The 55,049-nt window shown below is 54.8% G+C and carries 56 protein-coding genes (1 of these 56 cut by a window edge); 21 read left to right on the forward strand and 35 right to left on the reverse strand.

The window, feature by feature from the left end; translation table 11 throughout:
* Positions 1–580: 580 nt before the first annotated feature.
* The 3 genes from HALTITAN_RS25980 to HALTITAN_RS06655 all read right to left on the reverse strand — a co-directional run bounded on the left by HALTITAN_RS25980 (position 581) and on the right by HALTITAN_RS06655 (position 2,774).
* Entirely contained in the window at positions 581–691 is a 111-nt protein-coding gene (locus HALTITAN_RS25980; RefSeq protein ID WP_309599316.1) for an IS66 family transposase zinc-finger binding domain-containing protein, read from the reverse strand.
* 147 nt (positions 692–838) lie between these two features.
* A complete protein-coding gene (locus HALTITAN_RS06650; protein ID WP_027959310.1) occupies positions 839–1,852 on the reverse strand; it encodes a 2-hydroxyacid dehydrogenase in 1,014 nt (337 codons plus the stop codon).
* The gene (locus tag HALTITAN_RS06655; protein WP_009286624.1) at positions 1,845–2,774 is read right to left on the reverse strand and encodes a dihydrodipicolinate synthase family protein; all 930 of its coding nucleotides are present in this window, start codon (positions 2,772–2,774) and stop codon (positions 1,845–1,847) included. The genes HALTITAN_RS06650 and HALTITAN_RS06655 overlap by 8 nt, the downstream gene beginning before the upstream one ends.
* Positions 2,775–2,836: 62 nt before the next feature.
* Between HALTITAN_RS06655 and HALTITAN_RS06660 the strand changes: the two genes are divergently transcribed.
* From HALTITAN_RS06660 to HALTITAN_RS06670, 3 genes are all read left to right on the forward strand, one after another.
* A complete protein-coding gene (locus tag HALTITAN_RS06660; RefSeq protein WP_009286625.1) occupies positions 2,837–4,303 on the forward strand; it encodes an MFS transporter in 1,467 nt (488 codons plus the stop codon).
* Between the two features lie 174 nt (positions 4,304–4,477).
* Positions 4,478–4,780: a GNAT family N-acetyltransferase gene (locus HALTITAN_RS06665; RefSeq protein ID WP_027959351.1), complete on the forward strand. Its 303-nt coding sequence runs from the start codon at positions 4,478–4,480 to the stop codon at positions 4,778–4,780.
* A gap of 44 nt (positions 4,781–4,824) precedes the next feature.
* On the forward strand, positions 4,825–5,772 hold the full coding sequence (locus HALTITAN_RS06670) for a pirin family protein (RefSeq protein ID WP_039858429.1): 948 nt from the start codon (positions 4,825–4,827) through the stop codon (positions 5,770–5,772).
* Positions 5,773–6,104: 332 nt separating this feature from the next.
* On the opposite strand, the gene HALTITAN_RS06675 is transcribed toward HALTITAN_RS06670, so the two are convergent.
* Entirely contained in the window at positions 6,105–6,734 is a 630-nt protein-coding gene (locus HALTITAN_RS06675) for a LysE family translocator (RefSeq protein WP_039858431.1), read from the reverse strand.
* A gap of 101 nt (positions 6,735–6,835) precedes the next feature.
* Here HALTITAN_RS06675 and pdxR point away from each other — a divergent pair, with 101 nt between their 5' ends.
* Complete coding sequence (gene pdxR, locus HALTITAN_RS06680; protein ID WP_039858432.1) at positions 6,836–8,314, forward strand: MocR-like pyridoxine biosynthesis transcription factor PdxR; 1,479 nt, start codon at positions 6,836–6,838, stop codon at positions 8,312–8,314.
* A 99-nt stretch (positions 8,315–8,413) separates the two neighbouring features.
* On the opposite strand, the gene HALTITAN_RS06685 is transcribed toward pdxR, so the two are convergent.
* The gene (locus tag HALTITAN_RS06685) at positions 8,414–9,358 is read right to left on the reverse strand and encodes an alpha/beta hydrolase family protein (RefSeq protein WP_039858433.1); all 945 of its coding nucleotides are present in this window, start codon (positions 9,356–9,358) and stop codon (positions 8,414–8,416) included.
* Positions 9,359–9,457: 99 nt separating this feature from the next.
* On the opposite strand from HALTITAN_RS06685, the gene HALTITAN_RS06690 reads away from it, so the two are divergent.
* Positions 9,458–10,405 (forward strand): AraC family transcriptional regulator, encoded by a 948-nt coding sequence (locus HALTITAN_RS06690; protein WP_083868723.1) that lies wholly within the window; start codon positions 9,458–9,460, stop codon positions 10,403–10,405.
* Between the two features lie 210 nt (positions 10,406–10,615).
* Here the strand turns inward: HALTITAN_RS06690 and HALTITAN_RS06695 are convergent, their stop codons facing one another.
* Both HALTITAN_RS06695 and HALTITAN_RS06700 read right to left on the reverse strand, forming a co-directional pair.
* The gene (locus HALTITAN_RS06695) at positions 10,616–11,557 is read right to left on the reverse strand and encodes an alpha/beta fold hydrolase (RefSeq protein ID WP_009286629.1); all 942 of its coding nucleotides are present in this window, start codon (positions 11,555–11,557) and stop codon (positions 10,616–10,618) included.
* A gap of 43 nt (positions 11,558–11,600) precedes the next feature.
* On the reverse strand, positions 11,601–12,029 hold the full coding sequence (locus HALTITAN_RS06700) for an organic hydroperoxide resistance protein (protein WP_039858435.1): 429 nt from the start codon (positions 12,027–12,029) through the stop codon (positions 11,601–11,603).
* 123 nt (positions 12,030–12,152) lie between these two features.
* On the opposite strand from HALTITAN_RS06700, the gene HALTITAN_RS06705 reads away from it, so the two are divergent.
* Positions 12,153–12,983, forward strand: coding sequence for an AraC family transcriptional regulator (locus tag HALTITAN_RS06705; RefSeq protein WP_039858436.1), 831 nt, complete (start codon positions 12,153–12,155; stop codon positions 12,981–12,983).
* A gap of 54 nt (positions 12,984–13,037) precedes the next feature.
* Here HALTITAN_RS06705 and HALTITAN_RS24730 read toward each other — a convergent pair whose 3' ends face one another.
* Positions 13,038–13,244, reverse strand: coding sequence for a winged helix-turn-helix transcriptional regulator (locus HALTITAN_RS24730; RefSeq protein ID WP_083868725.1), 207 nt, complete (start codon positions 13,242–13,244; stop codon positions 13,038–13,040).
* Positions 13,245–13,282: 38 nt separating this feature from the next.
* Positions 13,283–13,642 carry an Atu4866 domain-containing protein gene (locus HALTITAN_RS06715; RefSeq protein WP_081742520.1) on the reverse strand — a complete coding sequence of 120 codons (360 nt, stop codon included), beginning with the start codon at positions 13,640–13,642 and terminating at the stop codon, positions 13,283–13,285.
* A gap of 425 nt (positions 13,643–14,067) precedes the next feature.
* On the opposite strand from HALTITAN_RS06715, the gene HALTITAN_RS24735 reads away from it, so the two are divergent.
* A complete protein-coding gene (locus HALTITAN_RS24735; RefSeq protein ID WP_009286632.1) occupies positions 14,068–14,499 on the forward strand; it encodes a DUF488 domain-containing protein in 432 nt (143 codons plus the stop codon).
* 73 nt (positions 14,500–14,572) lie between these two features.
* Here HALTITAN_RS24735 and HALTITAN_RS06720 read toward each other — a convergent pair whose 3' ends face one another.
* Positions 14,573–15,139, reverse strand: coding sequence for a YIP1 family protein (locus HALTITAN_RS06720; protein ID WP_039858437.1), 567 nt, complete (start codon positions 15,137–15,139; stop codon positions 14,573–14,575).
* 127 nt (positions 15,140–15,266) lie between these two features.
* On the opposite strand from HALTITAN_RS06720, the gene HALTITAN_RS06725 reads away from it, so the two are divergent.
* Both HALTITAN_RS06725 and HALTITAN_RS06730 read left to right on the forward strand, forming a co-directional pair.
* Positions 15,267–15,683 (forward strand): MarR family winged helix-turn-helix transcriptional regulator, encoded by a 417-nt coding sequence (locus tag HALTITAN_RS06725; protein ID WP_039858438.1) that lies wholly within the window; start codon positions 15,267–15,269, stop codon positions 15,681–15,683.
* A gap of 159 nt (positions 15,684–15,842) precedes the next feature.
* A complete protein-coding gene (locus HALTITAN_RS06730; protein WP_039858439.1) occupies positions 15,843–16,163 on the forward strand; it encodes a carboxymuconolactone decarboxylase family protein in 321 nt (106 codons plus the stop codon).
* A 92-nt stretch (positions 16,164–16,255) separates the two neighbouring features.
* Here the strand turns inward: HALTITAN_RS06730 and HALTITAN_RS06735 are convergent, their stop codons facing one another.
* From HALTITAN_RS06735 to HALTITAN_RS06755, 5 genes are all read right to left on the reverse strand, one after another.
* Entirely contained in the window at positions 16,256–17,749 is a 1,494-nt protein-coding gene (locus HALTITAN_RS06735; RefSeq protein ID WP_039858440.1) for an MFS transporter, read from the reverse strand.
* A 57-nt stretch (positions 17,750–17,806) separates the two neighbouring features.
* Entirely contained in the window at positions 17,807–18,265 is a 459-nt protein-coding gene (locus HALTITAN_RS06740) for a universal stress protein (RefSeq protein ID WP_022523564.1), read from the reverse strand.
* Between the two features lie 72 nt (positions 18,266–18,337).
* On the reverse strand, positions 18,338–19,930 hold the full coding sequence (locus tag HALTITAN_RS06745) for an MFS transporter (RefSeq protein ID WP_035558452.1): 1,593 nt from the start codon (positions 19,928–19,930) through the stop codon (positions 18,338–18,340).
* A 238-nt stretch (positions 19,931–20,168) separates the two neighbouring features.
* Entirely contained in the window at positions 20,169–20,837 is a 669-nt protein-coding gene (narL, locus tag HALTITAN_RS06750; RefSeq protein ID WP_009286636.1) for a two-component system response regulator NarL, read from the reverse strand.
* On the reverse strand, positions 20,837–22,735 hold the full coding sequence (locus tag HALTITAN_RS06755; RefSeq protein WP_009286637.1) for a type IV pili methyl-accepting chemotaxis transducer N-terminal domain-containing protein: 1,899 nt from the start codon (positions 22,733–22,735) through the stop codon (positions 20,837–20,839). The genes narL and HALTITAN_RS06755 overlap by 1 nt, the downstream gene beginning before the upstream one ends.
* Before the next feature lie 176 nt (positions 22,736–22,911).
* Between HALTITAN_RS06755 and HALTITAN_RS06760 the strand changes: the two genes are divergently transcribed.
* From HALTITAN_RS06760 to HALTITAN_RS06770, 3 genes are all read left to right on the forward strand, one after another.
* A complete protein-coding gene (locus HALTITAN_RS06760) occupies positions 22,912–23,481 on the forward strand; it encodes a hypothetical protein (protein WP_223827952.1) in 570 nt (189 codons plus the stop codon).
* Positions 23,482–23,563: 82 nt separating this feature from the next.
* Complete coding sequence (locus HALTITAN_RS06765; RefSeq protein WP_039858443.1) at positions 23,564–23,956, forward strand: hypothetical protein; 393 nt, start codon at positions 23,564–23,566, stop codon at positions 23,954–23,956.
* Positions 23,957–23,967: 11 nt separating this feature from the next.
* Positions 23,968–24,354: a SirB2 family protein gene (locus tag HALTITAN_RS06770; RefSeq protein WP_039858445.1), complete on the forward strand. Its 387-nt coding sequence runs from the start codon at positions 23,968–23,970 to the stop codon at positions 24,352–24,354.
* Positions 24,355–24,386: 32 nt separating this feature from the next.
* Here the strand turns inward: HALTITAN_RS06770 and HALTITAN_RS06775 are convergent, their stop codons facing one another.
* The 9 genes from HALTITAN_RS06775 to HALTITAN_RS06815 all read right to left on the reverse strand — a co-directional run bounded on the left by HALTITAN_RS06775 (position 24,387) and on the right by HALTITAN_RS06815 (position 33,761).
* Positions 24,387–24,923, reverse strand: coding sequence for a nitrous oxide reductase accessory protein NosL (locus HALTITAN_RS06775; RefSeq protein WP_039858446.1), 537 nt, complete (start codon positions 24,921–24,923; stop codon positions 24,387–24,389).
* Positions 24,924–24,962: 39 nt separating this feature from the next.
* Positions 24,963–25,787, reverse strand: coding sequence for an ABC transporter permease (locus HALTITAN_RS06780; RefSeq protein WP_009286640.1), 825 nt, complete (start codon positions 25,785–25,787; stop codon positions 24,963–24,965).
* Entirely contained in the window at positions 25,784–26,716 is a 933-nt protein-coding gene (locus HALTITAN_RS06785; protein WP_051051908.1) for an ABC transporter ATP-binding protein, read from the reverse strand. The genes HALTITAN_RS06780 and HALTITAN_RS06785 overlap by 4 nt, the downstream gene beginning before the upstream one ends.
* Positions 26,713–28,011, reverse strand: a complete 1,299-nt coding sequence (locus HALTITAN_RS06790; protein WP_083868730.1) for a nitrous oxide reductase family maturation protein NosD — start codon at positions 28,009–28,011, stop codon at positions 26,713–26,715. Before HALTITAN_RS06790 ends, HALTITAN_RS06785 begins: the two co-directional genes overlap by 4 nt.
* 66 nt (positions 28,012–28,077) lie before the next feature.
* Positions 28,078–29,955 (reverse strand): TAT-dependent nitrous-oxide reductase, encoded by a 1,878-nt coding sequence (gene nosZ, locus HALTITAN_RS06795; RefSeq protein ID WP_027959373.1) that lies wholly within the window; start codon positions 29,953–29,955, stop codon positions 28,078–28,080.
* Positions 29,956–29,972: 17 nt separating this feature from the next.
* Positions 29,973–32,120 (reverse strand): transcriptional regulator NosR, encoded by a 2,148-nt coding sequence (nosR, locus tag HALTITAN_RS06800; protein ID WP_081742517.1) that lies wholly within the window; start codon positions 32,118–32,120, stop codon positions 29,973–29,975.
* A 26-nt stretch (positions 32,121–32,146) separates the two neighbouring features.
* Complete coding sequence (locus tag HALTITAN_RS06805; protein ID WP_022523551.1) at positions 32,147–32,449, reverse strand: c-type cytochrome; 303 nt, start codon at positions 32,447–32,449, stop codon at positions 32,147–32,149.
* Between the two features lie 325 nt (positions 32,450–32,774).
* Positions 32,775–33,125: a DUF488 domain-containing protein gene (locus HALTITAN_RS06810; RefSeq protein ID WP_027959374.1), complete on the reverse strand. Its 351-nt coding sequence runs from the start codon at positions 33,123–33,125 to the stop codon at positions 32,775–32,777.
* 69 nt (positions 33,126–33,194) lie between these two features.
* Positions 33,195–33,761 (reverse strand): YIP1 family protein, encoded by a 567-nt coding sequence (locus HALTITAN_RS06815; protein WP_009286641.1) that lies wholly within the window; start codon positions 33,759–33,761, stop codon positions 33,195–33,197.
* 455 nt (positions 33,762–34,216) lie between these two features.
* Between HALTITAN_RS06815 and HALTITAN_RS06820 the strand changes: the two genes are divergently transcribed.
* From HALTITAN_RS06820 to HALTITAN_RS06840, 5 genes are all read left to right on the forward strand, one after another.
* Complete coding sequence (locus HALTITAN_RS06820; protein ID WP_027959375.1) at positions 34,217–34,669, forward strand: c-type cytochrome; 453 nt, start codon at positions 34,217–34,219, stop codon at positions 34,667–34,669.
* Between the two features lie 38 nt (positions 34,670–34,707).
* Positions 34,708–36,063 carry a cbb3-type cytochrome c oxidase subunit I gene (locus HALTITAN_RS06825; protein WP_009286642.1) on the forward strand — a complete coding sequence of 452 codons (1,356 nt, stop codon included), beginning with the start codon at positions 34,708–34,710 and terminating at the stop codon, positions 36,061–36,063.
* Positions 36,064–36,135: 72 nt separating this feature from the next.
* Positions 36,136–36,948 (forward strand): CbbQ/NirQ/NorQ/GpvN family protein, encoded by an 813-nt coding sequence (locus tag HALTITAN_RS06830; RefSeq protein ID WP_009286643.1) that lies wholly within the window; start codon positions 36,136–36,138, stop codon positions 36,946–36,948.
* A 9-nt stretch (positions 36,949–36,957) separates the two neighbouring features.
* Positions 36,958–38,901 carry a nitric oxide reductase activation protein NorD gene (locus HALTITAN_RS06835; protein ID WP_027959376.1) on the forward strand — a complete coding sequence of 648 codons (1,944 nt, stop codon included), beginning with the start codon at positions 36,958–36,960 and terminating at the stop codon, positions 38,899–38,901.
* An 11-nt stretch (positions 38,902–38,912) separates the two neighbouring features.
* Positions 38,913–39,110 (forward strand): hypothetical protein, encoded by a 198-nt coding sequence (locus HALTITAN_RS06840; RefSeq protein ID WP_022523544.1) that lies wholly within the window; start codon positions 38,913–38,915, stop codon positions 39,108–39,110.
* Between the two features lie 40 nt (positions 39,111–39,150).
* Here HALTITAN_RS06840 and HALTITAN_RS06845 read toward each other — a convergent pair whose 3' ends face one another.
* From HALTITAN_RS06845 to HALTITAN_RS26195, 3 genes are read right to left on the reverse strand one after another with little or no spacing between them, the layout of a single operon-like run.
* Complete coding sequence (locus HALTITAN_RS06845) at positions 39,151–39,453, reverse strand: cytochrome C oxidase subunit IV family protein (RefSeq protein WP_027959377.1); 303 nt, start codon at positions 39,451–39,453, stop codon at positions 39,151–39,153.
* Between the two features lie 15 nt (positions 39,454–39,468).
* Complete coding sequence (locus HALTITAN_RS26190) at positions 39,469–39,603, reverse strand: hypothetical protein (protein ID WP_268871415.1); 135 nt, start codon at positions 39,601–39,603, stop codon at positions 39,469–39,471.
* Between the two features lie 23 nt (positions 39,604–39,626).
* A complete protein-coding gene (locus HALTITAN_RS26195; protein WP_268871416.1) occupies positions 39,627–40,034 on the reverse strand; it encodes a cytochrome c oxidase subunit 3 in 408 nt (135 codons plus the stop codon).
* Between the two features lie 201 nt (positions 40,035–40,235).
* Between HALTITAN_RS26195 and ubiT the strand changes: the two genes are divergently transcribed.
* Entirely contained in the window at positions 40,236–40,733 is a 498-nt protein-coding gene (gene ubiT, locus HALTITAN_RS06855; protein WP_022523541.1) for a ubiquinone anaerobic biosynthesis accessory factor UbiT, read from the forward strand.
* A gap of 56 nt (positions 40,734–40,789) precedes the next feature.
* On the opposite strand, the gene hmpA is transcribed toward ubiT, so the two are convergent.
* A complete protein-coding gene (hmpA, locus tag HALTITAN_RS06860) occupies positions 40,790–41,962 on the reverse strand; it encodes an NO-inducible flavohemoprotein (RefSeq protein WP_009286645.1) in 1,173 nt (390 codons plus the stop codon).
* A 264-nt stretch (positions 41,963–42,226) separates the two neighbouring features.
* Between hmpA and HALTITAN_RS06865 the strand changes: the two genes are divergently transcribed.
* Positions 42,227–43,438: an NnrS family protein gene (locus HALTITAN_RS06865; protein ID WP_039858598.1), complete on the forward strand. Its 1,212-nt coding sequence runs from the start codon at positions 42,227–42,229 to the stop codon at positions 43,436–43,438.
* Between the two features lie 72 nt (positions 43,439–43,510).
* On the opposite strand, the gene HALTITAN_RS06870 is transcribed toward HALTITAN_RS06865, so the two are convergent.
* From HALTITAN_RS06870 to ubiU, 7 genes are all read right to left on the reverse strand, one after another.
* Positions 43,511–43,987: a DUF4870 family protein gene (locus HALTITAN_RS06870; protein ID WP_022523539.1), complete on the reverse strand. Its 477-nt coding sequence runs from the start codon at positions 43,985–43,987 to the stop codon at positions 43,511–43,513.
* Between the two features lie 127 nt (positions 43,988–44,114).
* Positions 44,115–44,561, reverse strand: coding sequence for an Rrf2 family transcriptional regulator (locus HALTITAN_RS06875; RefSeq protein ID WP_022523538.1), 447 nt, complete (start codon positions 44,559–44,561; stop codon positions 44,115–44,117).
* Positions 44,562–44,680: 119 nt separating this feature from the next.
* A complete protein-coding gene (locus HALTITAN_RS06880) occupies positions 44,681–45,424 on the reverse strand; it encodes an anaerobic ribonucleoside-triphosphate reductase activating protein (protein ID WP_152419240.1) in 744 nt (247 codons plus the stop codon).
* Between the two features lie 76 nt (positions 45,425–45,500).
* Positions 45,501–45,665 carry an anaerobic ribonucleoside-triphosphate reductase gene (gene nrdD / locus HALTITAN_RS26200; protein ID WP_027959384.1) on the reverse strand — a complete coding sequence of 55 codons (165 nt, stop codon included), beginning with the start codon at positions 45,663–45,665 and terminating at the stop codon, positions 45,501–45,503.
* 44 nt (positions 45,666–45,709) lie between these two features.
* On the reverse strand, positions 45,710–47,461 hold the full coding sequence (locus HALTITAN_RS06890) for a ribonucleoside triphosphate reductase (RefSeq protein ID WP_009286650.1): 1,752 nt from the start codon (positions 47,459–47,461) through the stop codon (positions 45,710–45,712).
* A gap of 137 nt (positions 47,462–47,598) precedes the next feature.
* Complete coding sequence (locus tag HALTITAN_RS06895; RefSeq protein WP_009286651.1) at positions 47,599–48,546, reverse strand: U32 family peptidase; 948 nt, start codon at positions 48,544–48,546, stop codon at positions 47,599–47,601.
* Between the two features lie 9 nt (positions 48,547–48,555).
* Complete coding sequence (gene ubiU / locus HALTITAN_RS06900; RefSeq protein WP_009286652.1) at positions 48,556–49,551, reverse strand: ubiquinone anaerobic biosynthesis protein UbiU; 996 nt, start codon at positions 49,549–49,551, stop codon at positions 48,556–48,558.
* A 256-nt stretch (positions 49,552–49,807) separates the two neighbouring features.
* On the opposite strand from ubiU, the gene hemN reads away from it, so the two are divergent.
* Together hemN and HALTITAN_RS06910 are read left to right on the forward strand one after the other, a co-directional pair.
* Positions 49,808–51,193, forward strand: coding sequence for an oxygen-independent coproporphyrinogen III oxidase (hemN, locus tag HALTITAN_RS06905; protein WP_009286653.1), 1,386 nt, complete (start codon positions 49,808–49,810; stop codon positions 51,191–51,193).
* Positions 51,194–51,367: 174 nt separating this feature from the next.
* Positions 51,368–55,049, forward strand: the 5' portion of a protein-coding gene (locus HALTITAN_RS06910; protein ID WP_039858449.1) for a nitrate reductase subunit alpha. Its footprint extends 101 nt past the window's final position; only the first 3,682 of its 3,783 coding nucleotides appear in the window; its start codon is at positions 51,368–51,370; its stop codon lies beyond the right edge, outside the window.

Genomic DNA, 55,049 nt, shown 5'->3' on the forward strand with positions numbered 1-55,049 from the left:
CGGCAAATGCGACTCGCATGGCACTCCATCCCACTCTATTTGGCTAGCCCGTGCAGGTTGTTTGCGGATCTCATAGCCGCAGCTTTCTAGATTTGGCCCAGCACAAAAATAAAACGTACAGCCGCAGTAGAGAACGACTCATTTTGATCGTGGTAAATCTGTTGCTCAGCAATGCGTTTAGCGGCATTGAAGGAAGAGGGTGGGAAGGTTACAACAGCGGAGACTGTGACTAGCAACATGCTAGCCACAACAATTATAAAAAGCTTATTCATTAACTGAAAACATCCATGTAACTTGTTGATATTCATAGAGCGATTTAACCGTATTGGCTGGCGCTAAGAATAGGTGTTATCCATTGAAAATCAGTAATTTAAAGGAGGTGGGGCGTGAAAATGGGGTTGCAAAGGTCGCAGGTTCGAATCCTGTCGCTCCGACCAAGAACATATAAAACGGTCACTTAGCTAATTGCTACAGTGGCCGTTTTTGTTTGTTAGCGTTTTATAAGTGGCATATAGGTGACACTTGTCCGGAGTTTCTGTGATGTCACGCCATCATCGTATTTGGAGATGTCACAGCAACCTCATGCTTGGCGGGCGCTGGGGCGATCTTGACGCCGCACATGACGGATCACCTCGATCCGGGCGGGCACCACATGCAGCTCCTCGCTGACCGCTTCACCGATGACCTTCAGCGCGGTGTGCTGTCATCGTCACAATGGTGGGCGTTCTCGGGCAGTTCATGGACGCTCCCCACCGCGACAAACCGGCCGGGACTAAATGCCGCTGAGTGGCCCGCTCGAAATCATCAAGACACAAGATGTGTTGTAGGCGGCGAGGCATTATGTTTCCTCAATAGCATCAGCCCGTCGCCAGACATGCTCATTAACCGCGGTAAGCGGGCCGCTGCCGATCAGCGTGCCCAGCAGATTATCGACTGCCAACTGTGCCATGGCCTCACGTGTTTCATGGGTCGCCGAGCCAATGTGTGGAGTCGTCACTACATTGTCCATGGCCGCCAGTGGCGAATCGGGTGGAAGCGGTTCCTCTACGAACACGTCAAGCCCAGCTGCACGGATTCCGCCGGAGTGGAGTGCCTCGATCAGTGCTGGCTCGTCGACCACTTTACCTCTCGCTATATTGATTAGGGCAGCCGTCGTTTTCATCCGTGCTAGAGCATCTGCGTCAATTAAGTGATGTGTATCGCTGTTATAGGGCACGCTGAGGCAGACGATATCTGCTTCAGCTAACAGGTCATTCAGCTCACGCCTTTTCGCCCCTAACTGCTGCTCAAGCGCAGGCTTGGATGAGGCGGCGGTATAGAGAATGGGCATACCAAAACCCAACGCTCCCCGTCGTGCAATCGCCGCACCAATGCGACCAGCACCCACGATGCCTAGGGTTTTGCCGTGTACATCAATACCGAAGTATTCGTGACCGATATGTGTTCGCCAGCCGCCATCGCGGACAAGGTTGGACAGTTCGACTAGCCGCCGCTGGGTCGCCATGACTAGCATAAATGCTGTGTCGGCAGTGGTTTCGGTAAGCACATCTGGCGTATTGCAGAGTAGAATGCGGCGTTGATTCAGTGCCTTAAGGGGCAGGTGGTCATAGCCCACTGAAATGGTGGATACCACTTGAAGCGCAGGCGCCTCGGCTAGCATTGCCTCATTGAGTTCTAGCTTACCGCCGATTAGGCCATGAGCTCTGGAAAGCGCTGCCATGAAATCAGCACGGTTTGATTCGTCCACGTCCTCGAAATAGTCGACCTCGGCAACCTCGGAAAGTGCCTCAAGCTGGGCTTCACTGAGCCGTCGTACAGCGACAATACGCCACGATTTCGTTTGCTCATCCATGGCTCGCCTCACCTACGCCTTCCATCTGGAATCCTGTCGCTTTAAGCGAAGACACGAGTTCAGACACATGCTGCTCCTCCAGCTCTACTAAAGGTGGGCGCACACGCCTCCAATCGTCATTGTCCGAAAAGTAAGCTGTCGCTGCCTTCATGCCAGGAATCAGTGGGTACTTTTCAAACAAGTCGCGTATAGCATTCAGGCTCTGCTGACGCTCGTTGGCATCGTCCTCCTGCCAATGCCTTGCCAACTCAACGATGGCCGACGGATTGACATTGGCAGTGGCACTGATACAGCCAGCACCGCCTGCTCGTAGGGTATCAAGCAAAAACCGCTCGCTGCCGGCATACACAGCAAAGTCTTGCCCAGCAAAGCGCTCGGTTAACCCTTTGGTGTGTGCCCAGTCTCCGCCGCTGTCCTTAATGCCAGCAATAATGCCCGGGAAGGCGTCACGTAAACGCTCGATCAGTTCAAACGAGAGCGGGACATGAGTGACCGGCGGGATATGGTAGAGGTAGATCCGTAGGCGCGAATTTGCGACACGGTTGATCACCTCACTGTAAAAGCGAAACAAGCCTTCATCGCTAACCCCCTTATAGTAGAAGGGCGGTAGCATCAGCACACCGGCACAGCCAGCGTCCACCGCCTCGCATGTCACCGCCACGCAATCATCAATTGTACAGCTCCCGGTACCGGGCATAATCCTGGAGGGATCGACACCGCCATGCACTAGCGCTTTTAACAGCTCCTGTTTCTCGGCCACCGTCATTGAGTTGGCTTCAGAATTTGTGCCGAACACGGCCAAGCCGACACCATTTGAGGCCAGCCATTGGCAGTGCGCCACAAAACGTTGCGTATCCGGCGCCAAGTCGGCGCCGAAGGGGGTAATCACCGGTGACCAGACGTCATCACTCAATTGGGACATGATATTCTCCTTGTTGTTGTAAGGTCTTTATTGCCAGGGCTCGATGGCGTAGCGCCCAAGCGATGGCCAGCTGTGGCTGTGCAAGCGCGTGTGGCCTACACGGCCATGATCATGCCTGGGCCTGGGCATCCAACGCACCGACGTCGGATTTGAAAGGCTTTTTCGGGGCTCTCGGCTGTTCCTGCTTTCAGCTTCTGCTGGCCTGTGTCAGCGTTTGCCTCGTTATTCTATCGCTTACAGATCAGCATTCTGTGGCATCACTTATAATGCTTACGTTTATAGGGGGCATAGGCGTTGCTCTGATGGGGCCAACTTGGCAGGCTATCGTCCCCGAGCTGGTAGACAAGAAAGACTTCAAAAACGCAGTGGGACTTAACTCGCTGGGGATCAACATTGCCCGTGCCGTAGGTCCCGCTTTAGACGGGCTGTTGCTGGCCAGCATGGGAGCAGCGTTTACCTATGGAGTAGACGTTCTGAGCTATGTAGTTGTCATCACTGCGCTGTTTTGGTGGAAACGACCAGCAACGCAACGGGATGCCTTATCCGAGCGCTTCCCCGGTGCTTTCCGAGCCGGGCTGCGCTATGCCCGCGCCAGTCGCGAGTTGCATGTTGTCCTGCTGCGCGCTTTTCTCTTCTTTGCTATGGCCAGCTCAGTGTGGGCAATGCTGCCTCTAGTAGCACGTCAGTTACTGGAAGGCGGCCCAAGTTTCTATGGCATATTGCTTGGCGCAGTTGGCCTGGGCGCAATCGGCGGGGCTATTATTATGCCCCGTTTGCGTACGTATCTTAGCGCCGACGGCTTACTTCTAACGTCAACATTAGTCACTTCGGCCGTCATGGCTTTGCTATCCCTGTCGCCGCCTAAATGGCTCGCAGTGTCCTCTCTATTGATCCTTGGTGCCGCTTGGATTACAGCGTTGACGACCCTCAATGGCGTCGCCCAGGCAATTCTTCCCAACTGGGTACGTGGCCGCTCTCTGGCGGTATATCTGACGGTGTTCAATGGCGCCATGGCCGCGGGCAGTTTGGCATGGGGGGTAATCGCTCAAGGGATTGGCGTACCGTTGGCGTTACTATCTGGCGCGGCGGGGCTAGCAGCGATCGGATCTATTGCACACCGTATCAAGTTGCCCAAAGGCGAATCAGACTTAATGCCGTCGAATCATTGGCCTGAGCCACTGACAGCTACTCCCGTCGAGTATGATCGCGGACCGGTGCTTATCCAGATAGAGTACCGGGTAGCCCTCGAAGATCGTTCAGCCTTTCTGAAAATATTGGCTAGGCTCTCTGCTGAAAGACGTCGTGATGGTGCCTATGCTTGGGGTATTACCGAAGATTCCGCCGATCCCAGCTTGATGCTGGAGTGGTTCCAAGTTGAATCCTGGGCAGAGCATCTGCGTCAGCATAAGCGTGTTTCTAAATCAGCCGCCGATATCCAAGAGGAGGTTCTGCGTTTCCATCAAGGGGAGGAACGCCCGGTCGTGCGCCATTTCCTGACTTTCAATCATCCCCATGAAGGCCGAACGTAAGATCTTATTCAAGGGGCTAAGTACTAAGCTTAGTGCTAATTTTAAGTACAGGTCTTAAGTGCTGGTCTTAAGTGCTGGTCTTAAGTGCTATAGAAAGAAAAGGCTTTTGATAACTATTAACTTATAGATACACATACTGAGTTGTTTGCTGGGTAATACGACAAGGAGAAAGCAATGTCTGGTACACCTGAAGCTTCTTTTACCATTGAGCATGAAACCAGCGATACCAAGGGGCGCTATGTAGTCAAGCTCAATGGGGCTAAAGCAGAGATGACCTATTCGAAAGCAGGTGATTCGATGATCATCATCGATAGCACTGAAGTGCCTGATGCTATGCGCGGACAAAAAGTGGGTGTTGCGTTAGTTGCAAAAGCAGTCGAAGACGTTCGCACCTCGGGCAAGAAAATCATGCCGTTATGCCCATTTGCAAAAGCACAGTTTGCACGCCACTCAGAGTGGCACGATGTGCTTTTGTAAGGTGCGTACTCCATTTTCCTACCTCTCACTTCTGGAGAAAACCTATGAGCTGGATGCCTGATTTAGAGCCAAAATGCCCATCCGCCGGTAGCTTGAATGATATAGAGACACTAATTGTTCCACGCGCTCGGGATTTGGGTGGTTTTGAGGTGCGCCGTGCGCTGCCTGCCCCAAAACGGCAGATGGTGGGGCCGTTCATCTTTTTTGATCAGATGGGGCCCGTTGAGTTTCTTAACGACGAAGGCATTGATGTTCGCCCACATCCCCATATTGGGCTTGCCACTGTTACGTATCTATATCAAGGGGAGTTCCAACACCGCGATAGCCTGGGTACCAACCAAATGATTCATCCTGGCGCGGTTAATTGGATGGTGGCGGGCAATGGGGTCACCCATTCGGAGCGCACCAGTGCTATTACTCGTCAGAACAAGCACTCTGTGTTGGGGATACAGACGTGGGTAGCGCTCCCTGAAGCCTATGAAGACCAGCCTGCCAGCTTCGAGCATCATGCCGAGGAGACACTGCCAGTACTGGAGGGCGAGGGTAAGGAAGTGCGTTTGATCCTGGGCACGGCCTGGGGGGAGCGGGCGCCGGTGCAAACCTTCTCTGAAATGTTCTATGCGGATGCGATACTGCAGCCAGGTGCAAAGCTTCCTTTGCCGGATGGCCATGAGGATCGTGGTATTTATGTCATGTCCGGTAGTGTCATTATTGCAGGGGAAACCTTTGAAGCCGGCCGCATGATGGTGTTCAGACCAGGCGACCCGATAACGGTGGTGGCGGGCGAATCCGGAACTAGGCTGATGCTACTGGGCGGTGAAACGCTGAATGGCCCCCGTTATATATCCTGGAACTTCGTTGCCTCTTCGCGAGAAAAGCTGGAAGCCGCCAAACAGGCTTGGGTAGAAGCAGATTTTGAGAATGGTCGCTTTCGTCTTCCCCCCGGAGACGATGCGGAGTTCATTCCTTTTCCTGGAGAACCTGCTAAATAACGCCCCAAAAAAGCTGGCCGCCTTAAGCAGTCAGCTTATACTTCACTCGTAGGAGTGCCAGCGAATTGAGCTCCCAGCCGATGTCGGATCTCAATCAGTGCTTACGCAAAGGCCTCCATCGGTAACGTCGCTATGGGGCGAGGGGGCGTCCCTCCATACATAACATCCGACTATATCTTTCCAGATACATAGTGATGTTTTTGAGCAATAGCGAGAAGTGTTTGCAAAACTCTATTCTATAAGGCATCGCTTGGGAGCGAGCTACTTGGCGAGCACAAGGGGAAAGTCCAACCATGAAGTTAATCGCCTGCCTTTTTCCAACATTTGGGCACTTAGTAAAAAGCGCTTATGCCCATAAAGATGCTAAACAGCATTAACACTCCTCCGGCCGCGCGCTTACCCCAAACGGCGGCGCCTGGTGTGGCCACCTTCGCTATCATTGTTCTTGCTGCTAATGCGTAAGCGCTCGATACGATCAGTTTAATAAACACAAATAACAGTATGAGGGGAAGGAACGCAGAAATGTGGGAGTCCTGCTGGGCACTTACGAATTGCGGCAACAGCGATGAGAAAAATAGAATCGCCTTGGGGTTGCTGAGCCCAACCATAAACGATTGTCGCCAAAGTACGGGTATGCTTTGCAGCGTTGTAGGCTGATCGCTGGAAATACGAACCCTTTGTGCCAGGCGAAACTGCTGCATACCCAGCCATAAAAGATAAACAGCACCGGCTACCTTGACGGCCATAAACACCGTTGGATTTGCCTCCAGTAGCGCACCGACCCCCAGTAGTGAGCAAGCCGCGAGCCCAGCAATAGCCACCAAATCCCCAGTGAGTATCAATATGGCCCGGCTGGGGCCATGCACCAGCGCGTTGTTTACCAAAAAAATTGTCGAAGGGCCCGGCGAGCCAACTTGCATCGCCGCAATCATGGCGAATAACAGATAGTCAGTGAGCAACATAGTGAACACTCCTTAGCCAATGAAACGTCAATATGTTGCTATGCTAGAAGTAAAGTGGCTCATACAAGAGAGCCATATAAACGAGATTGATACGAACCATTATGGTTAAAGGAAAAAATACAGCGGGTTTAGACTTGCCCTTACCCACCAGCCCCGTCGGTGTAACGAAATCTGAGTTGGCCTACCAGGCCATGCGCGACGGGATTGTGAATGGTCTGCTACAGGCGGGTGACCGGTTGCCATCCACACGCGTACTCTCGCAACGTTGGGGGGTAGGGCGTGGTACGTTAGAAAGTGTCTTTGAGCGTTTGCAACTCGAGGGTTACATCACCCGCAAAGTGGGGTCTGGAAGCCGTGTCAGTGCCACTATCCCAGACCGATATTTGAAAGCGGTTAGCACGGCGCAAACGACGGCGACCCACCATAAAGAGCCAGCGATGGTCGAAGCGGCGCCCGTTAGCGTAAGAAAACACTACCAAGCCCAGGTAGGAGTACCTTTTGTTGCCCGGCTTGCCAGCCCGTTGCTTATTTCACCTGCTGAGTGGGCCGCGCATCTACAGCGGGCCATGGCAGCTATGCAGCCCGAGCAGATGTGTAGCGTTGAGCCGCAAGGCGCTTGGGTATTGCGGGAACAGATTGCCAAGTACTTGCGTAACCATCGGGGAATCGATTGTCTGGCAGAGCAGATACTCATCACTAACGGCATTCGCCATAGCATTGATCTGGTCGCGCGCTGTGTAGTAAAGCCTGGTGATCATGTGTGTGTCGAGGATCCTGGTTATCCAGCTGTACACCAAATATTTGAAGAAGCAGGCGCTAACCTGCTTTACGCGCCTATTGATCAGGAAGGGCTTAATTTGGGTGGCATAATAGGCGCAACTGAATGTCGTATTGCCTATGTGACACCGGCGCACCAGTCACCGCTTGGCGTTATCATGTCGGCGACTCGCCGTTTAGAGCTTCTTGACTGGGCCCAAAGCAACAACACCTGGATCATCGAGGATGATTACGATAGCGAGTTCAACTATCAAAGCGCGCCGTTACCAGCGCTAAAATCCATCGACACGATGAATCGAGTAGTCTATTGCGGGAGTTTTAATCAGGCGCTTTTTTCCAATTTGAGGCTTGGCTATATGCTTGCTCCACCAGAACTACAGCGAAAAGTGCTCGAATTGTGGCATACGGTAGGGCGTAGTGTGGGAGTGTCGGAGCAACTGGGGTTGGCGGCGTTTATGAAAGGCCCTGCTTTCTTACGGCATTTACGCCGTTCTCGGCAGGAGTATCAGACGTTGCGTGACATCGTGCTTGAAACCTTGAGGGCCGAAGCGCCGGGGCGCTATCGCATTAGTGGCGAACATGCAGGCTTCCACCTGATTCTGTGGTTATCGCCGGATCAAGACGAAAACATGTTAATCCATGCAGCGGAACAGCAGGGAGTAGTGCTACAACCGCTTCGGCACTGCTGCCGTGAGATTGAATTAGCGCCTGCCATTGTGTTGGGTTTCGCAGCGCTAACACGGGCACAGGCAAAATATGCCGCTCGTAAGCTTGGGCAATTACTGCTTCCAACACCCAGTTAGCTGGTGACTTTTTCGCTTGGTCAACCGGGCCGATAAATCTCGGTTTCTCCTCGGTGCGCATTGAAAAGCCTTCAGGCGAGCTGACAATGAGACCTCGTCTTAGCGCTCTTTCACGGTGATCTTCGCGACGGCGGCCGCTCTATCCCGGAGCGCAGTCTGGCTAAGTGTCCAGGCATCTTGCTCGATGAAGAATATGCGCCGCAGCCAAGCCAATACCAACCGCCGGGTCGCCTCCAGCGCATCGGGATCTTCTGCCTCGGTCTCTTTCGCGTCGAGCCCCGCGATTCCGCCAAGCCCATGGCCCACGCCACTGATTGTCAGCAGGGCATCGGCCCCCGGCGCGTCGTGGAAGGCATCCGCGTGCCACTCGGGGCCGCGTGGCGTGAAATGCGGGTCATCTTCCGCGCCGCAGACCACGAGGGTGGGTAATTCGATGCCGCTGAAATCCACATCGAAAAAGGGAAAGCGCCGAGCATGATCGGGTGTCAGATCGGCGCCGCCACGCCCTGGAGTTGCCAGCAGGACACCCGCGCGGATGCGCGGATCAGAGAAATCCTCCCCATACAAACGTCCGCCAAGTAGCAGGCTGCAGGTGTGGCCGCCGAAGGAGTGGCCCGCTACGGCGATCCGGTCGTGATCCAGCCGTCCTGAGATGGCGGGAGCCTGCCGCTCGATCTCGGCCAACTGGTCGACGATGGCACGCATCTCGAGCACACGCTCGCGCCAGTAGAAGGGGCCTTCAGGTCGGTCGGGGTCAAGTCCGCCGACCCGTGAACTGGCGTGTGTCGGTTGAATGACGGCTATGCCCCGTTCGGCCCAGAACTGGGCGAGCGGGGCATAGCCGTCTTTCGAGGGGATATAGCTCGATGGACCAAAGCCGTGCGACAGGATCACGATCGGTATGGCGTCCCCGGTTGCTGGCGCGGTAAGGCGCAGCTCCAGGGGGTGGCGGCCAGGCATCTTCAGGCAGATCGGCGTGTAGGCCACTGTCAGGGCGGGATCCGGCGTCGGCAGTGCGCGGGACAGGTTGATCAGTCGGTTCATCTATTAGCCTCCTTGTTTGATGAGCAGGAGAGTATAGACAGCGATTACCCGTTCATGCGATACACAAATGTCCAAATTCTTTCATCAAGAGTCCAAAATATGCCCGATGGTATCGAAGACCCTCTGTCCAGTGTCGTCACGTTGCTCAAACCGTCGGTGTCTATCTCGAAGATGGTCGAGGCGGGTGGCCAGTGGCAGGTCGAGCGGCATGACATGGCCAGCCCCTTTTATTGTGCGATGGATTGTGCGATGGTCGAGGGGGGATGCCGGGTTGAGGTGAGCGGTCGCAAGCCGGTTACGCTGGCGGCCGGAGACTTCGTCCTGATCCCCGATCTGCATGACTTCAGCATGACCAGCGAGGTGCCGCCGGAACCCAGGGGGCCAGACCGGCCGCTGGAAATCGAACCCGGGCGGGTTCGCCTCGGCCCGGCGGACGCCCCCGTGGAGATGCGCGCGCTAGTTGGGCATTGCCGCTTCGATACACCCGCGAGCGACTTGCTTGTGTCACTGCTGCCCGAGATGATTCATGTCTCTGGGCACGATCGCCTGATGGCCCTGGTGCCGGTGATTCACGATGAGACCCGCGCCGACCGGCCGGGGCGTGAGCTGATCCTCCAGCGGCTTCTAGAGGTGCTGCTTATTGAGGCGCTCCGCTCGGGCCCTACCGTGAATATGCCGCCGGGGCTACTGCGCGGGCTGTCCGATCCGCAACTGGCCGCCGCCTTGCAGCGCATTCACGCGGACGCGGGTGGCGAGATTTCCGTCTCAGGGCTGGCGCAGGACGCGGGTATGTCCCGCTCCGGATTTTTCGAGAAGTTCCGGAAGGAAATTGGACGCGCGCCGATGGAATACGTAACGGATTGGCGCATGGCCATCGCTAAGACGCTGCTACGGCAGGGCAAACTTACCAACACGGAGATCGCCCTGCGGGTCGGCTACGGATCTGCCAGTGCCTTCGGGATGGCATTTGTTCGGCACGAGGGCTTTTCTCCCGGTGCGTTTGCAGGCAAGCAAGGCCGTAAGAGAGGTACAAAGGGAGTGTCTTGAAGACGACAGTGGCTATGATGTACAGGTTGTTCCCACTCATGGAGCAATGCTGTGTTGGGACTCAAAGTGCGAATTCACCGCGAACAGGCTGAAACACTGCTCCTGGATCTAGAGTCCTCATTGAACTTGGCATGGCAGGTTGCTGAACTTTTGCTGTCAAAGATGGTACAAACTGGCCCACTGCAGGGCAGTGGGCCAATGGGGGAGCGATCAGTTTTGAAGGAAATTGAGCAGATCCTGGTTGAGCCGGTTTTTATGTGTATCGGTCAAACCGTGTGGGGCTCCCTCATATACAATTAACTCCGCGCCGTCTACCAATGCCGCAGACGCTTGCCCAGAAATGTCTAAAGGTACGATCTGGTCGTCATCACCATGGATCACCAGGGTGGGAATATCGAATGCCGCCAAGTCTTCACGGAAATCAGTGGCCGAGAATGCGGCGATGGAGTCATAGGTATTTTTATGGCCGCCTTGCATTCCTTGTGCCCAAAATGACTGGATCAGGCCTTGGTTGGGTTCCGCGTCTGGGCGGTTAAAGCCAAAGAAAGGCCCTGATGCAATATCCAAGTACAGTTGGGAGCGATTGTTTAGAGAAGCTTCACGGATACCATCGAACACATCGATAGGTAGTCCATTAGGATTGTCAGGTGTTTGCAGCATTAGTGGAGGAACCGCTGAAACCAGGACGGCTTTAGCGACGCGATCTGTTCCGTGCCGGCCAATGTAGCGAGCCACTTCTCCGCCACCCGTCGAGAAGCCGACGAGTGTGACATCGTTCAGGTCAAGGGTGTTGATGACCGTGGCCAGGTCGTCAGCATAGTGATCCATATCATTGCCATCCCAGGGTTGGCTGGAACGTCCGTGACCGCGGCGGTCATGAGCGACAACGCGATATCCTTCTGATGCCAGGAAAATCATCTGCGCTTCCCAGCTGTCCGAATTGAGCGGCCAACCGTGACTGAAGGTGACCACTGGGCCATCTTCAGGTCCCCAGTCTTTGTAATACAGTTCTACCCCGTCAGCCGTTGTGATAGTGCTGGCGGTTTGTTCAGCGTTGAAGGCTTTTTGGGCATCTGCAGCGTAGGCGTTTGAGCCAATTTGAAGGCCTAGTGCTAGCACTGTAGTGGTCAATGTGCGGTTTAGTTTTTTCATGATGTCGTTTCCTGTTCTCGCGGTTGAGTAGTGGTGGTGGTGTTTATTCGGTGATGGTGAGTGTGACGTCGATGTTATTGCGCGTGGCGTTGGAATAAGGGCAGACGATGTGGGCCTGATCGACTAACGTTTGTAAAACGTCGTTGGGCACACCTGGCGCCGCAATCGTTAATTCAGCTTGAATTCCAAAGCCGATAGGTATCTGGCCAATACCAACTTTTCCGGTGACAGACGTGCTTTCAGGAAGGCTGATTTTTTGCTTGCCCGCCACGAATTTCAGGGCGCCCAGAAAGCAGGCTGAATAGCCAGCGGCGAACAGCTGCTCAGGGTTGGTGCCGTCTCCACCCGCACCGCCCAGTTCGCGTGGCGTGGAAAGCTTGACGTTCAAAGCGTTATCGGAAGAGGTGGCTTGGCCTTCGCGTCCACCTGTGGCTGAGGCAGTAGCTGTGTAAAGAATTTTTTCGATAGTCATGTCTAGTTTTCTCCAAAGCAGTGGTTGATCCGAAAACAAATGTTGTCCGGTGATAGGCATTCTGCCTGCTATAATTGGACGATTGGTGATCTATAATCTCGATAAATTGATTTGGAGTATCAAATGGTCGATAGGTTAGCGACTCTGATGGAGCACTTTTCGGTAACGGCTCAGGTATTTCACGCAGGGGCTTTATGCGGTACCAATACATTGGAAGCCGATGGGGTATCAGGGCAGATGCACTTGGTGCGGCGTGGAACGGTTAAAGTGGTACACCACGATGGCTCTCTGAGCATTACGCAGCCCAGTTTGTTGCTCTATGCCCGGCCAATGACACACCGTTTCATGACCGATCCTGAACAGGGTGCCGACATGGCCTGTGCTAGCTTACGTTTTGAGGGAGGCGAGCAGAATCCAATTGCGGCAAGTTTACCTAACGTTGTGTGTTTGCCTTTGGACTCCATTGCTGGTGTAGCGCAGGTTCTCGATCTCCTTTTTGACGAGGCGTTTACGCAGCGATGCGGCCGAGTTGCGGTGGTTAACCGTCTGTTTGAAGTAGTCATGATCCAGATATTGCGTCAGTTGATGGAAAATAACGATGTGAAGGGGGGGATGCTGGCGGGCCTCTCACACCCACGCTTGCGCAATGCACTTGTTGCCATGCATGAAGAACCAACAAAAACATGGACGCTGGAGGTACTGGCGGAACGGGCAGGTATGTCGCGCAGTGTGTTTGCTTCCACCTTTCGCGACGTTGTGGGTGATACGCCGGGTCAGTATCTGCAAGGGTGGCGTATCAGGATGGCACAGCAGGCGTTGAAGCGCGGCCGGCCGATCAAGATTATTGCCGGTGAAGTGGGTTATGGAAGCGAAGTGGCCTTATCGCGCGCTTTTAAAGCCTATACGGGAATGTCACCAAGACAATGGCGAGAAGCGCAAACTGCCACTCTGTGAGATTTGATCGCTCAGCTCCAGACGAAGTATAAATACTAGGCAGACTCGCTGGCATCAATAACCGTCCCGATCACGGTATGTCGACCGATTTTCGGTAGAGGCAGGCTGCTCCTTATCAAAGGCACGACGGTTCTCTTCAATTTGTGGCCAGTGAATGCGTATCCATGAAGTAAAGCCCTCTAGAGCGGTCAGCATACTGGCGCTCATCTCAGACAGCTCATACTCCACACGTGGTGGCACTTCAGGGAAGTAGTGACGAATTACGGCGAAGTCCGGCTCGGGTGATTCGTTTTTTAGCGCTACTCTTTGTTACGGTATAGCACCATACCACCGTGATAGAGCACGCCATCAATAAACTCGCCATCAGCGGTAAAACCGGTGTCGTCCCAGTATTCGATATAGTTACCTGTCACCTGATAGCGGCCCTGATAGGCGCTTTCACGCTCACCACGGGCTTCATCGTAACGATTGTTGGGTAAAAGTTCGTGGCGTATTTGGCCATCTTTAGTTACCCACATGCCAACATACGGGTGTTCTGCCATAGCGTTATCTCCTATGTTCGGGGCTGTTTGAGCCGTAGTGGTGGCGGGGAAAATAGTGATAATGCCAGCAACGACTATCGCACGTTGCCAGTAGATAGGAAGCTTGGTGTCTTGCATGTAAGGTCACTCGCTTTAAATGCCACATTTGCTTGAATAGCTCGGACACATATTCATACGGAGTTACAGGCTCGCTGTAGGTCGTACCACTATGTCGCTGGTATCAACGTCGTCCGGTTAATAAAACAACTTTTGATACGAAGTTAGTTGAAATTGTCATGTGTTAATCCGCACAATGAAAAATACTTGGAGAAGTTTAACTAGCGGGAGCAATCGCTCATAGAGACAATTCTATTGCATCCTTGCCTAATCCTATTATTAAAATAAGGGTGAGCGAGGGCGTTCCACCGTGGTGATGACCAACGCCCGGTTATGAATGGTGCAAATCCCTATGGCTATTAACCTGTCTAAGTTTGCTACTATGTTAATACCTATATAGCTTTACTCGCTGAAGCCATGCGCGCGCTGGCGGAGGTATATAAACGATGTCGTATGAAATCATGCTAAAGCGTATATATGCGCCGATAGAGGAGCACAACGGCACTCGGGTGTTGGTTGATCGGTTATGTCCTAGCGGGTTGTCTCCCAGTTTACTGGCGCTGAATGAGTGGTACCCGGAGATAGCGCCTGCATCTCAATTATGTCGTCAGTATCGACAGCAAAAAATCAGTAAATCACTCTTTCTTGAGCGCTACAGGAGTGAGCTGAAGGCATGTCCTGATAAGCTACTGCCTTTAATGAGATTCGCACGAGCGGGGCGAGTTACCCTACTAACCGCCGCTCGTGAAATTGAAGATTCCCACCTTCCAGTAATCAAAGAGCTGGTGCTATCAGCGCTCGAAGAGGAAGACGCCAGTGATCGTGAATTTTGCTCATCGCCCTGCCTGGCGCACACATTACCCACTTCTCAACGTTAGACCGTTTGCTTCACGCGTCATCATTGGGCTTGACGATGAATGGGTTGGTGCCAGTGCGCCTAATATTCATGGCTTAATAAGCCCAGATAACAGCAAACAAAATACCCCACCCCAGAGCACTGGCAGCTATGATTGTGTAAGTGGCTGAGATCGTAGCAACATCAAATTCTTGATGGGTACAGAGTGCTTGTAAGCCGTGGTAAATCAAGCTGCAAGAGATGCCCAGCCCGCTAAGTATAACCACTACGTTGAAAAGTAAGCTGGGTACCAATAGTGCCAATGAAGCGACGAATAACGGTATTGGTGCAAGTGTGGCAAGTAAATAGGCATCTTGATATCTGATAGATAGCTCTTCAGTTCCATTGACTACAGCGTAGATTACCCAGCCAATAACGAAAAAACTCAATATCTCTGCTAGGAAAATAATTGTCGTGATAAAACGCCACTCTCGGTCAGCAAAGCCCGCCATAAATGCATCGCCGTAATGGGTGCCCGCATAATAGAGCATTACTGGCGGCAAGAGGGACATGGGTAACACCACCAGCCACGCTAGTAAAGGAATGGAGGGGGAGGAAGCCTGTAGCTCTTTCCAGCCTTCACGATGGTTGAATGGTAATTTGAGAAAAGTGAGTGCTCTCATTTCAGATCCCCCCTGCAGGTGTAATCTCAATGGTTATTTGTATCATGGTGTGATATTGTATTTTTTTAAAGCGCTCTAAATTGGCGAGTCAGCAATAGCCGAGTATGTGGTAAAGAGAATTGGAAAAATGAATAACCCTCAGACACTTGATAAAAGCGACTTTGAGCGGCTGTCGCAATTTCGTTACCGGTTGCGTTGCTTTCTTCGCCATAGTGAAGATATCTGTCGCCGCTATGGGCTGACGCCCTTGCAGTATCAACTATTGCTACATCTTCGTGGTTTCCATGGAAGAGACTGGGCGACGGTGGGGGAGCTAGCGGAACGGCTTCAATCAAAACATCATGGGGTGGTGGCGCTAGTTGACCGCTGTGAGCAGCTATCATTGGTTGTGCGGCGGCAAGGGCGTGAGGATCGCCGCCAAATAGAAGTGCATTTATTGGAAGAGGGCGTGAATCGGGTAACGCAAATCGCTGAAGCTCATCAACCTGAGTTGCGTCATTTGCAGGAAGAGACGCCATTTCCGGGTTGGCATAAGTCCACTTAATGCAGAGCTTAAGAAGTTGGATATAGCCAATATACATCGAATGTCCTCATTAATAATGCTTGGTTCGATTGCTGTGTTTAGCTCTTAAGTGTGGTGTGTGGCATTTAGTTGCTGTACTTCTATACTGTGAACTTCAATTTATCGTTAAGGTATTGCACTATGACAAAGCATGATTTGCCATCTGGAGCTGGAGATGTCGCAAACCAGTATCCTGAGATATGGGAAGCTTATGCCGCTTTGGGCAAAGCCTGTGCTGAAGCTGGGCCGCTTGATGAACGTAGCCGACGCTTGATAAAACTCTCGCTGGCCATAGGGGCACGCTCCGAAGGGGCCGTTCACTCCCATGTGCGTCGTGCCTTGGAGGAAGGCGTGAGTGCCGAGGAACTGAAACAAGTAGCCATGTTAGCGATTCCTACCACCGGATTTCCGACTGCTGTGGCGGCCTTAACCTGGATTGAGGACATCACGGATCCTGATTAAGGGCGCTCTGGGGGCGCTCTTCTGAATCTAGAGGCACTGTCCGGATCCAATCGACGCGAACAGTGCCGTGATGCTACAGATGTTCCGACCGTTCAGTGCTTGGCGTTCTGAAGAGCCTGTTCTTCGATGTCTCTATCGACTGAAGAGACGTAGTATTCGTCATCGAAAGCGCCTTCTGGCTCCTTGAGCCACACTAGGCAGATAACCCAACTAATGAAGGCGCCGGTCGCGATGATGTAGAAGAACTGCGACGGTGTGACAAACGTAAAGATGGTTAGGTAAACCACCGCGCCAACATTACCGTAGGCGCCGGCCATGCCCGAGATTTGCCCAGTGATGCGGCGCTTGATGGAGGGAATGATACCGAAGGTTGCCCCCTCAGCCCCTTGCACGAAAATCGAAGTGCCGATGGTCACCGCAATGGCCAGAATGAGTGGCCAACTCGAATTGAGCATGGCCATTAGCAAGAACCCAACGCTAATGCCAAACATGTAGCACAGCATCACAAAGCGCCGGTTACCCATGCGGTCGGAAACCATGCCGCCCATGGGGCGCGCCACCAGATTGACGAACGCGAATGACGCAGCGATCAGGCCGGCCGTAGCGGCATTCAGGCCCCAGGTCTCCTCAAAGAACATGGGCAGCATCGATACCACTGCGAGTTCAGCGCCGAAGTTGGCAAAATAGGTGCTGTTAAGCGCTGCCACACTGTTGAACGAGTATTTATCATCTTCGGGTACCCCCTTACGCAGGATTGGCAGGTTGACCCGCAGGATCTGTACGATCTGATAAATAACGATCGCCACAATGACGAGATAGGCGATGACCGCCCCGGTGATTGATAGATAGCCCATATACTGGATACGCCAGACCAGGATGGCGAGTACGCCGACCAGTGGGATGGTCCAGATGATCAGCTTGATCATATCGCCCCAGGAGCTCACTTCCATGGCAGCGGATTTGCGTGGCTTGCGGTGGGCCTGGGCATCCGGGCCATCGGTAATCGCGAACCAGTAGTAAACACCGTAAGCGGCCATAACAATAGCGCTCTGGGCGATAGCCCAGCGCCAGCCATCGGGGCCGCCATACATGCTCAGGGCGATGGTCGGCAGCGACATGGCCGCGACGGCAGAGCCGAAATTACCCCAGCCAGCGTAGAAACCTTCAGCGAAGCCAATGTCCTTGGGCTTGAACCACAGCGCCGTCATGTGGATACCCACCACGAAGCTGGCACCAATCGAACTCAGTACTAAGCGCGCCACCAACAGCTGCGTCATGCTGTTACCGAAAGCAAACGCCAGTGCCGGTAGTGACATAGTTACCATAAGCACCGAGAACACCCGTCGCGGGCCGAACCGATCCAGTGCCATGCCAACGATGATGCGGGCAGGAATGGTCAAGGCGACGTTGCAGATGGCGAACAGCTTGAGATCATCCGTGGTCAGCCAGTCGACGCTCTTGAGCATGCTCGACGCGAGCGGCGCCATGTTGAACCACACGTAAAAGGTAATAAAGAAGGCAATCCAGGTCAGGTGCAAGGCCCGAATTTCGGGGCTGCGAAACTTGAATACAGCGGAAACTTTCATGGTCGTATCGTCCTGTGTCCCAAAGGTGGGCTGTACCAAAGGAGGTGTAGAGGCTGCTCAAGGGCTGGGTAGGATTAACAAGGGACACTCGGCGCGCCGGGCCAGGAACGAGCTGACGCTGCCGAAAGTCATGTAGTCGAGTTCATCAACAAAATAAGTCAACGACTTGGCGATGATGCCGCCGTCCGGCTGATGGCTATGGCGGGCAATGACCAGTAGGTCTGGCGAGAGTTTGCGAGTGGCCTGAAGCAGCATCTTGCGTGCATCCCCCTCGGCTAGAAGTTGCTCGGCTTGGAAGCCCTCGCCGATGGCGAATGCCACACCCTCTTGAAGGTGCCGTTTAACCTCATCGTGCTCCTGCTGAAAAAGCGCCTCGTTGTTATCGGTAGCGTCGAGTGGATTCTCCACCACGCCGACCAGTACCAGCAGAGGTTGGTTACAGCGGAACATGTTGACGACCTGAGCGAGAGCCAGCTTGGCGTTTCGCGAACCGTCATAGGCGATCATGATTTTCATGGTGTCCTCCCGCATTGGGGTAGGGGGTGAAGACCCGGAGCTTGGCTCCGGGCGTAAACAAGCAAGCCCTATTTAGGGGTTCTTAACGTAGGCACCTTTGCGTAGGTAGAACCACCAGTTGATGACTAGGCAGATGGCGTAGAAGACCGCAAAGCCGTACATGGCAAGTTCCGGTGTGCCGGCCTGGATTTGCTCGCCCATTACCCGCGGGGCGATGAAGGCGCCATAGGCAGCGACGGCTGAGGTCCAGCCAAGTACCGGGCCTTTCTGCTGCTGGTCGAAAATAACCCCGATGCTGCGGAAGGTAGAGCCGTTGCCGATACCACTGGCGGCGAATAACACGATGAATAGCAGCAGGAATAGCCAGAAGAATTGATTAGGATCGGTGGCGTTATAGGCCTGCATCATCACGTAGCCGGTGGCGATAGAGGCGACCACCATGACCGCAGAGATTATTTGGGTGACGATGGAGCCACCCACTTTGTCGGAGATCCATCCGCCCAGCGGACGGATCAGGGCGCCCACGAAGGGGCCTATCCAGGCCCAGGTTAAAGCGCTGGGCGCCTCTGGGTTGGCCACGCGAATCAGCGTGCCATCGGCAGTGGCTTCCATCATGTTGCCGAAGATGACGTTGATAGAGAGCGGCAGGGCTGCAGAGAAGCCGATAAAAGAGCCGAAGGTCAGAATGTAGAGGATGGTCATTGACCAAGTGTGCTTATTGGAAAATATTGCGAACTGCTTCTGGATATTAGGTTTGATGTCGCCAGGAATCAGGCGCAACAACACCAGAGTCAGAACAATGGTTAGCGGCAGGGCAACCCACATATTAAGCCAGCTGAGAGCTAGCATGCCGACGATGGCAGTTACCATGCCGACGCCGTAGAGGCCTAATATTTTGCTAAAAGCCGCCAGCGGCGAACCAGGGTTGGGCGTAATAGTGCGAAGATTGTTCATACCGAACCAACCGGCGAACGCTAATGGAACCAGGAATACAAGCCAGATAAAGCCAGCATTCTGGATCCAGGTATCGGTACCTGCCTCGATCCGGCCGATCAACGTACCGCTAGCGCTTTGCAACTCCATCGGCGAACCGGCTATAGCGCCGAAAATACCGACGGTCATTACCAGCGGGATGACAATCTGCATGGTAGTGACGCCGAAATTACCGAGGCCTGCATTCATGCCCAGGGCGTAACCTTGCTGTTTGCTGGGATAAAAAGTGGAAATGTTGCTCATTGAACAAGCGAAGTTACCGCCACCGATACCGGAAAGTAGCGCCAAAGCCTGGAATACCCAGAACGGCGTGCCTGGGTTCATCAAGGCGATACCAGTGCCGGCAGCGGGGATCATCAATAGCGCGGTGGTCAGGAAGATGGTGTTACGCCCGCCAGCGATGCGGATCATGAACGATGCTGGGATGCGCAGTGTGGCACCTGCTAGACCGGCAAGCGCCGTCAGTGAAAATAGCTGGTTAACCGTGAACGAAAAACCCAGGTTCTGCATCTGGGTGGTAATCATTCCCCACATCATCCAGACAGCGAATCCCATCAGCAGACTGGGAATGGATATCCATAGATTGCGGTTGGCAATGTGCTTGCCTTCCTGTTCCCAGAATTGGGCGTCTTCGACATTCCATTTCTCAATGTCGGCATTTCTCTTGCTCATGGCGCTTTCCCCTTGGCATCAAACCTATCTGCATCTAGCAGTTAGAAAGCAAGATACGCTGGAGGAAGAAATTGGGGAATAGGTGGAAATAGTATGAAAAACAGCGACATACCTCTTGAGAGGTAGTCGCTGAAAAGCCTGGATTCATTGATTTTTAACAGAAAAAATCGAGAGGAGGTAAAGGCGGGTCAGAGCAAAAGTATTCTGGGAGTCTTTAGAGGTAACCACACAGAATCGATTAGTGATCGATACCTTCCTGGACTGCCCAGACGGCAGCTTCGACACGTGAGCGTAAGTTGAGCTTTTTGAGCAGATGCTTGACGTGAACCTTGACCGTGCCTTCGGTAATATCCAGCTTGCGTGCGATAAGCTTGTTGGAGAGTCCGCCAGCAAGCTGTTGCAGAATTTCGCGTTCACGCTGCGTTAGGCTATGAATATCCGGGGTGGTGGGGGCATTGCGCTGATTACGCAGGGCTTCAGCGAGTAGGGCGGTCAGGCTTTCGCTGATGACCATGCGCCCCAAAGCAGCCTGACGCAGTTGGCGAACCATGTCTTCAGGCTCCATATCCTTTAACAGGTAACCGTCAGCACCGTTGCGCAGTGCGGCGACAACATCATCCTCATGGTCGGAAACAGTGAACATCACCACACGGCCGCTATAGTTGGCTTCCCGTAGGCGGCGCAAGGCTTCTAAGCCATTGACGCCCGGCATGTTTAAATCAAGTAAAACCAGGTCAGGCTCAAGTTTGAGGGCCAGTGCAATGCCTTCTTCAGGGTCGCCCGTCTCGCCAACCAGTTCAAGATCGTCCTCTAGCTCAAGCAGCTGAGCGACGCCACGCCGGAGTAGCGGGTGGTCATCAATAATCATCAGGCTGGCGGGTGTATCGTTGGCGTTGGTCAGCGTCATTAAGAAGTCCCTGTACCTAAGTGAGAGTCGGAGGCAGCCGTCACAGGCTGCTGCTGAATTAAGCGAGCGGTCAACGGGGTGAAGACTATCTCAATGCTGGCCCCCCCTGTGGAACGATTGGTGATACTCAGCTCCCCGTTCAGGGTAGTGGTTCGGTCGCGTATGATCACCAAACCGTAGTGCATAGGTGGCGAGCTATCGTCTTCCAGGCCTATGCCGTCATCCTCAATACGCACTAGCAGGCGAGCATCGGCGAAGCGCACAGTGACTCCAGCCCAGTGGGCTTGGGCGTGCTTGTGAGTATTGGCCAGCGCCTCACGAATGATCTGCAGCACGTGAATTTCTTCATTGGGGTTAAGTAGGTAAGGCGGCACATCGTACTCAAGCTCGACCGTTACCTCCATGCGCTGGCTAAACTCATCGACGGTCTGGCGTAAGGCAAATTGCAGCCCCGGCCCCTCTAGTTTGAGCCGGAAGGTAGTGAGCAGCTCACGTAGCTGACGATAGGCGCTGTTTAGGCCGGTACGCAGCTCGTCGAATACCGCAGACTGCATCTCTCGGGTGGCTTCTTTTTGCTGCATGCGTTCGAGTCGAGCGACCTGCATTTTGAGATAAGAGAGCGATTGGGCTAGAGAATCGTGAAGTTCCCGCGCAATGATGGTTCGCTCGTTGATCAGCGTAACGTGCTGCTGCTCCTCGATACGTCGCTGCAGATACACCGCCGTGGCGAGCTGGTCGGCTAACATGGTGAGCAGCCGACGGGTGCTATCGTTGAGGCGCTCCTGGGGATACCACACTTCCAGGGTGCCTAGCAGCGTATCGCCTACGCTAATCGGTAGCAGTAAGCACTGTGACTGGTTATTGGACACCATCTCCAAGGGGCGAGGATCGATCAGGCAAGCGTGACACTCCTGGTCACGGCAATACTCTGGTCGGGTACGCGAGTGGGTTTCTAAAACCGGCATTTCCCGTTGGTCGAAAGGATCGTTGAGAGAAAGCCGTATTGGCCCGATATCCAGCAGCTTTTCCAGTTCGCGTAACATAGGGGCTGCGCTAGAGCAGAGATCATTACCGCCCCCATACAGCGAGCGGCTGGCATCGTGCATTACCCGCAGTGCCTGATTACTGCGTTCAAGCTCCTGCTTCTTGCGCGACACCTTGTCTTCCAATGCGGCGTAGCTTGTTGCAAGCTCCGCAGACATCTTGTTAAAGGTATGGCCCAACAAAGCCAACTCGTCGCTGCCGCGGAGTTCGGAGCGTGGCTTGAAGTTACGCTGTGCCGCCTCGCGGGCAAGAACCATCAGTTGACGCAAAGGAACTACCAGATTGAAGCGAACATCGTAGAGGGCGATCGAGACCACTATAGCGATCAGTACCAGAAAGAGCACTTGCATCATCCCCAGCAGCCGCACCTTGGCCTCAGTGCTCTCTTCCAAATAGGTCACCAGCACTTCAATGTCATTGACCATCGCCACGATCATCATTTCTAGCGTATCGAGGTCAAGCGCAGTGGCTGGGGACGGTGCCTCTAGTGCCGGACGAAGCGTGTGCTGCCAGTAGATCTGAAGTTTTTCCAGTTGACGGCGGCGCTCGTGACGATCATCGATGGGGATCGTTTGTTGAAGCGTTGTGCCATACAAACGTTGATCGAAGCTCGAAATCAGTCCTTCGAGCTGTTCTGCGCTAGTCTCCTCTGGAGCATACTCCAGGCGTTGCAGTGCCCCCATGATTTGATAGGCATTCATGCGTAGTGAGCCAGCGACATTAATCGCGGCAGCATCGCCACGGCTGCTGTTAGACATTGCCATGGTCAGGGTGATGCTGATGAGTGCCATCCCGCTAATGGCAAGTAAGGACGCAATGATGCGAGCAACCAGGGAGCGCTGAAGTAATTTCATGGCATTTCCGATAGCGCGGAAGAGGTAAGGGAGTGTGGCACTGTCTGCATTTCGATACGAGGGCTATTCCTTTGGGGTTAGCCGACCTACCTCCGATGTTTTTTGACCTACGCCCAGTATTTACAGACAATTCTTACATGTCTTCCGATGTCTTTATACCCTCGCTGGGAAACGCCATGCCATCATCTGTGCCGCCTCCCACGTTGGAGACATCAAAACAGCCAGTAAATGGTTATCAGTTGCTGGTAGCCATGCTGCTGATGCCGCTGGCAAGCGCTTTAGCGGTGGCTGGCTGGACACTTTATGCCCTGCTCGCAAAACAACCCCTCTATGTGCTGGTACCGTTGAGTAGCGGTGTGCTGTTGGCTTGGCCGGCTTGGTATATCGCCAGGCGGGGAGACACCTGCCGCTTGATGCAATGGCTATTACTGGGGCTAGCGTTGGCGCTGGGCGGGTTTGGGATGGCTAGCCGACCGTGGGAGTTTTTGTTAGTGGGGGCTGGGCTTGGACTGGGAGGTGCGGTGATTACGACGGGCATCGCCCACGCCAAAGGCTGGATGCCTGGTCGTTGGGTGAGTCTTTGTGTCGCCCTTTTTCTGGCTTTAGCGGCGGGGGTAGGGTTTTCCTTGCGGATGGCGCCTCTGGTAGTCCAAGCCTATGGTTGGCGCGCGGCGCCACTTAGCCTGTTGATCCCTCTGTTTATGGTAATGCTGCTGCTGTGGCTTTTCGTAGAGTCACCCGAGTAACGCCGCCTATGAGTCTCACCTGTTCATTCTTACCTACTCTCTCACCTTCTGATTCTAAACCACTAGCGATAAGGCCCATTTTATGACCATAGCGACGTTTGCCGATTTACTGCAGGAAGCGCGTAAACAACCTAAGCCCCAGCGCCTGCTGTTTGTGTTCGTTCGCGCAGAGCTGCCCGACTTCCCTGATGCTGATCAGCGTCGTCGCTTCGAACAGGGTGAAGGGGGTGTGTTGGTGCCTGTGGTATGCGTAGATAAGTCGACGGAGGAGTTGACCAGCATGGCGGCGTTGGTTGAGGAGTCACGCCGTACCGAGATCGAATGGGATCTAGTTTTCACAGCTGCCATGGACGACCCAAAAGATGACGCCGAGGTTGAACGGCAGCTCCAGCGTATGATGGAGTCGCTGCAAATGGGTAATATCACCGCCTATCTTGCCTTCGATCATCACGGCAATGCGCTTAACGTCGGCTAGGGACGGTTACCATGGAGCACTATTTCCTCATCAAGCACTTGCACATGTCGGCCGCTGCGCTGAGCATCACGCTCTTCGTAGTGCGCGCCTGGTGGTCGGTGCAGGAAAGCCCGCGGCTCAACGCCCGTTGGGTCAAGGTATTGCCTCATCTTATTGATACGGCTCTGTTGGGGCTGGGGGTGACTTTGATGGTATTGCTTTCCGTATGGCCCTGGCAGCTTCCTTGGCTTGGCGCCAAGTTACTGGCGCTGCTGGCCTATATCGGTATTGGCACCATTGCGATTAAGCGCGGGGCGACGCCAACGGTGCGAGCCCTAGCCGCGGTAGTGGCGGTGGCTATCTTCGCCTATATGGTGGGGGCCGCTGTTCATCACAGCCCGCTTTCCTGGCTAGCCTGAATTGCAGCTACTTTCTGCCTCACTCCTCACTTTTATTGCGCCATTGAGTGGGCGGCATGGCCGCTCCCTTCGTGGCGCCCGAGCCGGGTGAGCAATTCCAGGTCGATATCGTCATAGGTGATTATCTCGCCACCATGAACTACGGCGAACTGCTCGGCATGCTCATGGCTGGAGAACGGCGCAAGGGTGTGGCCCATGCTGCCGCGCCGATCATGGCCGACCACATACCAAGCGTCTGCTGCAGGGATAAAGGCATCGTCTTTAGGTGCCTCCCAGGGTGTCACGCCGACATCATGTACATAGGCGTGGCGCAGCTGGGTCTGATTTTCGGGCTGCTGGAGGAAAACGAACATCTCCAGCGTAGAGCAGAACTTACGCGCGTCACTGTGGCTTTGCATAAATGCCTGACCTTTGGGGCCTTCGAATTCGGTGATAAACATACCGCATACATGGCAGATGTCATCGCCGCTAATAGGCTGAGGCGGCATCCTTTCGGCGCTGTCAGTGGCATTGTTGCAACCGGTCATGAGCAAAATAGTAAGGGCCAGAATGGGCAGCAGGGCGGGCATGGTCAATCCTCGTTAATAAAATGATGTTAAGAGATGATGTTAAGCGGTATGACGGTGGAAGCGACGGACGGCCAATAGCAGGGGCACCACGACCCAAACCAGCATTGCCAAGGGCGGCCAGGCAGAATGGAACGCACCTTGCTGCGCGATAGCCGCGATACCGCTTTCTAGCTGTGTGCTGTCGAACCCCGACAGGTTGATCAAGCGAAAACTGTCGGTGGGATTGAGCAGCATCAGGTAGGGGAGCCAGTCGCCCCCCTGCTTGACGCCAACCAGTAGGGCCAGCAGTACTAGATCGAATACCAGCACGAACAGAAACCACACTCCTAGTGCCAGCCCGGCGGCCCGTGCCTTTTCGGTGACCGTTACGCTGATCAGGTAGGCAAAGGCCAAAAACACCCAGCCCAAGAGCACACTGCTGGCGATCAATCGTGCTAGGCCGACGGTTAGTTGGATAAGCGGTACGCCTTCAGCGCCCAACGCAATAACCATACCCGCGATACCAAAACCGAGTAGCGTGGCGACAGCCAGAATCATCCCATGGCCGAAGAACTTACCAAACATCAACGCCGAACGACTTATAGGGTAGGTGAGTAGCAGTAGTAGCGTGCCGGCCTCCTGCTCACCAACAACGGCGTCGTAGGCTAGCATCAGCGCGATTAAGGGGATCAGAAAAACGGCCAGAGTTGATAAACTGACCAGGGTGGTGGCCAGTGAAGTAAAACCAAGACCGCCGCTCGCAGCGGCACCAAAGTAGGCAATACCCATTGCCAGAACGGCAAGGATCACGGTGATCGCCAGTACCCAGCGATTACGCAGGCCATCCTGGAACTCTTTGGCGGCGACGATGAACATGGCCTTCATGCGCTGGCTCCTAGCGTCAGTGAGGCGGGGCGAGTAGAAAAATGCGTGTAGAGATGCTCAAGGGTGGGTGGTGATAACTCGATGTCGTCGATATTCGGCATGGTGGTTAATTGACGTAGCACCTGCATTTTATTTTCCGCGGGCACGTTGACCTCCACACAGCGCTCATTGATTGGGATAGGCTCAAGGGACATGGCTTTCCAGAGCTGAGACTGCATGGCCAGCAATGTGCCGTGGATACGAAACGTGAGCGGTAGCTGTGCTTCTTCACGCAGCTGTTTAAGGCTGCCCAGGGCCAGGCGTCGCCCTTTGCCCAGGATCAAGGCGCGGTCGATATAGGGTTCGATGCCCGGCAGTACATGGGAAGAGAGCAGCACGGTACAACCGTTGTCGCGTAGGGCTTTTACCGCTTGATAAAAATCGCGGGTGGCCGCGGGGTCAAGGCCGGTGGTGGGTTCATCCAGCAACAATAGCCGGGGAGACCCTAGTAAAGCCTGGGCCAGGCCAAGGCGCTGGCGCATGCCCTTGGAGTAAGTTTTAACGCGACGGTCGGCGGCTTCGACCAGGCCCACACGCTCAAGCAGAACCGTTACCTGATGGCGGTCAGCGCGCTTTAAACGAGCGAAATAGGTGAGCACTTCACGCCCGGTGAGCTGTTCGTAGAAGGTGACGTTTTCAGGTAGATAGCCCAACTGACGCCGTAGGCGTTCGGCATGTGGCCCGTCAGGAGCGCCACCGAGGACGTCAACGTGGCCCGAGCTGGGCGCAATTAAGCCCAGTATGAGTTTCATGATGGTCGTCTTGCCCGCGCCATTATGTCCCAGCAGGGCGAGCATCTCGCCTTCTTTGATGGTGAGATCCATTTCAGCTAGTCGCACCAGCGCCCCGTGACGCTTGGTAACTCGCTGTAGTTCTATTACTGGGTTCATGGAGCATTTCCTTCTCGGCCGGGCTCGCTCATCAAGGGCGCGCTGTCTCTGACCCCCGGGGGACGAAACACCGGGAACTGACGTTGCACCCAACGCAGTGCCAACACCGCAGGGCTTTGCATCAACAGGCGCGCGGAGGGGTGGCGCCAGAGAAGATGATCCATGGCGTCATTGGGTTCATGAGCGGTGTCGCCGACACCGTTATCGTCAAGATCCCAACCCAGGTAGTCGCTCCAGTAATTGCCCGACCAATCCTGCTCACGGGTGGCGACATACATGACTTGCTGCTTATTAGCGATGAAGGCGTTGCCCGCCATTTGGTTATCCTCTGAACCGGCGGTGAGATGGATGCCGATGTCGCTGGCTGCGAAACGATTATTCTCGATACGATTGAACTGCGAGTTGTAAACGAACAGTGCCTTGCCGTCGCCGCCCGCTAGACGCCCCTCGCCATCTGCCCCCAGGGGCTGGGTGACGCCTTCGACACGGTTGCCGCTCAACAGGGAGTCGGTGATGTTGTTCATCAAAATGCCGTAGTTGTCGTCTGCTTCCGAACGGTTATCAACGACTTCCAGGCGTTTGGATTGCATCAGGGCGTAGCCGGTTCGGGTTCGTTGGGTCAGGTTGCCTTCAAGACGATTGTCGAAGGAGTACATGTAGTGCACGCCATAGCGCAGGTCATGCAGGGTGTTGTCGCGCAGCACGTTGTGGCGGCTGCTGTCGAGATAGATGCCGTCGCGAGTCTGCGCAACATCGTTGGATTCGATAATCGAGTCACTAACGTTATAGAGGTGAATGCCGTTGCCGCGATCCTGAGAGCGCAGTCGGGTATCGCCACGAATGGTATTGCCTATCACACTGACGTTATTGACAGCATCGAGCCAGATGCCGAAGCCAGGCCCGCTTAGCTGGTTATTGCGGATGGTACTACCGTGAGCGCTGGGCTCGACAAAAATAGCGGCCTCCAGTGCTGTCAGGTTATCTCCCCAGTCTTCAATGCGGACACCTTCAAATATAATGTCGGGAGCTGCCAGCACCACCGCATGGCCGTGGCCTCCTGCATCGAGGATGGCTTGCAACTCGCCCCGGATATGCAGCGTGCGGTCAATAACCACACGCCCAGGGTAGCGTCCTGCAGGCAGCAGCAATTGATCGCCGTCGGTCGCCTGTTCGATCAACGGCTGTAACGGCTCACCAGGCGTGGCGAGCCAGTTGGCGGCATAAACCCCGCTAGGCAGCCAAAAAATCCATAGCAGCGCCAGTAGGCAACCTAAATAGCCAGGGTGTCGTTTCATGGTGTTCTCCCGCAGCGGGCCGAAGGAATCGGCCCGCATTGTCGTCAGACTCCTGTCAGTGAGGCGTCAGGCGGGTTCGACTAGCATGCGCCCCGTCATTTCCATATGCATTGCGTGGCAGAACCAGTTGCAGTAGTACCAGTGCACCCCGGCTTTGTCGGCGGTGAAGGTGACACTAGCGGTCTGCTGGGGGCTGATCTCCATCTGCACACCGTGGTTGACCATGCAGAAGCCGTGGGTCAGATCCTCGACCTGGTCAAGGTTGGTGATGACCACGGTCACCTCATCACCCTGTTTGACCTTGAATTCGGTCAGGCCAAATTGCGGTGCGATGGAGGTCATGTACACGCGTACTTTATTGCCATCGCGGATTACCTTGCTTTCGCCCTCCAGGTTGACGCCGTCTGCCTCGGCCATGGCCACGGTCTCGGCGAAGAAGGGGTCGTCTCGTGTCCATACTCGGCTTGGGTTGATCTGGTCGGCGCGTACCAGAATACAGTCGTGGGGCTCGGCATAAGTGGGGCCGTCATGCACCAGTTTCATTTCCTCACCGGAGATGTCGATCAACTGATCGTTTTCGGGATGCAGAGGGCCTACCGGCAGGAAACGGTCTTTGGAAAACTTCGACAGCACCACCAGCCACTTGCCGTCGGCATCCCGGGATTCGGTGAGACTGGCGTGGTTATGCCCAGGCTGGTAGTGGACATCGAGCTTCTGACGCAGGTAGTTGACGTCTTCGCCATTGTAGTGGCGAATGGCATCCTCAATATTCCACTTGGCTACCTGGCTATCGATGAACAGCGTGGTATAGGCGTTGCCCCGGCCATCGTAGGTGGTGTGAAGCGGGCCCAAGCCCAGTTCAGGTTCACCCACGATGGTATCGCGCGGTTCGATACTGTCGTCGAACAGCTCAGGCAACTTGTCGATGGCGATGATTGAGCAAGTGGGGGATAGCTTGCCGTTGGCGATGAAATATTTGCCATCCGGTGAGGTATTCACGCCATGGGGGTTCTTGGGGATCGGGATGTAACGTGTCAGTTGCGAGCCCTTGCGCCCATCCAGTACCGGTACGCTTGATTCACCCAGTGTCTTGTAGTTCCCGGCCGCCACGGCGGCTTCAATCGCTTCAACGTCGAATACCACGACCCAGTCGCGCTCGTTGCGCATGGTCTCGGTCAGGGTCATGCCCTTTTCCGAGTTGTAGCAGGTAGAGGCGACGAAACGACCGGTGTAGTCGGCATCGGTGTTATCGAGGTTGCCATCGACGATCACCTGCCAGGCTACGTCCATGCTTTCGGCATCGATAGCGTTGAACATAGTGAAGTAGTTGTCGGGGTTCTCCAGGTCGCGGCCGTCATTGATCTGGGGGATCGGCAGTTCGGCATTGGCGAAGACGTACTTGGTGTAAGGCACCTTCTGCAGGCGCAAACCGTGAATCGCCTGGACGTTGGGGATGGTGGTGACCTTGTCCGTCTTCATGATATCGAGACGAATGCGCGCAACGCGGGTGTTAGCCTTGTCGTTGATAAATAGGTACTTGCCGTCGTAGCTGCCGTCGGTCATGGAAATATGGGGGTGGTGGCAGTCGCCGTTGAGGAAATGGCTCGATTCGCCGAGTATCCGCTTCGACTCGTTGCTGATCCCCCAGCCAGAGGCGCTATCCACGTTGAACACTGGAATCCGCATCAGTTCGCGCATTGAAGGTACACCGAGCACCCGAACCTCGCCCGAGTGGCCACCGCTCCAGAAGCCGTAGTAATCGTCGAGCTCGCCGGGTGCAACGTCGATACCGTTGGCGCCGGCGGCCTGAACTTGACGGCTATTGAGTAACGCACCTGCGCCAAAACCACTGGCCAGGCCCGCCCCGGCAACGCCGGTGACGGCGGTATTGCGCAAGAAATGGCGACGGCCGATATCCTGAATATGGTCTTTTTTATCGCTCATGCTTGATTCCCCTGAGATCAGTCTTGCTGGTGAAGAGGGATGCGTTGCCATGCGGCCTGTTTGCCGCTGGCATCGGTATCCCGTTGGGTCTCAACGCTATTACCGCGCGATGACATATTGGCCGCCTTTTCATAGCGCTTGCGGCGCTTGACCATGGGCGGGCAACGCTGGTCGTCGTGGTAGGTCACTTGGCAGTCGAGACAGTAGTGGCACTCATTGGCATTGATGCGGCCGTCCGGGTGTATAGCGGCCACTTCGCATTCATTGGCACAGATTTGGCACGGGGTACCGCAGCTACCGCGGTGGCGCTTGAGCCAGTCGAACAGGCGTAAACGCGAAGGAATAGCCAACCCGGCACCTAAAGGGCACAGATAGCGGCAGTAGAATTTGTGGTTGAAGGCAGAAATCGCCACCAGTCCAAGAGCATAAATAACGAAGGCCCAGTCACGTTGGAAACGCAGGGTGATTGCGGTCTTGAACGGCTCCACTTCGGCGTAGCGTTCCGCGGTGCCAAGCGAATGTAGCGAGACTGCGAACAAGGCCAGCAGAATGATGTATTTAATCGCCCATAGGCGCTCATGGAGCCCGAAGGGCACCTCGATCTGCTTAACGTTTAGTTTGCGAGCGACCTGGTTGACCAGGTCTTGTAAAGCGCCGAAGGGGCACAGCCAGCCGCAGAAAACTCCGCGGCCCCACAGCAGCAGGCTCACCGCCACGAACGACCAGAGAATAAATAGCATTGGGTCGATCAAAAATGAGGACCAGCTAAAACCGCTTATCAGCGAGTTGGTGAAGGTAAGGATATTGACGACCGATAGCTGGGCCAGCGAGTACCAGCCGATAAATACTAAGGTGTATATCTTGAAACCTAGACGCAGTGGGTTCAGAACACGCGGGTGGCGCGCCAGCACATCCTGGAACAGCATGATGCCAGTGAGCACCAATAATCCGGCGGATAGCACAACGATCTGGAAAGCCTTGTCGCGCCAAACCTGTACCCAGATAGGCTCTTCCACCGGTGGCTCAGGCCGTTCTATATAGGCCTCGGGAACACTGTAGTCGGCGCTAAAGCGGCTGAACTCGGTATCCAAGGGGCCAGAGGCGCGGCGAACCAGTAATTCCAGCTGCCACGGTTGTCCGGGGTCGAAGCCCGCCTCTTCGCGGACGATGAAGATGTCTCGCTCGGCCAGCGAGGGCGCGCCTTCGAGGGCCAGATCACCCAGGCGGATGTGATCGCGATCATGAAAGCTGACCCGAGTGCTGCCCTGTGAAAGCTCGATGCGATCGAAGATGCCGCCGCGCACATACCCTGAACCCTTGAATGAGTAGTCACCACGCCCCATGACGGCAATAGCGTGCTCGCCATCCTTCAGCTCGACCATTAGTTGGTCATAGCCAGTATCGCCGAGCAGGTTGCGGCCAGCGGTTGGTGGGTTGAGGTAGGTGTAAAACAGCTCGATAAAGGTTTTATCGGCGGGCTGTGGCGAGCGCAGGTAATCTTCGGCGGGCGTACCTATAAAGCTCGCATCGACCTCGCCATGGGTCAGTTGCAAACGGCGAATGGTGCCGTCGCCGGTCAGTTCATCCCAGTTGGCAGGGGCGAAAACGTCTTCTCGAACGCGTGCCGGTGGTGTCTGGGAGGGGTCGGCAATGAGCTGCTGTTCAGCGGCCACTTGCCTGGCGCTGCGCATGATGGTGTCGCTGACGACGATGACGGTCACCGTCGCGCCAGAGATAGCGTCAAGATTGTCGCCGACCCTGAGCCTGTCATTGACGTGGGCCGATTCATGCTCATCGGCGAAGCTATTTAGCTTCGATTCGGGAATGCCCACCAGCATGATCGGTTCGGAATGACTGAGGATGTCGGCCTGTACAATTTGCCCATCCAGACCGATGCCCACCAGTACATTGACCGGTTTGCCTGAGTAGGCGGGGATCGGAGCGACATCCACACTCTCAAAAGCGTAGCCGAGCAACTCATCGTCGCTGGCGAGTACACGGCTTACCGGCCACTGTGAATCCGCGGCTTCAAGACGCTCTGCCGTGGGAAACCCCTCGCGTACCTGCTCCAGTTCGATAGCTTGGGCGGGCAGTGTTATCGCTAGGAGTAACAGTAAGCTAATCCAGATGCCGGTTAGACGGCGCGGGCAAGCCACAGGGGACATCGTGGTTTCCTTTTGGGTCAAGAGCGTTATAGAACCGGTTCTAGCAAGTGGTCGACGGCAGCTTTCACTTCGTCATCGCTCAAGCCCAATTGGCCTCCTTTCGGCGGCATTGCCTGAAAACCGTTAATCGCGTGGTCGTACAGGGTGTCCATGTCTTTTTCTAAGCGTGGCTCCCAGTGTTCGGCATTGCCGCGAATGGGAGCACCTGCGGCGCCCGTCATGTGGCAAGCCATGCAGGCTTGGTTATAGGTGGCTTCGCCATCTGCATGAGCGGTAACCGAAATAGAAGCAACAACGCCTAGCAACAGTATGGACGCGAGGGTTTTCATTGAAGTATTCCTTATGCATCTTTTGAGTTGAAATTACCAATTCGGCAACGTGGCAAGGTGGTTTATAGAGGTATACGAGTTGCTGGGTACTGATTGCTCAGTACGAGAAAAGGTATGAAGTTCACTTTAAAGAAATAAGGGGGACTAATGTTGATCTGGATCATTTTTAGTCTCGCGTACCCCTACAGAGCATTAGCTTATTACCCCTTAGTGGGTAGGCGATGACGTCAGTCGTTATTGTGATTTCAACTCGAAATTCAGACGCTTGGCTATGCACCACGGCGCTAGGGGCGTGGCGATGTAAAAATGTTTTTTACAGCGCGGATTATTTCAACATGTTCAAGTACTGGCGCAGGACTACGGCATTGTTACGGCGCTCTTCCTTAGAGGCAAATACCAGAGTAACTCGCTCTTTCCTGGCACGTTGTGCAAGATCACGAAGAGACTCGCGATAAGAGGTTAACTCTTTGAGATAGCGACGGCGGAAGCCACTCCAGTCGAGTGAGCCATGATGAAACGCTTTGCGAAGTTCGCTGCTTGGGGCGACCTCCTTGCGCCATTCATCGATTTTGGCTTCCTCCTTGGACACCCCGCGCGGCCAGATACCGTCGACGAGGACACGATAACCATCTTTGCTTTGAGGTGAGTCATAGGCTCGCTTTAATTCAATATCCATCGCTATCTCGCAAGTCAATGAGTTTCCTTTAAAGCCTAGCTAGTGAGTCGGTTCCACTCTACTTGAATCCTAGTAAGCCCAGACAATAGCCATCAGCAAGCCCCATGCCAGCACCCCGGCGGCCATAACGGTGTAAGTAGCAGACATCGTTGTTACGTCATTCGCTGAGCGTTTACACAGAGCCTGCAGTCCGTGGTAGACCAAACTGCAAGAGATGCCCAGTGCCACCAGTACTACCAGCGCATTGAACAACAGGCTGGGGATCAGCAGAGCGGTCGCTGCTGACCAAAGTGGCAAAGGTGCTAGGGCTGCCAACAGATAAGCGTCGTGGTAGCTAATTGAGAGATCACGATCGCTATTGACCACCGCGTGAATTAGCCAGCCCATTACAAAGAAGGTGAGCAGCTCGGCCAGGAACAGAATGGTCGTGATGAAGCGCCACTGCCGATCGGCGAAGCCTGGAGCGAAGATATCTCCGTAGTGTGTACCGGCATAATAGAGCATCACGGGAGGTAACAACGACATGGGCAGCACGATGCACCAAGCCAGAGTGGCGATTGAAGGATGGCGTTGCTGGAGGTCTTTCCATCCCGCTAAATGGGTAAAGGGCAGTTGAATAATGGTTAGAGGGTTCATTGTCTAGCCTCGCAGTCAGTTGTGATCGTTGTGGGCTTAAAATATCATGTCATGATATTATCATTCAGAATTAAGGCTAGTTTGTATTTTGTCAAGTGTGAAGCTTGATTCTCTCTGTTTTAAGAGAGCGCAACCCACATCAGCGGCAGCGGTGCATGCCCGTGTGAAATCTGAGAAGTCATAGCATCAGCCTACCTCTAGAACGGCTATGATCTGGTGCAAATCGCACAGAGTGATTAGGCACTATTAAGAAACCCAGCCGCATTCTGGCTCGAATTAATTAGTAATCTTAAATTTACCCTGGGTTTTGCTCTTGCCAAAAATTGATCTGTGGCAATGTTGCTAGGGGAATTCTTCTGCTAACCTTAAAATGTAAATAATATACATCTTAATAAATGCATGCCTTTTGGCTTCCCAGCCTAAGGTCGGATCTGACTAGCAAGGGAGTATGGCTTATGGCTGATGGTCTCACTAAATCAGCGGCCCGCAATATTTTCTACGGTGGTTCGCTGTTCTTCTTCCTGCTATTTGCCGCGCTAACGGCTCATAGTCATTGGTACATGGTCAATGTCTCCACGGACAGCGAAGGCCTCACGGATTCTGTTAAGCATGGCAAAGAAGTGTGGGAAAAAAACATGTGTATCAATTGCCATAGCATTATGGGGGAGGGTGCTTATTTCGCTCCTGAACTGGGTAACGTCTGGGAACGCTATGGAGGCCATGAAAATCCTGAGGCTGCCCGATCGGGTATTAATGCCTGGATCCGCGCCCAGCCATTGGGGATAGAGGGTCGTCGTCAAATGCCAGCGTATGACTTTAGCGAAGAGGATATGAACTCGCTAATTGACTTTCTCGAATGGACCGATGGTATCGACAACCAGGACTGGCCCCCACATCCCGCTGGCTGAAGCTACCAGCCGAAGGATGAATCAAGGAGAACCGTACAATGAAATATGAAACCCAGAAGGTTGCTTTACCCTTTTTTATGGTGGCCATGGCGCTATTTACGCTACAAATAGTCTTCGGACTACTGGCCGCCACCGTCTATGCTTGGCCCAACTTTATGGCCGAAGTGATGCCCTTTCATATCATGCGTGTCAGCCATACCAATCTGTTGATTGTGTGGCTGCTAATCGGTTTTATGGGCTGTACCTACTATCTGATGCCAGAGGAAGCCGAGCGGGAAATTCATAGTCCCAATCTGGCGTATATCCAGCTGGCGATCTTTGCTTTTGCTGGCGTCGCTGCTCTGGTCGGCTACCAGTTCGGTATCCATGAAGGGCGCGAGTTTCTTGAGCAACCGTTCTGGGTGAAAATACTCATCACCATTTCTTTTCTAATGTTTCTTTTCAATACCAGCATGACGCTGCTCAAGGGCCGCAAGACCGCTATCAATCTGGTGTTAATGCTGGGGCTCTGGCTAGCGGCAGTATTTTGGTTATTCGCTTTCTACAACCCGACCAATCTAGCGGTGGATAAACTCTACTGGTGGTGGGTGGTGCACCTCTGGGTGGAAGGCGTATGGGAATTGATCATGGCTTCCTTGCTGGGTTACCTGCTGATCAAAATGACCGGTGTGGATCGCGAAGTGATCGAAAAATGGCTCTATATCATTGTTGGATTGGCACTGTTCTCCGGCCTGCTGGGCACCGGGCACCACTACTACTGGATTGGCGCACCTGGCTACTGGCAGCCCATCGGCAGTATCTTCTCGACGCTTGAAGTGGCGCCTTTCTTCGCCATGGTGGTATTCGCCTTTACCATGTTCTGGAAGGGCAGTCGTAACCATCCTAATAAAGCGGCCATGCTATGGGCCTTAGGCTGCCCAACCATTGCCTTTTTCGGCGCTGGTGTGTGGGGCTTTATGCATACCCTCTCGTTCGTGAATTACTACAGCCATGGCACTCAGGTAACCGCCGCTCATGGCCATCTAGCTTTCTATGGTGCTTATGTGATGCTGATTCTTGGCGTGATTACCTACGCCATGCCGCAGATCCGCCGTGTGCAGCCTTATAACCAAGTGCTGAACATGTGGGGCTTCTGGATCGTCACCAGTGCCATGTGCTTCATGACGTTTACCCTGACCTTCGCCGGGGTCGTGCAGACTCACTTACAGCGCGTCCTGGGCATGAATTACATGGAAGTGCAGGATCAATTAGGCCTGTTCTACATCATGCGTCTGGGCGCTGGTGTGGCCGTGGCAGTGGGGGCGATCATGTTGCTCTACTCCTTCTTCGGGCCCGCCCGAGAGCAGGTGCCAGCCGGCGGCACACAAATTACAGCTGGGGCAGGCTCGGCCTGAACTTAACGGCCCTGCGGGGCCGTTTTTGCTTTCTTTCTTTATTTATTTATTTTCCGGCAATGGAGTCTTCCCATGCCTCTTTCTTCTGTCGCTAATCCTATCGATGAGCGTGAAATACCTTTCTACGAGAATGTCGGCAACGAATGCGCTATGTTTGAGCACGCCTTTCGTCAACGTTTGCCGCTGTTACTTAAAGGCCCCACCGGGTGTGGTAAAACACGTTTTGTTAGCCATATGGCCGCGAAGCTGGGCCGTCCGCTATTCACTATTTCATGTCACGACGATCTGACTTCAGCCGACCTTACAGGCCGCTATCTATTGCAGGGCGGTGAGACCCGCTGGGTCGATGGCCCGCTTACTCGAGCAGTGCGCGAAGGGGGGATCTGCTATCTCGATGAGGTGGTGGAGGCGCGTAAAGATGTCACCGTGGTGCTTCACCCGCTGACCGATGACCGCCGACTACTGCCGTTGGAACGTACCGGGGAACTGCTCGAAGCGCCGGATGACTTCATGCTGGTAGTGTCTTATAACCCTGGCTATCAGCATATTCTCAAATCGCTTAAACCGAGTACCCGCCAGCGCTTCCTGGCCATGTCATTTGATTTTCCACCACCCAAAGTCGAGCGCGATATTGTCGCGCGGGAGAGTGGTTTGCCCGGTGAGCAGTGCGCCGCGCTGGTCAATCTTGCCGCCAGCCTGCGGGCCATGAAGGGGCAGGATTTAGAAGAGGGTGTTTCTACTCGCCTATTGGTTTACTGCGCTACCCTGATTGCCGCCGGGGTGCCCATTTTGGAAGCTGCCCGGGCTACCTTAGTGGAGCCGCTGAGTGATGACGCAGATGTTCAGGAAGGGCTGATGGAAGCCATTCAAGCAACCTTTGGGTGAGGGCACGGCATGCTTGATTTTCTTGAAGTCGAGGAGTTTGTAGGCCGCCATTGGCACCGTTGGGCTTCCAGTGCGGCAAGTTACCCTGACCATCCCGAAGCCGCAGTGCGTCTTGAAACGCTGCGGCCCATGCTCGGCGTCTTTTTCCGCGCCGGAGGTGGCGAGGCGGGTATCGATGTTGCTGCTATTGCGGGGCGTAATTCGTCGCATCGCTTATCCTTACGCCAAAGGCTTGGGCTTGATGAGGAGGTGCTCGATCAAGCACGCCGTGACGAAGAAAGCCTGTTGTTACCGCCACGCATTGCCTTGTTCGCCGAGGCTTCCTTGAACCGGGACCTCTACCTTTGGCTGGTAGCGTACCTGGCGGCGACCCAGCATGTGCACGTCGTCGAAGATCCGCTACAGCAAGACCTTCTCCAGCTGCGTGAAGTAAACCGGGCGACTCGGGCAGTGTTGGCCCATTTCCCTGGGCTCGCTCAGCGCCACGCCAGATTATGTCAGGCATTGCTGGCCATTCGCCCCCAGCGCAAGCGCTTGCCGCCGATGGAAGCAGCGCTTGAATCCGTTCTCTGTGCCCAGCTGGGAGAAACGCCGCCCGAGGCTGGCTGGGCCGAAGTGATGCATATCGCCATCCTCGACGAGACCCTGTCTTTGGACAATTTTCATGCGCCGCATGGATACCGGCCGCCACTTCCGGTGCCGCTATGGGGGCAAGCCGTTGCCCTGGGTACCCATAAGAAAGCACGAACCGAGCAGGAAGATGATGAGGCACCGGTCGCAGGGAAGAATTCACTACAAGATGATCATGGTAAACGTAAGGCTGACCGGCGCGAGCAGGATCAGGCCGACCGCGATGACTCTTTAATGCTCAATGCATCCGAAAAGATGCTTTCCTGGGCCGAAATGGTCAATCTCAATCGTCATGTAGAGGATGAAGACGATGATGAGGCCAAACAGGCGGCCGATCAGATTGATGAAATTGTGCTCAGTGCTAACCGTAAGAAGGCGGCTTCCAAGCTAAAGCTTGATCTTGATCTGGCGCCGGGTGAGGTGAGTGGGGGAAGGCTGCGTGGGCGCCATACCTATCCGGAATGGAATCATCGTAAGCAAATCTATATGCCTGACCACTGTGTGGTACTCAGCGATGTCCAGAGCGAGGAGGGGGAGAACTGGCAGCCGGATGAAACGACAAAACGGCGCATTCGACGAGTCCGACGCGAGTTTGAAGCACTTAGGCCGCGTCGTGAGACGCTACGTGGCCAGCTGGATGGCAGCGAGCTGGATATGGACGCCGTCATTCGCTCCCGCTGTGATCTGGCGGCGACCGGTGAAGCCAGCGACCGTCTCTATCAAGCTAGCCGTACCCAGGCGAGGGATTTGGCGGTTTCGATCCTGGTCGATGTATCCCTTTCCACTGAGGCCTGGCTGGAAGACCGGCGAGTGCTGGATGTGGCTAAAGAAGCGCTGCTGGTATTGGGGCACGGCCTTGCGGGGTGCGGCGATGACTATGCCATTCACAGCTTTACCTCCCACCGTCGTCACCGTGTTTGGGTCAATACGCTTAAAAGTTTCGATGAGCCAATGGGCGAGCGGGTGTCACGGCGGATCGCAGCGCTCAAACCAGGCCACTACACGCGTATGGGGCCCGCTATTCGGCACCTTTCCCAAGCGCTTGCCAAACGGCCCAATCGGCACCGGTTGCTGCTACTTCTGACCGACGGTAAGCCTAACGATACCGACTATTATGAAGGGCGCTATGGTATAGAGGATACGCGCAAAGCGGTACTTGAAGCGCGACGGGAAGAAGTGCGCGTGTTCGGGGTAACGATTGACCGGGAGGCGGGGCGCTATATTCCTCATCTGTTTGGGCGAGGGGGTTATGCCATTGTCCAGCGTCCGGAGCATCTCGCCTTGGCGCTGCCGAGTATCTACCGCCAGATTGTTGCTTCCTAAGGAGGTTATCTATGGTGCGCTTGCGCTTCGTAGCGGCGATTAGTCTGTGGTCTTTGGTCGCTTTAGGGATAGTCGTGCCGCTGGTATGGCTTATCAATAACCGAGATTGGGGCGTGGCGCTGATGTTGCTGGTTCCCTTTATCGTTTATGGTTTGATGCGGTTGGGTCGGTCGCTGGAAGCCTGGGCAAACGCCGCGCAGCGGCCTTGAGGTACTGATTCCGCACTTCGCTAAATCCAATCCTGTGAGGCTACCCCACTAAATGAAAGCGACCGGCCAGGTAGCCCGCGGCAATCAGCGTTAACGTTAATAGTGTCAGGGCAATGAAAACTCCCTTCCAGGCTGGGGTCGCGGCGCGCAAGTTTAAATAGACCATGAGCACACAGTGGGCTTTGAACCCCGTCGCCATCATTATCATGGCGGCTGACCATAGGGGAAGCACCTGCCAGTCGGTGGTCTGATCTAGCCGAGCGGAAACCATGGAAACCAGGGTCAGCGCCATTAATACGCCCCAAGTAATCAGTAAACGTCGTGTACCGGGCAGTGCCCTCATTGTTTCCTCACAAAATTATCTGAGCAGATAAATCAGTGGATAAAGCAGGATCCAAATCAAGTCCACCATATGCCAGAAGGCTGCCGCCGTTTCTACGTTCTCGGTGGAGGTGCGCCAGCTCACTAAGCCTAGTAGCGCTAAGCCGAACACAACGTGAGCAAAATGGAAGGCGGTTAAACCATAGTAAAAACCAAAAAAACGTTCGTTTCTGGCGTTATTCCAGCGGCAAACTTACTTGTATACTCAAAAACCTTAATGAGACAGAACAGTAGGCCCAACAGTATAGCGGCGCCTAACCACTGTCGGCTGCGCTGTATGCGCTTAGCGCTTATCGCCTCAACGGCAAAGGCTACAAAAAGCCCACTGGTCAAGAGCACCAGGGTATTGAGGCCGCCCAGCACCGGGTCAAGCTGATGTTGGGATTCATTGAATAGTGCAGGGTCAAGGGCGCGTTGACCGGCATAGAGCGCAAAGAAGGCGGTGAAAACCAGCATTTCGCTCAGTATCAATACCCACATCAGTGGATTGCCAGGTAGCGCTGAAAGCGGCCCCCAGCCGGGATTGGGCAGGTCGTGCCTCATTAATACTCCACTCGGTAAGCGTTGTGCCGAGGTATCAGGGCTCATTAGTTTTCGTCAATATATTAAGTGCATTTTAAATACATGTTAATTTTGGTGCAATATTTCTTTTATTTGACACGCGTCACTACCCAGCGCCACGGCAACGCTTAGCATCAGTGGCCTAGTGTTTGCCGATGATGCCTTTACTTCGGAGTGACTGTTATGTCATTGCTGTCTTTACCTTTTTCCATGCCCTCTTTTTCAATTTCCCCTCCTATAACGCCTAGCCATTTGATACGTCTCCTTGATCCACGGGTACCGTTTACAATTAAGCAACGTATAGTCGAGCCTTTACTCAACCGTACTTTTGCTATGCCGCTTGCTGAGGGGGAATTCGATGCTTTGGAAGGTCGGCGCATTAGTCTCACCATCGCCGATTTAGGTGTGACGCTAAGTCTGACGCTTGAATCCCAGCGCTTGATATTATGTCGCGAGAAAGGCGAGGCAACCATTCGGGGAGGTTGGCGGGAATTCTTGTGCCTTGCCACGCGCCGCGAAGATCCCGACAGCCTGTTTTTCCAGCGTCGCTTAATCATTGAAGGGGATACAGAGCTGGGGTTGACGCTCAAAAATCTACTTGACGGTTGCGAGGAAGGCCTTGCACAAGGGCGTGTGGGGGAACTGTTGTTGGGGCTGGAGCGTTTGGTACGTAAAGAGTGACCCAGGCTTCTGAAATGTTCACAAGCGGCCTCGGGATATCCCGAGGCCGCCCATTATTACGCTGCGTCGAGGGGGCGTGAGGGGCCAAAGTGCTCAAAGTGTCGGCGATCCTCGTCGACACCCAGTTCGGACAAAGCGCTGTTAATCGCTGTCATGAATCCTTGGGGGCCGACGAAATAGCAGCGCGCCTTAAGATCAGGCAGGTAGTGAGCTAATAAGCTGTGGTCGATACGACCAATATGTTCGGCTTCGTTGCCGCGCTCATGAATACGGACAGCCTTAAGACGTTGAGGATACTCGCTCTTCAGCGCTTCTAATTCGCCTTTAAAGGCCTGGTGGTCGGCATCCAGGGCAGCGTGTAGGTAGGTGACTTGCCGCCCAAGGGACAAGGCATGTCTTGCCATGGGGAGCAGGGGCGTTTGCCCAACGCCGCCGCTGGCAAGCAGCAGAGGTTCGTCACCTTCAATCAGCGTGAGGTCACCTGCTGGTGGTAACAGTTCCAAGGTGTCGCCGGGTTGTAAGACATCGTGGAAGTGGCGGCTGACTTGGCCCTGTTCTTCGCGTTTGATCGAGATTCGATAGCTTTGGCCATTTGGCGTGTCTGAGAGGCTGTAATGCCGATAAACCAGCTCGCCATTAATGGTTAGACGTACACCGATATACTGACCTGGCTCATGCTCAGCCACACGACCTCCATCCTCGGGCTCAAGGATAAAAGAGCGAATTAAAGCACTTTCCTGCTGGGTACTGGCAATCTTGAAACGGCGTGTGCCGCGCCATCCCCCCGGGCGTTGCTCAAACTCACGATAGCGCTGGTCTTCGAGGTCAATTAACAGGGCGGCAAGCTCGTTATATAGAGCGCCCCATGCGTCGGCGATTTCCGGGGTGACAGCTTCACCCAGCACTTCGTCAATCGCTGCCAGCAGGCATTCACCGACAATAGGGTACTGCTCGGGAAGAATGCCTAGCGAGACGTGTTTACTGACCACAACATCCAGAGTAGCACGCGCCTGAGCTGGATTACTGCGTAGTTGCACATAGGCCAACACGGCGTTGGCCAGGGCACGGGGCTGACCACCGCTTTGCTGATGAACCTCATTAAAGAGCGGCTTAACCTCTGGGTAACGGGTAAACATCAGCGGATAGAAGCGCTGCGTAATCGCATTCAGGTGTTCGGCCACGACGGGAGCGGTCGCGTTGATCAGCTTTTCTTGCTCATGTGTTAGCACGGATAATACCTCAAGCGTTAAGATTCATTACAAATGCATCTTAACGCCAAAAGCGATAAATACCAACCATGCAGGGGCTCTGTTGAGGAGAGGGGCTGCCAGCCATTTGAACAACAAGGCCTGAACACAATGCAAAAGCGCTTGGTATGGAGTGACGATGAAGCTTATCTGTGTCTATAAGATGCATTTTTGATACTTGTCATGGTTTTTGCTATTGGCCTGGCGCACAATGCAAATCCAAGTAATTCAGTGGGGTATTATGCTATGCCAACCATCACCTCTTCCCAGCCTGCCTCCAAGCTCAAGCAACTACCGTTGCTGCGTCTGGCTTTTCGGCCCTTTTTCCTGTTGGCCGCGCTGTTCAGTATTTTATCTCTACTGGTATGGCTGGGCTTTTGGCATGGCAATATTTTGCTGCGCCCTTATGGCGGCCTGGTGTTCTGGCATCAGCATGAAATGTTGTTTGGTTTTGCCGCAGCAGTGATCGGAGGGTTTTTGCTTACCGCTGTACGAAACTGGACAGGCTTGCCGAGCTTAAACGGCGGGCCGCTATTGGGACTGGTGGTGTTATGGCTATTGGGTAGAGTGCTGATGGCTTTTCCCATGGATTTGCCAGGATGGCTGCTGCTGGCGGTTGACCTTGCATTTCTTCCAGTGGTCGCCATTACTATGGCGCGTCTGGTTATTACCGCAAAGCGTTGGCGCAACTTGATCTTTATACCTGTGCTGTTGCTGTTTGCCACGGCTAACCTGGCGATGCACTTAGGGGTGATGCAGGGTGACGCCGAGCTGATCCGCCAAGCCGCCTACTTGGCCGTACTGTTAATCACACTGATGATGACAGTCGTTGGCGGACGTGTGATTGCCATGTTCACTGCCAATCGTTTGGGCCGCACCAAACCTGAACCTATTGCTTTGCTCGAAGGAGTGACGCTGGTGAGTACGGCTGGCGTAGTCGTGCTGCAGCTGGTCATCATGTTGGGGGTTGCCATTCCTGCTTTATTAATGGGGGGAGTGATGCTCTTGGCGGCGTTGGCCAACACTGTTCGCATGGCGCGTTGGGGTGGGTTGCATAGCTGGCGTGAACCTTTACTTTGGGGGCTGCACGGCAGCTACGCCTGCATTCCGCTAGGGCTTGTCATGTGGGTCTTGGCACTCATGGGGCTGATGCGCGTTGAACTTGCCGTGCACGCCCTGACCATTGGTGGCATGGGCACCATGATGCTGGCCATGATGGCCAGAGTTTCGCTAGGTCATACGGGCCGCCCCATACGCACTTTGCCCGGTATTGGTGTGGCGCTGGGCTTAATGCTAATAGCCGCCTTGGTGCGCTCACCCGTCTTGGCGTTATTTCCCCAGATCACCCACTGGACCTATACGCTGAGCATCATCTTCTGGTGCGTTGCCTACGCAATATTCGTCGTGCACTACACTTGGCCGTTGATGCAGGCGCGAGTCGATGATCAGGATGGCTGAACGAATAATAGATGGCGCCTGCATCCGTCCGGATGCAGGCGTATTAAAACCATTGAGGTATTCAAACGCTCATTAGCGATCAGCCAGGGTGACCCGGGCACCGCCAAAGGCAAGACTGCGTGGGTTAGCCACTGGACGGTTGTTGGTGAGGCGGGTAATGCCTACCCCGCAACGGCCCACCATCCAGATCAGGCAGGCTGTAAAATAGAGGTAGCCTAGAGCCCAGGGGGCTACGGCGGGTAGCCCGATCCAGCCCAGTAGATGCCAAATGGCAGTGAACAGCACCCCGCCTAATAGCCCTAACCAAAACGTTCTAATCTGAAACTGCAAATGGGAAGCGACCCACTCCTCGGCATCGTTTCTTTTCATGTGGGCAATGAGTACCCCTATGGGGGCGGTGACCACCGCTAATACGCTACCCAGAAAGAGCATATAGACAACGATAGCCGCGCCACGCCCGCGGCTTTTCTTAAACGTATTAGAGGAAGTCGACGTTGAAGTGGCCGCGGAGTGAGATGCGGAGGGCATGGATGATGGGGAGATAGCCATAGAAAACCTCATTCGGCAAAGTGGGAATCATTAATAGCGCGTTAAAATGCATTTTTAATGCATTTATTGTAGAGCAACTATGCAGAATTTCCTTAGCTGAAATTAATAGGGTTGTTTCTAGTGATCGTCAGACATTGACGGTGGGGATACGCATTAGTCCTGCCAACTGCGGGTAACGATTGGACAACACATCTGCCAAAGTATAGCGGTCAAGCACCTCCAGAAACGCTGACAAGGCTTCGTTTAGAATGGGCTGGAGCCGACACGAGGGAGTAATGATGCAGTTGTTATCGCTATGAAAGCACTCGACTAGCTCCATGCCATGTTCCATTTCGCGCACGAGTTTACCCAGCACGATAGTAGCGGGGTCTCGCGTGAGCAATAGGCCACCGTTCTTGCCCCGAATAGCGGTAACGTAGTTCTTCTGGCTAAGCTCCTGAACGACTTTCATCAGGTGATTGCGAGAAATATCAAAGGTCTCTGCGATCTCATTGATAGTAGAACGCTCTTCGCCTTTCACGGCGAGGAAGATCAACACGCGTATTGAATAATCGGTGAATCGAGTGAGATGCATGGAGTGTGCTTTGCTCCGAGAGTAATCCAACTGTAAAAGAAACATGTTGTATGAACGTTCAGTAAGTTGCAATCAGAACATGGGGGTACTAATGCTGACCTGAGTCAAGAAGGAAAGCGTTATTGCCTTAGCTCAAGCTGGTCAAAGTACGGTTTCAAACGGCTTACCAGCGCATTCATCTGAGCTGTAGATGGAGTATTGGCAACTGGCTGAGAATAGGTGGGATCGAAGCATTGCTCGCTGCGGGCCACCTGCAGCGCATAGTGGCGTACCCCACAGTCGGCAAGACTCAGTGCCAGGCGTTCCACATCGGTAAGCTGAAAATCTTTCCAGTGAATGGTGGTACGGCACTCGAAATTGAGTCCGCTGTCGAGCAAAGCCTCCAAGCTACGGGCATGCAACTGCCAGATGCCGGGACGGCCGCAGATGCGGTCAAACTCTTTTCCGCGTCCTTTTACATCCAGCCCCACCCAGTCAAGGTGCGGTAATAGCTGGGTGAGGCGGTCAGGATAAGGGCCGGCGGTATGTAGTCCCACCTTAAAGCCCAATGCTTTCACTTCCTTTACTGCATCGGACAAACCGGCATTCAGGGTGGGCTCACCACCGCTGAAAACCACCGCTTCCAGCAGGCCTTGCCTGGTGCTCAGGAATTCCCGTATCGCTTGCCACTCCTGGGGTTCACCTCGGCGCGACGGGATCATGTTGGGATTGTGGCAGTAGCCGCAGCGTAGCGGGCAGCCTTGGAGAAAGACAACACACGCCAGATGATCGGGATAATCCAGTGTGGTCATGGGCACAAGGCCGGCAGTCGGCAGCCGAACCGAAGATAATTTAGTTGTGATGTCGTCAAGTGTCGTCTGCATAGCCATAGTGATATCCCCCTGCTGGGGCGCCTGTAGCCAGACCCCCCAGCTGTCGTTAGAGAAAAGTGAGGGCTAGCTACCGAGAGGCGGCGGCTTCAGTAAAATGGCGTCGCTCCTGGTGTTCGGCACGTTTGCCGATATTGAACTGACTTACCGGGCGGTGGTAGCCCATGACGCGGGTCCAGACTTCGCAGCGCTGGCGCTGCTCAGTGGGCAAGCTAGCATATTGAGAGGTTTGCATTAGCGTGTTCCTTAAACGAGTTGAGAAAAAGTGAGGCAAATGCCTCAAGCCGTGGCGGCGTCGATTGCGCTCGCCGTTTTTGCCCAAAGTGCTTCGTCGCACTTGGGGCAGAACTCATGTTCACCCGACAGGTAGCCATGCACCGGGCAGATCGAAAAGGTGGGTGTGACTGTGAGGTAGGGTAAGCGAAAGTGAGAGAGCGCCGTTTTAACCAGCTTGCGACAGGCGGTGGCCGAGGTAATCCGTTCGCGCATATAGAGATGCAATACCGTGCCACCGGTATAGCGAGTCTGTAAGGGGTCTTGATGGCTCAGTGCCTCAAAGGGATCATCGGTATGATCCACCGGCAATTGGCTGGAATTGGTGTAGTAGGGCGCCTCGGGTGTACCGGCCTGAAGAATGTCAGGAAAGCGAGTCAGATCCTCCCGGGCAAAGCGGTGAGTGGTGCCCTCTGCAGGAGTAGCTTCAAGGTTATACATATGGCCGGTCTGTTCTTGAAATTCGCGCATCCGCTCCCGGACGTGGTCAAGAAGATCCAGCGCCAGCTGCAGCCCTTGGGCGTCGGCTATATCGCAGCGATCCCCAGTAAAGTTGCGCACCATTTCGTTAAGCCCATTCACACCCAGAGTAGAGAAATGATTACGTAACGTGCCCAGGTAGCGCTGGGTAAAGGGGTAGAGCCCCTGATCCATTAGTTGCTGAATGCGCTCGCGCTTGAGTTCGAGGCTATCGCGCCCGAGCGACAGTAGGCGATCCAGCTCGCTGAACAGCCCGGCCCGGTCGCCGGCAAAGCGGTAACCCAGCCGGGCGCAGTTGATCGTCACTACTCCCAACGATCCGGTTTGCTCCGCGCTGCCGAACAGACCGTTGCCGCGTTTGAGCAGTTCACTTAAATCAAGCTGCAGGCGGCAGCACATGGAGCGCACCATGTGGGGTTCCAGATCCGAATTTAGAAAGTTTTGAAAGTAGGGCAGGCCGTACTTGGCGGTCAGTGCGAAGAGCCGCTCGGCGTTGTCGCTTTCCCAGTCGAAATCATGGGTGATGTTATAAGTGGGTATCGGGAAGGTGAACACACGCCCGTGGCGATCCCCGGCCTCCATCACTTCCAAATAGGCCCGGTTGATTAAGTCCATTTCAACCTGTAGTTCGCCGTAACTGAACGGCTGCTCCTCTCCACCGATAACCGGTGCCTGTTGGCGCAAGTCGTCGGGGCAAACCCAGTCGAAGGTTAGGTTGGTGAAGGGCGTCTGACTACCCCAGCGCGAAGGTACATTGAGATTGTAGATGAATTCCTGAAGCGCCTGCTTAACCTGCGCGTAGGTCAGGCCGTCCTTGCGTACGTAGGGTGCCAGATAGGTATCGAAAGAGCTGAAGGCTTGTGCCCCGGCCCACTCGTTCTGCAAGGTGCCAAGAAAATTAACCATTTGCCCGAGGGCACTTGAAAGGTGGCGGGGCGGGTGGCTTTCCGCCCGTCCCGGCACCCCATTGAATCCCTCTAAAAGCAAAGTACGTAGCGACCAGCCGGCGCAATAGCCGCACAGCATATCCAGGTCGTGAATATGCAAATCACCTTCCCTATGAGCTTCCCCCACGGCGTGGGGGTAAATCTCATCGAGCCAGTAGTTGGCTATCAACTTGCCTGAGACGTTGAGGATTAAACCGCCCAATGAATACCCCTGGTTGGCATTGGCGTGAACACGCCAGTCGGCGCGTTGGAGGTACTCATTGACCGTCGAGGCGACGTCAATATGATGCTTTGCTACCTGAACGCTTGTGGAGCTTTTCACCCAATTCACCTATATATGCTAGATTTAATAAAAATAAATACTATATGTGGTGTTGAAGGGTAAGCGTTCAGGATTTTGCAATAAATGATCCAGGTCAAAAATGGTGGGGAAAAATAGTAAGGCGTGGTGGCGCCTAGGCTATGGCTTTAGCCAATCATCGTGCGGGTGTTATCCATACCCGGTCGGCCATACCAGTAACCGTCGCAGATTTCAGCATCCACCAGCGCCAAAGGATCGGGCGTAGCTAACCTGCCGTGGCGGGCCTGGTCGAAAGCCGTGACCACCTCGGCCATGCCTTCCGCCCGTGGGCTGAGACGCGCCACTGATACCCCCATATCCGCCATGCACGTCAGTTCATGGCGCAGATCCTGGCAGGCGCTGGAAAGGGTTTGAATACCGTTCAGGGTAAAAACATCCCGGGACTCTTGTGAACGTAGCACCAAGCCTTCGGGGTATTTTTGGCAGACGAACTTGCAGCGGTCTTTGGGTGTTTGGTGACGCCGGGCGGTAAAACAGCGTGACGACCAGGCCAAGGGGAGATGCCCGTAGGCGAATACTTCGCATGGGTGGGGAACGCCTGCCTGGTGGCAATCGTTAATAAGCTTGGCTAAGTCTTGCTGTGACATTTCCACCGGGGCTTGCCAACGCCGCATGCCGGCACGGGCCATAACGCCCAGTGTCGCCGGGTTGTAGAGGTTGAGCGCAGCACCGGCGATAAACGGCAGTCCGGCACTGGAGAGGCGCTGCAGGGCACTTTGGTCATTGGCCTCGACGATAAAATCACCGTTGTCACACAGCTTGCGCAAGTCACGCAAGTCGGCTTCGGACTCGATCAAGGTCTGGCTGGCGAGTACCACCTGCTTGCCCGCCTGGGTGAGCTCGCGCCCAATGCCTAGCCAGTCGTCCAGTTTCATATCGCGGCGCCGCGAGCAGACGGTTTCGCCCAGGGTTATAATCTCTACCGGCCAGTCGGCCGCCTCGCGGTAGAAGTCGGCGTAGCGTTGCCGAGTCCAGTAAAAAAGCACCGGCCCGAGGGAGAGTTGCAGAGGGCCGGTTGATAAGGTCGGTGATAGGGGAGGTGTAGTGTTCGGCATAGTAGGCTCCTATTTCCAGCGGCGCTCGTAGGCGCCTAGGGTAGTGATGGCACCTTCGGAAAGCTCGGCAAGGCCTGCCATCCAGGCGGGTTCTGGATCAAAGCGCTCAGGCTGAGCCTCTAGGCGGTTGAGCGCCTGACGCCAGATCCCGGCCACTTTAGAGACATAGGCGGGGCTGCGCTGACGACCTTCAATTTTGACGGCGCTAATACCCAGGTCGCGTAGTTCCGGCAATAGCTCCAGAGTATTGAGGCTGGTGGGTTCCTCAATGGCGTGATAGGTCTCGCCCGTTACCTCGAAGCGACCCTTGCATAGGGTGGGGTAGCCTGCGCGCTCGCCTTCGGCGTAGCGGTCGATAAGAACATTGTTAAGGCGTGACTCTAAGCCCTCAGGCGTTTCTTCCCAGCGGACATGAGCCGCTGGCGAGCAGACGCCCCGGGTATTGGGCGATTCGCCGGTCAGGTAGGAGGAGAGATAGCAGCGTCCTTCGGCCATGATGCACAGGCTGCCGAAAGCGAACACCTCCAGTTCTACCGGTGTTTGCTTGGCCAGGTCGCGTACCTGAGTGATTGACAGCACCCGTGGAAGTACGGCGCGCTTGATGCCGAAATGCTGGTGGTAAAAGCGTAGCGCTTCATGGCTGGTCGCCGAACCCTGCACTGAAAGGTGCCGCGAGATCTCGGGGTGATGGCGAGTCGCGTAGTCGAGCAGTCCCATATCGGCGAGAATCAGCGCATCCACGCCCAGTTCGGCGGCCTGATCCACGGCCCGAGTCCAGTGTTCCCAGCCATCGGGCTGGGGATAGGTATTAATGGCGCAAAAAACGCGTTTGCCATGTCGGTGGGCGTAATCGATCCCCTCGCGGGCACGTTTGTCGGTAAAGTTTAGCCCGGCGAATTGCCGTGCGTTGGTGATGTTCTGGAAGCCAAAATAGATGGCGTCGGCACCTTCATCTACAGCGCGCTTTAGGGCGGGCAGGTTGCCAGCGGGACATACAAGCTCCATAGCGAGACTCCTTGCGGGGAAAGTCCGAGCATTTTAGTCACCTATTTTTTGTCGGCTTTTGACACAGGTCATATCGGGGTGGCTTTCAAAAGAGGATAACGCTGCAGAGGAGGCAAGCTGGATGCAGGCAGTTTTTAAAACGTATATTGTATGAATATTAACCAATGCTTGCTGCACCCACTTCCAGAGTTCCATTTCAGAGACCTCTTTTAGAGCCCCTTTTCAGAGACCTACTCCTCAGAGACCTATTCCAATCATGCAAGATAAACTGCTCTTCAATCGTCCCCTGGTAGAGAAATATGACCGCCCAGGCCCGCGGTACACTTCTTATCCCACTGCGCCCCAGTTTCATGCCGCGTTTGCCGAGGATGATTACCGTAGCGCCGCCGAGCGCAGTAATCGGGTCGCAGTACCCAAGCCGCTTTCGGTCTATGTGCATATCCCGTTCTGCAAAAGCCTTTGCTACTACTGCGCCTGCAACAAAATCATTACTCATAATACCGAGCGAGCTGCCGAATACCTCCAGTGGTTAAAACAGGAGATACGTGTTCAGGGAGCGCTGTTCGATACCACCCGCCAAATGACCCAACTGCATCTGGGCGGCGGCACCCCAACCTACTTAAGCAATGCCCAGCTACGCGAACTGATGGCGGCGCTGGACGAAGCCTTTCACTTCGCCGCACCTGAAGAGCGTGAATTCTCGCTGGAGGTAGACCCTCGCACCGTGACACCCGAACAGGTGTACGAGCTCTACGCGCTGGGCTTCAATCGGTTGAGCTTCGGTGTGCAGGATTTCGATCACGACGTGCAGCAAGCTGTCAATCGCGTCCAGAGCGAAGAGCAGGTGGTATCCCTGGTCAAGGCTGCCCGCGAGGCGGGGTTTGAATCGGTCAGCGTTGACCTGATCTACGGTTTACCGCTGCAGACAGTGGCGAGTTTCGATACGACGCTAACCAAGATTATTGACCTGCAACCGGATCGCATTGCCGCTTATAGCTACGCCCATCTGCCCGAACTGTTTAAAGCTCAGCGGCTAATTCGCCCCGAAGACATGCCGCCACCCGAGCGCAAGCTGGAGCTGCTGGAGCTTACGATTAACCGCCTGACGTCTGCAGGATATGTCTACATCGGCATGGATCACTTCGCCCTTCCGAATGACGAGCTGAGCCTGGCCCGTGAAAATGGCACTCTGCAGCGCAATTTTCAGGGCTACTCTACCCACGCCGACTGCGACATGATTGGGCTGGGCATTACTTCGATTGGCAAGGTGGGCGATACCTACAGCCAAAACGTCAAGGAAACTGCCCAGTATCAGCATCGTTTGGATGAAGGGCGTTTACCGGTCTTCCGTGGCTATCGCCTTAGCGATGACGACCGCCTGCGCCGCGATGTCATTAATACCCTGATGTGTCACGGCCGACTTGAATTTTCCGCTATTGAAGCCCGGCACAATGTCGATTTTCGCAGCTACTTCGCGAGTGCCTTGGCGAGCCTCGAAGAGATGGCGGACGACGGGTTAATTGCTTTGCGCGACCATGAAATCGAGGTGCTGCCTTCAGGGAGGTTGATGATCCGCAACCTGGCCATGGCGTTCGACGCCTACCTGAAACCAACGGAAAACCGTTATTCGCGCACGGTGTAATTTCAACAGTGCCAACCGTCTATTCCTTTACGTTGGCCGCTCTATCACCTTGGGGGTAGGCAGGGTGTATATGGAGGTAATCACGCAGTAATTCGCTTGTCGATCACGCAGAATCCACTCCATGGAACCCGCACTGTCGGGTATGCAAATTTCCGAGGAGCCTGGAGATCGACCATGAGTCACTTCATAGATCGGCTGAATTTCTTCCGCAAGTCCCGCGAGCCTTTTGCCAACGAACACGGTGAGCTACGCAGCGAATCCCGCCAGTGGGAAGATAGTTATCGTGCCCGCTGGCAGCACGACAAAGTAGTACGCAGCACCCACGGGGTGAACTGCACCGGCTCCTGTAGCTGGAAGATCTACGTTAAGAACGGTTTAGTTACCTGGGAAACCCAGCAGACTGACTACCCCCGTACCCGTCCCGACCTGCCTAACCATGAGCCGCGTGGCTGCCCCCGCGGCGCCAGCTACTCCTGGTATCTGTACAGCGCTAACCGCCTCAAGTACCCGTTGATCCGCAAGCCGTTGCTGGCGCTATGGCGCGAAGCGCTCAAGGCTAACCCAGATCCGGTCGACGCCTGGGCGTCTATTGTCGAAGACCCCGCCAAGACCAAACAGTACAAGCGTGCTCGCGGCATGGGCGGCTTCGTTCGCGGTAACTGGGACGAGCTCAACGAGCTGGTCGCTGCTTCTAACGTTTACACCGCCAAGCAGTACGGCCCCGACCGTATTCTCGGCTTCTCGCCGATTCCTGCCATGTCCATGGTCAGTTACGCCGCAGGTAGTCGCTACCTCTCGCTGATTGGTGGCGTCTGCATGAGCTTCTACGACTGGTACTGCGATTTGCCGCCGGCGTCACCGATGACCTGGGGCGAGCAGACCGACGTACCTGAGTCCGCTGACTGGTACAACTCCGGCTACATTATTGCCTGGGGCTCCAACGTGCCCCAGACGCGTACCCCGGATGCCCACTTCTTTACCGAAGTACGTTACAAGGGCACCAAGACGGTTTCGATCACCCCGGATTATGCCGAGGTTTCCAAACTCACCGACGAATGGCTCTCCGCCAAGCAGGGCACCGATGCCGCCCTGGCGATGGCCATGGGCCATGTCATCCTCAAAGAGTTCCACCTCGATAACCCGAGTGCTTACTTCACTGACTATGTGCGGCGCTATACCGACATGCCGTTCCTGGTGGAACTGGAAGTGCGTGAAGATGGCAGCTTCGCACCGGGCCGCCAACTGCGTGCCAGTGATTTTGATGCTGCCCTGGGCCAGGAAAACAATCCCGAGTGGAAAACCGTTGCCTGGGATGAAACCCGTGACCAGCTGGTGGTGCCACGCGGTTCCATCGGTTTCCGCTGGGGCGAAACCGGCGACGAAGTGGGCAAGTGGAACCTGGAATCGCTGGACGCCGCAGGCACTGAAATCAAGCCGTTACTCAGTTTGGTCAACCACCACGATAGCGTTGCGCGCGTAGCGTTTCCTTACTTTGGTGGCATTGAGCACGAGCACTTTGAGCACGTAAAAGGGGCCGGTGTTGGTGCTGCTGACGACCTGCTGTTCCACAATTTGCCCGCCAAACGCTTGAAGAGAGCCGATGGCAGCGAAATGCTGGCGGTCACCGTTTTTGATCTGATGTGTGCCAATTATGGTATCGACCGTGGTTTTGTCGGCGACGGCGAAGATGATGGCGCGACCTCGTTTGATCAGATTCGTCCCTATACCCCCGCGTGGCAGGAGAAAATTACCGGTGTCCCAGCAGAGCAGTGCACCCGCATTGCCCGTGAATTTGCCGATAATGCCAATAAAACCAACGGCCGTAGCATGATCATCGTTGGTGCCGGTATGAACCACTGGTACCACATGGACATGAACTACCGCGGCCTGATTAACATGCTGGTCATGTGTGGTTGTATCGGTCAGAGCGGTGGCGGTTGGGCCCACTATGTTGGTCAGGAAAAACTGCGTCCGCAGACTGGCTGGACGCCTTTGGCCTTTGGCCTCGACTGGCAGCGCCCGCCGCGCCATATGAACTCTACTTCCTTCTTCTATAGTCACTCCTCCCAGTGGCGCTACGAGAAGCTTGAGATTAAAGAAATTCTTTCGCCGTTGGCCAAGGCCGAGGATTACCCCGGTAGCCTGATTGACTTTAACGTGCGTGCTGAGCGCATGGGCTGGTTGCCGTCAGCACCACAACTGGACACTAACCCGCTACGCCTGGCGAAAAAAGCCGAAGCCGCGGGTATGTCGACAGCCGACTATGCTGTTCAGCAGCTCAAGAGCGGTGAACTGCGATTTGCAGCGGAAGACCCGGATGCGCCAGAGAACTTCCCGCGTAATATGTTCATCTGGCGCTCCAACCTGCTGGGTAGCTCCGGTAAGGGCCATGAGTACATGCTCAAGTACCTGCTGGGTACTCGCCACGGTATTCAGGGTAAAGACCTGGGTGACTTCGGCGGCCAGAAGCCCGAAGAAGTCGTATGGCGTGACGAGGCGCCGGAAGGCAAGCTCGACCTGCTGGTGACGCTGGATTTCCGCATGTCCACCACCTGCCTCTACTCGGATATCGTGCTGCCTACGGCGACCTGGTATGAGAAGGACGACCTTAACACTTCTGACATGCACCCCTTTATTCACCCGTTGACTGCCGCCACCGACCCGGCCTGGGAATCGCGCAGCGACTGGGATATTTACAAGGGCATTGCCAAGGCTTTCTCCAAGGTGTGTGTAGGCCACCTAGGCGAAGAGACCGACCTGGTCACTCTGCCGATGCAGCACGACTCGCCAGGAGAGTTGGCCCAACCGGCGGTGATGGATTGGAAGAAGGGCGAATGCGCGCCGATTCCCGGCAAGACCATGCCATCGCTGATTGAGGTTAAGCGCAACTATCCCGAAACCTATGAGCGCTTCACTTCTGTTGGGCCGCTGCTGGAAAGCATCGGTAACGGCGGCAAGGGCATCGCCTGGAATACCGATGCTGAAGTCGAGCTGCTGGGAAAACTCAACCATCGCAAACTGGATGGCCCGCATAAAGGGCGGCCGTTGATCGACAGCGCTATTGATGCTGCCGAGATGATTCTGACCCTGGCACCGGAAACCAACGGCGCCGTGGCAGTAAAAGCGTGGGATGCACTCTCCAAAATTACCGGGCGTGACCATACCCACCTGGCAAGGCCCAAACATGACGAAAAAATCCGCTTTCGCGATGTCGTCGCCCAGCCGCGTAAGATTATCTCCAGCCCGACCTGGTCCGGCCTCGAGGATGAACATGTCTCCTATAACGCCGGCTACACCAACGTTCACGAGCTGATTCCCTGGCGCACCGTGAGTGGCCGTCAGCAGTTCTATCAGGATCACGCCTGGATGCGCGCTTTCGGCGAAAGCCTGCTGGTCTATCGTCCGCCCATCGATACCAAGGCGGCCAAAGGCTTCCAGCTTCCCGCCGACAACGGCTTCAAGAGCAAGGCGCTGAACTTTCTCACGCCGCACCAGAAGTGGGGCATCCACTCCACTTACTCGGACAACCTGCTGATGTTGACGCTTAACCGAGGCGGCCCGGTGGTGTGGCTCTCCGAGGCGGACGCGGCTGAGATCGATATCGAGGACAACGACTGGATCGAGGTCTACAACGCCAACGGCTCGATTGCCGCGCGGGCAGTGGTCAGCCAGCGGGTCAAGGCGGGCATGGTGATGATGTACCACGCCCAGGAGCGCAACGTGAACGTCCCTGGCTCTGAGGTCACCGGTACGCGGGGCGGTATTCACAACTCGGTCACCCGTGTCTGCCCCAAGCCAACCCATATGATCGGCGGCTACGCGCAGCTCTCTTACAGTTTTAATTACTACGGCACCG

This window comes from Vreelandella titanicae BH1, assembly GCF_000336575.1.
GTDB lineage: Bacteria > Pseudomonadota > Gammaproteobacteria > Pseudomonadales > Halomonadaceae > Vreelandella > Vreelandella titanicae.

What these genes read in the sequence shown, in the direction of transcription:
- HALTITAN_RS06650 (WP_027959310.1), bottom strand. Translation starts at nt 1,852, where the DNA reads ATGGATGAGCAAACGAAATCGTGGCGTATTGTCGCTGTACGACGGCTC.
- HALTITAN_RS06655 (WP_009286624.1), bottom strand. Translation starts at nt 2,774, where the DNA reads ATGTCCCAATTGAGTGATGACGTCTGGTCACCGGTGATTACCCCCTTC.
- HALTITAN_RS06660 (WP_009286625.1), top strand. Translation starts at nt 2,837, where the DNA reads ATGGCCAGCTGTGGCTGTGCAAGCGCGTGTGGCCTACACGGCCATGAT.
- HALTITAN_RS06665 (WP_027959351.1), top strand. Translation starts at nt 4,478, where the DNA reads ATGTCTGGTACACCTGAAGCTTCTTTTACCATTGAGCATGAAACCAGC.
- HALTITAN_RS06670 (WP_039858429.1), top strand. Translation starts at nt 4,825, where the DNA reads ATGAGCTGGATGCCTGATTTAGAGCCAAAATGCCCATCCGCCGGTAGC.
- HALTITAN_RS06675 (WP_039858431.1), bottom strand. Translation starts at nt 6,734, where the DNA reads ATGTTGCTCACTGACTATCTGTTATTCGCCATGATTGCGGCGATGCAA.
- pdxR (WP_039858432.1), top strand. Translation starts at nt 6,836, where the DNA reads ATGGTTAAAGGAAAAAATACAGCGGGTTTAGACTTGCCCTTACCCACC.
- HALTITAN_RS06685 (WP_039858433.1), bottom strand. Translation starts at nt 9,358, where the DNA reads ATGAACCGACTGATCAACCTGTCCCGCGCACTGCCGACGCCGGATCCC.
- HALTITAN_RS06690 (WP_083868723.1), top strand. Translation starts at nt 9,458, where the DNA reads ATGCCCGATGGTATCGAAGACCCTCTGTCCAGTGTCGTCACGTTGCTC.
- HALTITAN_RS06695 (WP_009286629.1), bottom strand. Translation starts at nt 11,557, where the DNA reads ATGAAAAAACTAAACCGCACATTGACCACTACAGTGCTAGCACTAGGC.
- HALTITAN_RS06700 (WP_039858435.1), bottom strand. Translation starts at nt 12,029, where the DNA reads ATGACTATCGAAAAAATTCTTTACACAGCTACTGCCTCAGCCACAGGT.
- HALTITAN_RS06705 (WP_039858436.1), top strand. Translation starts at nt 12,153, where the DNA reads ATGGTCGATAGGTTAGCGACTCTGATGGAGCACTTTTCGGTAACGGCT.
- HALTITAN_RS06715 (WP_081742520.1), bottom strand. Translation starts at nt 13,642, where the DNA reads ATGCAAGACACCAAGCTTCCTATCTACTGGCAACGTGCGATAGTCGTT.
- HALTITAN_RS24735 (WP_009286632.1), top strand. Translation starts at nt 14,068, where the DNA reads ATGTCGTATGAAATCATGCTAAAGCGTATATATGCGCCGATAGAGGAG.
- HALTITAN_RS06720 (WP_039858437.1), bottom strand. Translation starts at nt 15,139, where the DNA reads ATGAGAGCACTCACTTTTCTCAAATTACCATTCAACCATCGTGAAGGC.
- HALTITAN_RS06725 (WP_039858438.1), top strand. Translation starts at nt 15,267, where the DNA reads ATGAATAACCCTCAGACACTTGATAAAAGCGACTTTGAGCGGCTGTCG.
- HALTITAN_RS06730 (WP_039858439.1), top strand. Translation starts at nt 15,843, where the DNA reads ATGACAAAGCATGATTTGCCATCTGGAGCTGGAGATGTCGCAAACCAG.
- HALTITAN_RS06735 (WP_039858440.1), bottom strand. Translation starts at nt 17,749, where the DNA reads ATGAAAGTTTCCGCTGTATTCAAGTTTCGCAGCCCCGAAATTCGGGCC.
- HALTITAN_RS06740 (WP_022523564.1), bottom strand. Translation starts at nt 18,265, where the DNA reads ATGAAAATCATGATCGCCTATGACGGTTCGCGAAACGCCAAGCTGGCT.
- HALTITAN_RS06745 (WP_035558452.1), bottom strand. Translation starts at nt 19,930, where the DNA reads ATGAGCAAGAGAAATGCCGACATTGAGAAATGGAATGTCGAAGACGCC.
- narL (WP_009286636.1), bottom strand. Translation starts at nt 20,837, where the DNA reads ATGACGCTGACCAACGCCAACGATACACCCGCCAGCCTGATGATTATT.
- HALTITAN_RS06755 (WP_009286637.1), bottom strand. Translation starts at nt 22,735, where the DNA reads ATGAAATTACTTCAGCGCTCCCTGGTTGCTCGCATCATTGCGTCCTTA.
- HALTITAN_RS06760 (WP_223827952.1), top strand. Translation starts at nt 22,912, where the DNA reads ATGCCATCATCTGTGCCGCCTCCCACGTTGGAGACATCAAAACAGCCA.
- HALTITAN_RS06765 (WP_039858443.1), top strand. Translation starts at nt 23,564, where the DNA reads ATGACCATAGCGACGTTTGCCGATTTACTGCAGGAAGCGCGTAAACAA.
- HALTITAN_RS06770 (WP_039858445.1), top strand. Translation starts at nt 23,968, where the DNA reads ATGGAGCACTATTTCCTCATCAAGCACTTGCACATGTCGGCCGCTGCG.
- HALTITAN_RS06775 (WP_039858446.1), bottom strand. Translation starts at nt 24,923, where the DNA reads ATGCCCGCCCTGCTGCCCATTCTGGCCCTTACTATTTTGCTCATGACC.
- HALTITAN_RS06780 (WP_009286640.1), bottom strand. Translation starts at nt 25,787, where the DNA reads ATGAAGGCCATGTTCATCGTCGCCGCCAAAGAGTTCCAGGATGGCCTG.
- HALTITAN_RS06785 (WP_051051908.1), bottom strand. Translation starts at nt 26,716, where the DNA reads ATGAACCCAGTAATAGAACTACAGCGAGTTACCAAGCGTCACGGGGCG.
- HALTITAN_RS06790 (WP_083868730.1), bottom strand. Translation starts at nt 28,011, where the DNA reads ATGAAACGACACCCTGGCTATTTAGGTTGCCTACTGGCGCTGCTATGG.
- nosZ (WP_027959373.1), bottom strand. Translation starts at nt 29,955, where the DNA reads ATGAGCGATAAAAAAGACCATATTCAGGATATCGGCCGTCGCCATTTC.
- nosR (WP_081742517.1), bottom strand. Translation starts at nt 32,120, where the DNA reads ATGTCCCCTGTGGCTTGCCCGCGCCGTCTAACCGGCATCTGGATTAGC.
- HALTITAN_RS06805 (WP_022523551.1), bottom strand. Translation starts at nt 32,449, where the DNA reads ATGAAAACCCTCGCGTCCATACTGTTGCTAGGCGTTGTTGCTTCTATT.
- HALTITAN_RS06810 (WP_027959374.1), bottom strand. Translation starts at nt 33,125, where the DNA reads ATGGATATTGAATTAAAGCGAGCCTATGACTCACCTCAAAGCAAAGAT.
- HALTITAN_RS06815 (WP_009286641.1), bottom strand. Translation starts at nt 33,761, where the DNA reads ATGAACCCTCTAACCATTATTCAACTGCCCTTTACCCATTTAGCGGGA.
- HALTITAN_RS06820 (WP_027959375.1), top strand. Translation starts at nt 34,217, where the DNA reads ATGGCTGATGGTCTCACTAAATCAGCGGCCCGCAATATTTTCTACGGT.
- HALTITAN_RS06825 (WP_009286642.1), top strand. Translation starts at nt 34,708, where the DNA reads ATGAAATATGAAACCCAGAAGGTTGCTTTACCCTTTTTTATGGTGGCC.
- HALTITAN_RS06830 (WP_009286643.1), top strand. Translation starts at nt 36,136, where the DNA reads ATGCCTCTTTCTTCTGTCGCTAATCCTATCGATGAGCGTGAAATACCT.
- HALTITAN_RS06835 (WP_027959376.1), top strand. Translation starts at nt 36,958, where the DNA reads ATGCTTGATTTTCTTGAAGTCGAGGAGTTTGTAGGCCGCCATTGGCAC.
- HALTITAN_RS06840 (WP_022523544.1), top strand. Translation starts at nt 38,913, where the DNA reads ATGGTGCGCTTGCGCTTCGTAGCGGCGATTAGTCTGTGGTCTTTGGTC.
- HALTITAN_RS06845 (WP_027959377.1), bottom strand. Translation starts at nt 39,453, where the DNA reads ATGAGGGCACTGCCCGGTACACGACGTTTACTGATTACTTGGGGCGTA.
- HALTITAN_RS26195 (WP_268871416.1), bottom strand. Translation starts at nt 40,034, where the DNA reads ATGAGGCACGACCTGCCCAATCCCGGCTGGGGGCCGCTTTCAGCGCTA.
- ubiT (WP_022523541.1), top strand. Translation starts at nt 40,236, where the DNA reads ATGTCATTGCTGTCTTTACCTTTTTCCATGCCCTCTTTTTCAATTTCC.
- HALTITAN_RS06865 (WP_039858598.1), top strand. Translation starts at nt 42,227, where the DNA reads ATGCCAACCATCACCTCTTCCCAGCCTGCCTCCAAGCTCAAGCAACTA.
- HALTITAN_RS06870 (WP_022523539.1), bottom strand. Translation starts at nt 43,987, where the DNA reads ATGGCTATCTCCCCATCATCCATGCCCTCCGCATCTCACTCCGCGGCC.
- HALTITAN_RS06875 (WP_022523538.1), bottom strand. Translation starts at nt 44,561, where the DNA reads ATGCATCTCACTCGATTCACCGATTATTCAATACGCGTGTTGATCTTC.
- HALTITAN_RS06880 (WP_152419240.1), bottom strand. Translation starts at nt 45,424, where the DNA reads ATGCAGACGACACTTGACGACATCACAACTAAATTATCTTCGGTTCGG.
- nrdD (WP_027959384.1), bottom strand. Translation starts at nt 45,665, where the DNA reads ATGCAAACCTCTCAATATGCTAGCTTGCCCACTGAGCAGCGCCAGCGC.
- HALTITAN_RS06895 (WP_009286651.1), bottom strand. Translation starts at nt 48,546, where the DNA reads ATGCCGAACACTACACCTCCCCTATCACCGACCTTATCAACCGGCCCT.
- ubiU (WP_009286652.1), bottom strand. Translation starts at nt 49,551, where the DNA reads ATGGAGCTTGTATGTCCCGCTGGCAACCTGCCCGCCCTAAAGCGCGCT.
- hemN (WP_009286653.1), top strand. Translation starts at nt 49,808, where the DNA reads ATGCAAGATAAACTGCTCTTCAATCGTCCCCTGGTAGAGAAATATGAC.